General features: G+C 58.0%; 58 protein-coding genes and 1 pseudogene. 33 read left to right on the top strand and 26 right to left on the bottom strand.

Features of this window, described 5'->3' with window-relative positions; all coding sequences use genetic code 11:
* Positions 1–191 precede the first annotated feature (191 nt).
* On the bottom strand, positions 192–524 hold the full coding sequence (locus KMP13_RS13630) for an AzlD domain-containing protein (RefSeq protein WP_215266396.1): 333 nt from the start codon (positions 522–524) through the stop codon (positions 192–194).
* The gene (locus KMP13_RS13625) at positions 521–1,276 is read right to left on the bottom strand and encodes an AzlC family ABC transporter permease (RefSeq protein ID WP_215266394.1); all 756 of its coding nucleotides are present in this window, start codon (positions 1,274–1,276) and stop codon (positions 521–523) included. Before KMP13_RS13625 ends, KMP13_RS13630 begins: the two co-directional genes overlap by 4 nt.
* 13 nt (positions 1,277–1,289) lie before the next feature.
* Here KMP13_RS13625 and KMP13_RS13620 point away from each other — a divergent pair, with 13 nt between their 5' ends.
* From KMP13_RS13620 to KMP13_RS13600, 5 genes are read left to right on the top strand one after another with little or no spacing between them, the layout of a single operon-like run.
* Entirely contained in the window at positions 1,290–2,216 is a 927-nt protein-coding gene (locus KMP13_RS13620; protein WP_215266393.1) for a formate dehydrogenase accessory sulfurtransferase FdhD, read from the top strand.
* Positions 2,213–2,569 carry a hypothetical protein gene (locus KMP13_RS13615; RefSeq protein WP_215266391.1) on the top strand — a complete coding sequence of 119 codons (357 nt, stop codon included), beginning with the start codon at positions 2,213–2,215 and terminating at the stop codon, positions 2,567–2,569. The genes KMP13_RS13620 and KMP13_RS13615 overlap by 4 nt, the downstream gene beginning before the upstream one ends.
* A complete protein-coding gene (mobA, locus tag KMP13_RS13610) occupies positions 2,566–3,201 on the top strand; it encodes a molybdenum cofactor guanylyltransferase MobA (protein WP_215266390.1) in 636 nt (211 codons plus the stop codon). Before KMP13_RS13615 ends, mobA begins: the two co-directional genes overlap by 4 nt.
* A complete protein-coding gene (mobB, locus tag KMP13_RS13605) occupies positions 3,198–3,704 on the top strand; it encodes a molybdopterin-guanine dinucleotide biosynthesis protein B (RefSeq protein ID WP_215266389.1) in 507 nt (168 codons plus the stop codon). The genes mobA and mobB overlap by 4 nt, the downstream gene beginning before the upstream one ends.
* A 16-nt stretch (positions 3,705–3,720) precedes the next feature.
* Entirely contained in the window at positions 3,721–4,977 is a 1,257-nt protein-coding gene (locus tag KMP13_RS13600; protein WP_215266388.1) for a molybdopterin-binding protein, read from the top strand.
* A 225-nt stretch (positions 4,978–5,202) separates the two neighbouring features.
* Here KMP13_RS13600 and KMP13_RS13595 read toward each other — a convergent pair whose 3' ends face one another.
* The 3 genes from KMP13_RS13595 to KMP13_RS13585 form a co-directional block, all read right to left on the bottom strand.
* Positions 5,203–6,231 (bottom strand): hypothetical protein, encoded by a 1,029-nt coding sequence (locus tag KMP13_RS13595; protein ID WP_215266387.1) that lies wholly within the window; start codon positions 6,229–6,231, stop codon positions 5,203–5,205.
* A gap of 27 nt (positions 6,232–6,258) precedes the next feature.
* Entirely contained in the window at positions 6,259–6,729 is a 471-nt protein-coding gene (gene greA, locus KMP13_RS13590; RefSeq protein WP_215266386.1) for a transcription elongation factor GreA, read from the bottom strand.
* Between the two features lie 260 nt (positions 6,730–6,989).
* Positions 6,990–7,370 carry a VOC family protein gene (locus KMP13_RS13585; RefSeq protein ID WP_215266385.1) on the bottom strand — a complete coding sequence of 127 codons (381 nt, stop codon included), beginning with the start codon at positions 7,368–7,370 and terminating at the stop codon, positions 6,990–6,992.
* A 95-nt stretch (positions 7,371–7,465) separates the two neighbouring features.
* Here KMP13_RS13585 and soxR point away from each other — a divergent pair, with 95 nt between their 5' ends.
* The 4 genes from soxR to KMP13_RS13565 all read left to right on the top strand — a co-directional run bounded on the left by soxR (position 7,466) and on the right by KMP13_RS13565 (position 12,524).
* The gene (gene soxR, locus KMP13_RS13580; RefSeq protein WP_215266384.1) at positions 7,466–7,933 is read left to right on the top strand and encodes a redox-sensitive transcriptional activator SoxR; all 468 of its coding nucleotides are present in this window, start codon (positions 7,466–7,468) and stop codon (positions 7,931–7,933) included.
* 161 nt (positions 7,934–8,094) lie between these two features.
* Positions 8,095–9,744 carry an electron transfer flavoprotein-ubiquinone oxidoreductase gene (locus KMP13_RS13575; protein ID WP_215266383.1) on the top strand — a complete coding sequence of 550 codons (1,650 nt, stop codon included), beginning with the start codon at positions 8,095–8,097 and terminating at the stop codon, positions 9,742–9,744.
* Positions 9,745–9,961: 217 nt separating this feature from the next.
* Positions 9,962–11,698 (top strand): tetratricopeptide repeat protein, encoded by a 1,737-nt coding sequence (locus KMP13_RS13570; RefSeq protein ID WP_215266382.1) that lies wholly within the window; start codon positions 9,962–9,964, stop codon positions 11,696–11,698.
* Positions 11,691–12,524, top strand: coding sequence for a 4-(cytidine 5'-diphospho)-2-C-methyl-D-erythritol kinase (locus KMP13_RS13565; protein ID WP_215266381.1), 834 nt, complete (start codon positions 11,691–11,693; stop codon positions 12,522–12,524). The genes KMP13_RS13570 and KMP13_RS13565 overlap by 8 nt, the downstream gene beginning before the upstream one ends.
* Before the next feature lie 263 nt (positions 12,525–12,787).
* Here KMP13_RS13565 and KMP13_RS13560 read toward each other — a convergent pair whose 3' ends face one another.
* A complete protein-coding gene (locus KMP13_RS13560; protein WP_215266401.1) occupies positions 12,788–13,786 on the bottom strand; it encodes a polyprenyl synthetase family protein in 999 nt (332 codons plus the stop codon).
* Positions 13,787–13,843: 57 nt separating this feature from the next.
* On the opposite strand from KMP13_RS13560, the gene KMP13_RS13555 reads away from it, so the two are divergent.
* The 3 genes from KMP13_RS13555 (at position 13,844) to KMP13_RS13545 (ending at position 15,177) form a co-directional block, all read left to right on the top strand.
* Positions 13,844–14,059, top strand: coding sequence for a DUF2007 domain-containing protein (locus KMP13_RS13555; RefSeq protein ID WP_215266380.1), 216 nt, complete (start codon positions 13,844–13,846; stop codon positions 14,057–14,059).
* Positions 14,037–14,825: a tRNA1(Val) (adenine(37)-N6)-methyltransferase gene (locus KMP13_RS13550; RefSeq protein WP_215266379.1), complete on the top strand. Its 789-nt coding sequence runs from the start codon at positions 14,037–14,039 to the stop codon at positions 14,823–14,825. Before KMP13_RS13555 ends, KMP13_RS13550 begins: the two co-directional genes overlap by 23 nt.
* 184 nt (positions 14,826–15,009) lie before the next feature.
* Positions 15,010–15,177 (top strand): YdcH family protein, encoded by a 168-nt coding sequence (locus KMP13_RS13545; protein ID WP_215266378.1) that lies wholly within the window; start codon positions 15,010–15,012, stop codon positions 15,175–15,177.
* 115 nt (positions 15,178–15,292) lie between these two features.
* On the opposite strand, the gene yddG is transcribed toward KMP13_RS13545, so the two are convergent.
* Together yddG and KMP13_RS13535 are read right to left on the bottom strand one after the other, a co-directional pair.
* On the bottom strand, positions 15,293–16,168 hold the full coding sequence (gene yddG, locus KMP13_RS13540) for an aromatic amino acid exporter YddG (protein WP_215266376.1): 876 nt from the start codon (positions 16,166–16,168) through the stop codon (positions 15,293–15,295).
* Positions 16,161–17,111 carry a transcriptional regulator GcvA gene (locus KMP13_RS13535; RefSeq protein ID WP_215266374.1) on the bottom strand — a complete coding sequence of 317 codons (951 nt, stop codon included), beginning with the start codon at positions 17,109–17,111 and terminating at the stop codon, positions 16,161–16,163. Before KMP13_RS13535 ends, yddG begins: the two co-directional genes overlap by 8 nt.
* Before the next feature lie 113 nt (positions 17,112–17,224).
* Between KMP13_RS13535 and KMP13_RS13530 the strand changes: the two genes are divergently transcribed.
* Positions 17,225–17,371 (top strand): hypothetical protein, encoded by a 147-nt coding sequence (locus tag KMP13_RS13530; protein ID WP_215266373.1) that lies wholly within the window; start codon positions 17,225–17,227, stop codon positions 17,369–17,371.
* An 87-nt stretch (positions 17,372–17,458) separates the two neighbouring features.
* Here the strand turns inward: KMP13_RS13530 and phbB are convergent, their stop codons facing one another.
* The 4 genes from phbB to KMP13_RS13510 all read right to left on the bottom strand — a co-directional run bounded on the left by phbB (position 17,459) and on the right by KMP13_RS13510 (position 21,395).
* Positions 17,459–18,181: an acetoacetyl-CoA reductase gene (gene phbB, locus KMP13_RS13525; protein WP_215266371.1), complete on the bottom strand. Its 723-nt coding sequence runs from the start codon at positions 18,179–18,181 to the stop codon at positions 17,459–17,461.
* Between the two features lie 192 nt (positions 18,182–18,373).
* Positions 18,374–19,549 carry an acetyl-CoA C-acetyltransferase gene (locus tag KMP13_RS13520; RefSeq protein WP_215266370.1) on the bottom strand — a complete coding sequence of 392 codons (1,176 nt, stop codon included), beginning with the start codon at positions 19,547–19,549 and terminating at the stop codon, positions 18,374–18,376.
* A gap of 231 nt (positions 19,550–19,780) precedes the next feature.
* A complete protein-coding gene (locus KMP13_RS13515) occupies positions 19,781–20,590 on the bottom strand; it encodes an EAL domain-containing protein (RefSeq protein WP_215266399.1) in 810 nt (269 codons plus the stop codon).
* Between the two features lie 241 nt (positions 20,591–20,831).
* Positions 20,832–21,395 (bottom strand): TlpA disulfide reductase family protein, encoded by a 564-nt coding sequence (locus tag KMP13_RS13510; protein WP_215266369.1) that lies wholly within the window; start codon positions 21,393–21,395, stop codon positions 20,832–20,834.
* Positions 21,396–21,415: 20 nt separating this feature from the next.
* Here KMP13_RS13510 and argH point away from each other — a divergent pair, with 20 nt between their 5' ends.
* The 5 genes from argH to KMP13_RS13485 all read left to right on the top strand — a co-directional run bounded on the left by argH (position 21,416) and on the right by KMP13_RS13485 (position 27,432).
* Positions 21,416–22,810 (top strand): argininosuccinate lyase, encoded by a 1,395-nt coding sequence (argH, locus tag KMP13_RS13505; protein WP_215266368.1) that lies wholly within the window; start codon positions 21,416–21,418, stop codon positions 22,808–22,810.
* A 49-nt stretch (positions 22,811–22,859) separates the two neighbouring features.
* Positions 22,860–23,036 (top strand): hypothetical protein, encoded by a 177-nt coding sequence (locus tag KMP13_RS13500; RefSeq protein WP_215266367.1) that lies wholly within the window; start codon positions 22,860–22,862, stop codon positions 23,034–23,036.
* A 165-nt stretch (positions 23,037–23,201) separates the two neighbouring features.
* Positions 23,202–23,378, top strand: coding sequence for a hypothetical protein (locus KMP13_RS13495; RefSeq protein WP_215266403.1), 177 nt, complete (start codon positions 23,202–23,204; stop codon positions 23,376–23,378).
* A gap of 101 nt (positions 23,379–23,479) precedes the next feature.
* Positions 23,480–24,745, top strand: a complete 1,266-nt coding sequence (lysA, locus tag KMP13_RS13490) for a diaminopimelate decarboxylase (protein WP_215266366.1) — start codon at positions 23,480–23,482, stop codon at positions 24,743–24,745.
* 38 nt (positions 24,746–24,783) lie between these two features.
* A complete protein-coding gene (locus KMP13_RS13485) occupies positions 24,784–27,432 on the top strand; it encodes a TIGR02302 family protein (protein WP_215266365.1) in 2,649 nt (882 codons plus the stop codon).
* A gap of 66 nt (positions 27,433–27,498) precedes the next feature.
* Here KMP13_RS13485 and KMP13_RS13480 read toward each other — a convergent pair whose 3' ends face one another.
* Positions 27,499–28,479: a zinc-ribbon domain-containing protein gene (locus KMP13_RS13480; RefSeq protein WP_215266364.1), complete on the bottom strand. Its 981-nt coding sequence runs from the start codon at positions 28,477–28,479 to the stop codon at positions 27,499–27,501.
* Positions 28,480–28,691: 212 nt separating this feature from the next.
* Between KMP13_RS13480 and KMP13_RS13475 the strand changes: the two genes are divergently transcribed.
* The 6 genes from KMP13_RS13475 to KMP13_RS20955 all read left to right on the top strand — a co-directional run bounded on the left by KMP13_RS13475 (position 28,692) and on the right by KMP13_RS20955 (position 33,457).
* A complete protein-coding gene (locus KMP13_RS13475; RefSeq protein WP_215266362.1) occupies positions 28,692–29,369 on the top strand; it encodes a cell division ATP-binding protein FtsE in 678 nt (225 codons plus the stop codon).
* A complete protein-coding gene (locus tag KMP13_RS13470) occupies positions 29,366–30,256 on the top strand; it encodes a cell division protein FtsX (RefSeq protein WP_215266361.1) in 891 nt (296 codons plus the stop codon). Before KMP13_RS13475 ends, KMP13_RS13470 begins: the two co-directional genes overlap by 4 nt.
* 32 nt (positions 30,257–30,288) lie before the next feature.
* Positions 30,289–30,981 carry a lysophospholipid acyltransferase family protein gene (locus tag KMP13_RS13465; RefSeq protein ID WP_215266397.1) on the top strand — a complete coding sequence of 231 codons (693 nt, stop codon included), beginning with the start codon at positions 30,289–30,291 and terminating at the stop codon, positions 30,979–30,981.
* Positions 30,968–31,540, top strand: a complete 573-nt coding sequence (locus tag KMP13_RS13460) for an MSMEG_1061 family FMN-dependent PPOX-type flavoprotein (RefSeq protein WP_215266359.1) — start codon at positions 30,968–30,970, stop codon at positions 31,538–31,540. The genes KMP13_RS13465 and KMP13_RS13460 overlap by 14 nt, the downstream gene beginning before the upstream one ends.
* Before the next feature lie 201 nt (positions 31,541–31,741).
* Complete coding sequence (locus KMP13_RS13455) at positions 31,742–32,347, top strand: pyridoxamine 5'-phosphate oxidase family protein (protein ID WP_215266357.1); 606 nt, start codon at positions 31,742–31,744, stop codon at positions 32,345–32,347.
* A gap of 105 nt (positions 32,348–32,452) precedes the next feature.
* Entirely contained in the window at positions 32,453–33,457 is a 1,005-nt protein-coding gene (locus tag KMP13_RS20955) for a sterol desaturase family protein (protein WP_215266356.1), read from the top strand.
* Positions 33,458–33,651: 194 nt separating this feature from the next.
* On the opposite strand, the gene KMP13_RS13445 is transcribed toward KMP13_RS20955, so the two are convergent.
* The 10 genes from KMP13_RS13445 to KMP13_RS13400 all read right to left on the bottom strand — a co-directional run bounded on the left by KMP13_RS13445 (position 33,652) and on the right by KMP13_RS13400 (position 45,151).
* Entirely contained in the window at positions 33,652–33,903 is a 252-nt protein-coding gene (locus tag KMP13_RS13445; protein WP_215266355.1) for a hypothetical protein, read from the bottom strand.
* A gap of 331 nt (positions 33,904–34,234) precedes the next feature.
* Entirely contained in the window at positions 34,235–35,629 is a 1,395-nt protein-coding gene (lpdA, locus tag KMP13_RS13440; protein ID WP_215266354.1) for a dihydrolipoyl dehydrogenase, read from the bottom strand.
* Positions 35,630–35,727: 98 nt separating this feature from the next.
* Positions 35,728–36,291: a hypothetical protein gene (locus KMP13_RS13435; protein WP_215266352.1), complete on the bottom strand. Its 564-nt coding sequence runs from the start codon at positions 36,289–36,291 to the stop codon at positions 35,728–35,730.
* A gap of 4 nt (positions 36,292–36,295) precedes the next feature.
* Positions 36,296–37,795, bottom strand: a complete 1,500-nt coding sequence (odhB, locus tag KMP13_RS13430; RefSeq protein WP_215266350.1) for a 2-oxoglutarate dehydrogenase complex dihydrolipoyllysine-residue succinyltransferase — start codon at positions 37,793–37,795, stop codon at positions 36,296–36,298.
* A 13-nt stretch (positions 37,796–37,808) separates the two neighbouring features.
* The gene (locus tag KMP13_RS13425) at positions 37,809–40,763 is read right to left on the bottom strand and encodes a 2-oxoglutarate dehydrogenase E1 component (protein WP_215266349.1); all 2,955 of its coding nucleotides are present in this window, start codon (positions 40,761–40,763) and stop codon (positions 37,809–37,811) included.
* Between the two features lie 221 nt (positions 40,764–40,984).
* The gene (sucD, locus tag KMP13_RS13420) at positions 40,985–41,869 is read right to left on the bottom strand and encodes a succinate--CoA ligase subunit alpha (protein ID WP_215266348.1); all 885 of its coding nucleotides are present in this window, start codon (positions 41,867–41,869) and stop codon (positions 40,985–40,987) included.
* Between the two features lie 18 nt (positions 41,870–41,887).
* A complete protein-coding gene (locus tag KMP13_RS13415) occupies positions 41,888–42,727 on the bottom strand; it encodes a glycosyltransferase family 25 protein (protein WP_215266347.1) in 840 nt (279 codons plus the stop codon).
* Between the two features lie 62 nt (positions 42,728–42,789).
* The gene (locus KMP13_RS13410; protein ID WP_215266345.1) at positions 42,790–43,299 is read right to left on the bottom strand and encodes a hypothetical protein; all 510 of its coding nucleotides are present in this window, start codon (positions 43,297–43,299) and stop codon (positions 42,790–42,792) included.
* Positions 43,299–44,492 carry an ADP-forming succinate--CoA ligase subunit beta gene (gene sucC / locus KMP13_RS13405; RefSeq protein WP_215266344.1) on the bottom strand — a complete coding sequence of 398 codons (1,194 nt, stop codon included), beginning with the start codon at positions 44,490–44,492 and terminating at the stop codon, positions 43,299–43,301. Before sucC ends, KMP13_RS13410 begins: the two co-directional genes overlap by 1 nt.
* Positions 44,493–44,737: 245 nt before the next feature.
* On the bottom strand, positions 44,738–45,151 hold the full coding sequence (locus tag KMP13_RS13400; RefSeq protein WP_215266343.1) for a DUF4345 domain-containing protein: 414 nt from the start codon (positions 45,149–45,151) through the stop codon (positions 44,738–44,740).
* Positions 45,152–45,277: 126 nt separating this feature from the next.
* Between KMP13_RS13400 and KMP13_RS13395 the strand changes: the two genes are divergently transcribed.
* A complete protein-coding gene (locus tag KMP13_RS13395) occupies positions 45,278–45,811 on the top strand; it encodes a TetR/AcrR family transcriptional regulator (RefSeq protein WP_215266342.1) in 534 nt (177 codons plus the stop codon).
* 89 nt (positions 45,812–45,900) lie between these two features.
* Here KMP13_RS13395 and mdh read toward each other — a convergent pair whose 3' ends face one another.
* Complete coding sequence (mdh, locus tag KMP13_RS13390) at positions 45,901–46,863, bottom strand: malate dehydrogenase (protein WP_215266341.1); 963 nt, start codon at positions 46,861–46,863, stop codon at positions 45,901–45,903.
* 560 nt (positions 46,864–47,423) lie between these two features.
* Positions 47,424–47,744 (bottom strand): hypothetical protein, encoded by a 321-nt coding sequence (locus KMP13_RS13385; RefSeq protein WP_215266340.1) that lies wholly within the window; start codon positions 47,742–47,744, stop codon positions 47,424–47,426.
* Between the two features lie 336 nt (positions 47,745–48,080).
* Here KMP13_RS13385 and KMP13_RS13380 point away from each other — a divergent pair, with 336 nt between their 5' ends.
* The 8 genes from KMP13_RS13380 (at position 48,081) to KMP13_RS13345 (ending at position 54,510) form a co-directional block, all read left to right on the top strand.
* A complete protein-coding gene (locus KMP13_RS13380) occupies positions 48,081–48,935 on the top strand; it encodes an HpcH/HpaI aldolase/citrate lyase family protein (protein WP_215266339.1) in 855 nt (284 codons plus the stop codon).
* 34 nt (positions 48,936–48,969) lie between these two features.
* Positions 48,970–49,518 carry an NnrU family protein gene (locus tag KMP13_RS13375; protein ID WP_215266338.1) on the top strand — a complete coding sequence of 183 codons (549 nt, stop codon included), beginning with the start codon at positions 48,970–48,972 and terminating at the stop codon, positions 49,516–49,518.
* Positions 49,519–49,522: 4 nt separating this feature from the next.
* Positions 49,523–49,726, top strand: coding sequence for a DUF1737 domain-containing protein (locus tag KMP13_RS13370; protein ID WP_215266337.1), 204 nt, complete (start codon positions 49,523–49,525; stop codon positions 49,724–49,726).
* Positions 49,726–50,757, top strand: coding sequence for a MaoC family dehydratase (locus KMP13_RS13365; RefSeq protein WP_215266336.1), 1,032 nt, complete (start codon positions 49,726–49,728; stop codon positions 50,755–50,757). Before KMP13_RS13370 ends, KMP13_RS13365 begins: the two co-directional genes overlap by 1 nt.
* Positions 50,758–51,117: 360 nt before the next feature.
* Positions 51,118–51,501, top strand: a complete 384-nt coding sequence (gene sdhC / locus KMP13_RS13360; RefSeq protein ID WP_215266335.1) for a succinate dehydrogenase, cytochrome b556 subunit — start codon at positions 51,118–51,120, stop codon at positions 51,499–51,501.
* An 11-nt stretch (positions 51,502–51,512) separates the two neighbouring features.
* Positions 51,513–51,884 carry a succinate dehydrogenase, hydrophobic membrane anchor protein gene (sdhD, locus tag KMP13_RS13355; protein WP_215266334.1) on the top strand — a complete coding sequence of 124 codons (372 nt, stop codon included), beginning with the start codon at positions 51,513–51,515 and terminating at the stop codon, positions 51,882–51,884.
* Between the two features lie 25 nt (positions 51,885–51,909).
* Positions 51,910–53,718 carry a succinate dehydrogenase flavoprotein subunit gene (gene sdhA, locus KMP13_RS13350; protein WP_215266333.1) on the top strand — a complete coding sequence of 603 codons (1,809 nt, stop codon included), beginning with the start codon at positions 51,910–51,912 and terminating at the stop codon, positions 53,716–53,718.
* 12 nt (positions 53,719–53,730) lie between these two features.
* Positions 53,731–54,510: a succinate dehydrogenase iron-sulfur subunit gene (locus tag KMP13_RS13345; protein WP_215266332.1), complete on the top strand. Its 780-nt coding sequence runs from the start codon at positions 53,731–53,733 to the stop codon at positions 54,508–54,510.
* Positions 54,511–54,624: 114 nt separating this feature from the next.
* On the opposite strand, the pseudogene KMP13_RS13340 reads toward KMP13_RS13345, so the two are convergent.
* Positions 54,625–55,563, bottom strand: a pseudogene (locus tag KMP13_RS13340) (DDE-type integrase/transposase/recombinase); the annotation flags it as partial.
* Positions 55,564–55,737: the final 174 nt, after the last annotated feature.

Genomic DNA, 55,737 nt, shown 5'->3' with positions numbered 1-55,737 from the left:
AAGCTTGCGATCGCTGTATTGCCGCTCTGACCGCGTGCGTGCCCTCCCGGCAGATTTGCGGTGCAAATCGCCTGCCGGGCAACAGTGCGTGGCACTCCCGTGACGCACTTGTCCCATAATGCTTCCTTCGATTCCAAAAACAGATCGCACCATGGGATCAAACACCTAGTTGCCTCTATGCCCATGATACCTCAGCCAAACAAGCCGAGATAACCAATCAACAAAATCGCGCCTGTGCCCATCGCCGCAAACACGTTCCGTGTGAAACAACCCGCCGCCAGGGTCGCGCAGCCTACGGCCAGGTGAATGAGGCTGGGTTCGCCGCCGGTCGGCGTAGGCCAGACCACCAAGGGGGCAACCAGGGCAGGGATGACGGCCACAGCGGTATAGCGCAGGTGGCGCATCAGCCACTCGGGCATCGCGCGTCCGCCCATGATCCCAATAAAGGCAAAGCGCAGGGCGAAGCTGCCCACGGCAAGCCCGATGATCACGGTCCACAGGGTAATGGGATCGATATCGCTCATGCCTGGGTCTCCTGCGCGGGAGCTGGAATTGGGCTGGGCTCTTTGCGCCCGGATGGCGGCAGGTGTAATTCAGCCTGGGCACCGGCCATCATTCCGGCCAAGCCAGCCACGATCAGCCCCAGATTATAGGGCAGCATTGAGGCCGGTAACGACACGGCAATGGCCGCGAAACAGGCAATCACATGCGCAGGTGTGCGCATCATCGGCCCAATCATCGCCAAAAATGCGAGCGGCAGTACAAAATCCAATCCCCAGCTCTCGGGAACCTGATTGCCCAGCAACGCGCCAATAACGGTGGCCGACATCCACATTGGGGCGACCACCCCATTGGTGCCAAAGAAATAGGCCAATCGTTGGTTCAATGTCAGCGGCTCACCGGTTTCAAACTGAACAATCGACAGCGCATAGGACTGATCCACCGTGAAATATGCGGCAAAGGCACGTTTCCACAATGGGGCCTCTCCCAGATAGGGTGTGAGCGAGGCCGAATACATGGCGATCCGCAGGTTCACCGCCAAGGCCGAGATCAGGATAACCACCGTTGGCGCTTGTTCCTGCATCAGCTGCAGGGCCGTAAACTGCGCCGCTCCAGCAAAGACTGCCATGGAAAAGCTAAAAGCCGTCAGAACGTCCAACCCGGCTTCGCTGGCAAGTACTCCGAACAACAAGCCAAAAGGGCCGGAAACCAGCATAAAAGGCGCGCCATCGCGGAAGCCTTTCCAAAATGCCGCACTGGTGGTGGTGATTGCCATGAGATACCTTTAGATGAGTAATGCTGCATCTAGGTCGACTGGCGGAGTAATTCAATTGGCGAAATGTGATGGTCATTCCGGATATGTGATCGCGCCGGACCCGGACAACCCCCGTCTGACCCGATCTGTGCAAGGTGTTGATCAAGATGGTGAGATCAGCGAGATCTCGGTGGTTGAAGAACGCCCGCTGACCATCTTCTTGAATTCCCAGGAAATTGTCACCGCCATGACCATTGGCGACTATCCGGACTACCTGGCGCTTGGATTTCTCAAGAACCAGGGCATGTTGTTGCCAACGGATGAGGTCACGCGCATTGATTATGACGAGGATCTGGAGACTGTGGTGGTTCGCACTGCGGTTGAGACTTCACATGAAGAGAAGCTGAAGAAAAAGACCCGCACCTCGGGCTGTGCCGTCGGCACGGTCTTTGGCGATATGATGGAGGGGTTGGAAGGCGTGACTCTGCCCAAGGCAGAGCTGCGCACCAGTTGGCTTTATACGCTGGCGCATCAGATCAACCGCACGCCGTCGCTGTATCTTGAGGCCGGGGCGATCCATGGGACTGTCCTGTGCCATCAGGACCAGCCAATGGTCTATATGGAGGACGTGGGCCGCCACAATGCGGTGGATAAGATCGCGGGATGGATGCTGTCCGAAGGGGTGGGTGCGGAGGATAAGATCCTCTATACCACCGGGCGGCTGACCTCTGAGATGGTGATCAAAACCGCGATGATGGGTATCCCGGTGCTGGCGTCACGTTCCGGGTTTACCGCTTGGGGCGTTGAAATCGCGCGAGAGATTGGCCTGACACTGATCGGCCGCATGCGTGGGCAACGGTTCGTCTGTTTGAGCGGAGAAGAACGACTGGTGCGGGATATGGATCCAAAGGACGCGCCAGTGGAAGACAAGAGACATAGCCGAAAGGGTGCGGAAAATTGATTGACGCGAACCTGTTGCTGGCGATGGTTTATCTTTTGGGCCCGATCATGGCGCTCGGTATTGTCAGCTTTTATGCTATGTTTCGATTTTGGGCCCCCATCGCAGCCGAATTAGATGTCACATTTTTTGATAGCGCCGCTTCGCGCAGAGTACTTTTTGCCGGAGTGATGAACGCAGATCCGGAATTGAAATCACGTGTTAGAAAGCTCCGCTTGTGGTTTTTTGCCTGTTATGCAGCCTTTTTCGTGCATATCACATTGGTTATGGGCATCGGAGCCGTTCTTTTTTTAGGAAGTTTCTTTGCGATCGCTGGTTTTTTAACGCGGCCTTTCGAACTGGGAAAATACACATGACAAAGGCTTTAGGTGTCATTCTCGCAGGCGGTCTCGCCACCCGGATGGGCGGTGGTGACAAAGGGCTGCTGCAGGTTGGCGGGCAGAGCCTTTTGTCCCATGTAATCGAACGCTTATCGCCCCAGGTCGCAGGGCTTGCGCTGAATGCCAATGGAGATGCGACGCGGTTCAGAGATCTGGGTCTGCCGGTTGTGGCTGACAGTATCGGCGGGTTTGCAGGCCCTTTGGCGGGCGTCCTTGCGGGCCTTGATTGGGCGGCAGAGCAGGGAGCCGACTGTATCGTTACCGCTGCTGCTGATACGCCGTTTTTCCCAACCAATCTGGTGTCGCGCCTAGTTGCGGCCTCTGCAAGGCAGGCCCATCCGCTGGTGCTGGCCACAACGCCGCGCACCGGAGAGGAATTGAAATCGGGCGGACGCAGCAAAGTGAACCGTCATCCGACCTTTGGTCTGTGGCCGGTGGCGCTGCGCGATGATTTGCGGGCGGCGTTGAATGATGGCCTACGCAAGGTGGTCTTGTGGACCGACAAACACAAGGGGCGCGAAGCCTTGTTTGAGGCCGCGCCCTTTGATCCGTTTTTCAACGTAAACACGCCCGAGGATCTGAAGCGGGCCGAGGCATTTCGCGTATGAAGATCTATGGCGTCACAGGGTGGAAGAACAACGGCAAGACTGGGTTGATGGAGCGTCTGGTGGCTGAGTTTTGTGCACGCGGCCTGACGGTTTCGACCCTGAAACACGCCCACCACAGCACCGACGTGGACCAACCTGGCACCGACAGTCACCGCCATCGTGTGGCTGGCGCGCAGGAAGTGGTGCTGGCCTCGCCCAACCGGGTCGCGATTATGCAGGAATTGCGCGGAGCGGCAGAGCCGTCCCTGACGGACCTGTTGGCCCGCATGCGTCCTGTCGATCTGATCCTGGTGGAAGGCTACAAAAGCGAGGCTCACCCCAAGGTCGAGGCCTATCGCAGCGCTGCCGGGCAGCCATTGCTTGCGCCGCAGGATCCTTTGGTGCGCGCGGTGGCCACGGATACGCTCTTGGAGCTGGACCGACCACAGTTTGATCTGGATGACACGGGCGCGATTGCTGATTTTATTGCCCACGACCTCAATTTGAAACGCGCGCAGGATTGATAAAGGATCCAGGCCCATGACCTTGAAACCGCCCCCCTTGCGCAACGATTGTTTTGCCTTGCCAGCCGGTGTGCATTGGACCCCGGTGGACGAAGCGCTGGCCCTTTTGCGCGACCGCCTGCATCCCGTGACCGCGGTCGAGACGGTGGCTCTGGTGGATGCACTAGACCGGGTCCTGGCCAAGGATGTGATCGCGCAACGCTCCAACCCACCGCTGCCCAATTCTGCCGTTGATGGCTATGGTTTTGCCGGAGGGCTGTCGGATGGGGAGCATCTGATCCCCTTGATGGAAGGGCGCGCCGCCGCAGGGCTTGCTTTTGAGGGCGAAGTTCCACCCGGACACGCGATCCGCATCCTCACCGGGGCCAGTCTGCCAAAAGGCGTAGATACGGTTATTCTGCAAGAGGACGTCACCACCGACGGCACCGCGATCGCCTGTCGCGGCCCTCTGCGCCAAGGCGCGAATGCGCGTAAAGCGGGAGAGGACGTGGCCGCAGGCGAGGTTATCCTGTCGGCACGGCGGCGTCTGACGCCTGCGGATCTGGCACTAGTGTCGGCAACAGGGGGGAATGCGCTTGAGGTGCGCAAACCTTTGCGGGTGGGAATCCTGTCCACAGGGGATGAGCTGGTTGGGGCCGGCGAAGAGGCAAAGTCGGGACAGATCTTTGACGCCAATCGCCCGATGCTTTTGGCGATGTCGGCACGCATGGGATATGTGCCGGTCGATCTTGGCCGGGTGATGGATGACCGTGAACTGTTGCGCAAATGTCTGGACGAGGCCGCCGATAAGGTCGACGTGATCCTAACGAGCGGCGGGGCATCCGCAGGGGATGAGGACCACATGTCCGCGTTGCTGTGCGAAAGCGGTGCAATGCAGGAATGGCGGATTGCGATCAAACCGGGACGGCCGTTGGCCTTGGGGATGTGGCAAGGCGTGCCGGTGTTTGGACTGCCAGGCAACCCTGTGGCGGCTTTGATCTGTAGTCTCGTTTTTGCGCGTCCGGCGATGGATCTGCTTGCGGGACGCGGCTGGCACGTGCCGCAGGGATTTCAGGTGCCCGCAGGGTTTTCCAAACTAATGAAACCGGGGCGGCGCGAATACCTGCGCGCGCGGATGCGCGGAGGTCGGGTTGAGGTGTTTAAATCCGATGGTTCCGGTCGGATCAGCGGGTTGAGCTGGGCCGAGGGCCTGGTGGAGCTGGGTGACGGCGCGGCAGAGATCGCCGAAGGGGATCCGGTGATGTATTTCCCTTACGCGAGTTTCGGAATGTGACGTAACAGGACAAGGGAAAGTCTCCCGCCTGCTTGTTCACATTCCACGGGAATGTGCTGCGCAGTTGGGCGTGGCACCGTGCTTTGCACGGTGCGGGTTGCATCTGGACGCCACCGCAGCGCGCCGCAGGGGAGCTGCCCGGCCCAACGGGAGAAGGGTCGCAAGACCCGTACGACGGGCGGGAGTTCCCCCGACAGGGCGTGGGTGCAGCCGTTTGGATAGACGTCAGTCGAATGTTCCCGCGACACGGCCCAGCAGCATAAAGGCGCGCGCGGTTCGGGTTTCGCTCAGAGCGGAAATTTCGGAATCCGATGCGCCCGCTTCAAATTCTGAGAACATCTGATCGAAGCGGCGCAGGAAGTGGTGCGCGGCATCGCGGAAAATCGGGTCTTGCTTCATGCGTGCTGATGCCAGGGCAAGAGCCGCCCTGTCGCGTACGCCCCCAAGGCTCGCGATCTCTTTGCCGCGCGCGCCTTGGGCAAAGCTGCGCCAGATTTCGGGACGTGACATGTCCGGGCGCAGGTCATCCATATAGATACCGTCCTGGCTGAGCAGTGTCAGTACATCCTGGGCGGCCTGAATAACCTGGCTCGCCTTACGGTCCTGCAGCGCCAGGCGCAGAGCTACAAACCCATCCTGGTCTTCTGCGGTTTCCGGGAAATTCATCGCGCGGATGAACTGATGCACCGGCAGGGGCGGCTTCATATCATCGGCCGGGGTGCCGAGGGCCAATGCGCCTTGGTCCTGGGCCGGAGCTGTTGTGACCTTGGGGCTGTCGGCCGTATCTCGACTTGCGCCTTCGCGACGGCTGCTCTGGAAGGTGGCAAGCGCGGTTTCAGTGCTGCGCGCGGCCTCGATGATCTCTTCCAGCTTCTTAGTCATCGACGGTCCAGACAGGGCAGCATTTTGCTGCACTTGCGTCAAGTAAGCCGTGCGCAGAGCATCAATCATCACATGCAAACGGTCGCTTTCGCTGCGCACCAGACGTGCCGAACGGATCGACAGCGCTGCAGCCCACAGCAGCAAGACCGGCGCAATCAGCGCAAAAATCGACTGGATCGGGTCAACCCAGCTGGCAACGCCGACCCCTTCACCATCCAACGCGCCGCTGAGCAGGAAGAACAGCACCCACACTAGGCTCAAGCCTGCAGCGATCCATTCTGCCAGACCCAAGGGGTGCACATCACTGCGTTCAAAAACCGGCACAGCATGCGGGTTTGAGGTCTTGCTGTCCGAGGGCGATGTGCCGTTCATAATAGGAATGCTCTGGTCACAAAGGTATTAGCCGTAAACGATCGTCAGGATCTCATACGAGCGCACGCCACCGGGGGTGCGCACGTCTACACTGTCGCCTTCTTCCTTGCCGATCAAGGCACGCGCTATGGGAGATTTGATATTTAGCAGACCCGCTTCGATATTGGCCTCGTGTTCCCCCACGATTTGCCAGGTCTTTTCTTCGTCGGTGTCTTCATCCACCACCGTAACCTTGGCACCGAATTTGATCGACCCTTTCAGCTTGGACGGGTCAATCACGTCGGCCAGGGACAGGGTCCCTTCCAGCTCTTTGATACGGCCCTCTATAAAGGACTGTTTTTCACGGGCTGAATGATACTCTGCGTTTTCCGACAAATCGCCCAGCTCGCGCGCTTCGGCGATCGCCTGAATGATTGCAGGGCGTTCGACGGATTTCAGGTTTTTCAGCTCAGCCTCAAGCGCGGCAAAGCCAGTAGGCGTCATTGGGATTTTTTCCATAGGAAGGTCCGGCGTCTTTTTGTAGCTGCGAACAGCGGTTGTTATCGGGGTCGAACGGTTCCGCCCCGCCGCAGGGGGCTGCGGGCGGGGCGATAGATCGAGTTAACAGATACCTGACCCAATCCTGAGCCGGATTGCAAGGGGCAGGGGCAATGTCGCGGGTGTCTTTGGGGCAGATTTGCCACCAGATCAGCAGCAAATAGCCGAAAATCCTTGGCTATTTCACGCTGACTTGGCGCGCGTGTCCATGCCCGACGGCCCTAGTCATAGGTCACAACTTCAAATTCGATCCCATTGTCATCATGGAAATAAAAGCGACGACCAGGTTCGTAGTCATAGTGTTCACCGGGTTTGAAACCGGCCGACACAACCGCGCGTTCTGTGGCTTCGTAATCTTCTACGATCACCGCCAAATGGTTGAGGCCTCCGCGTGTGACATAGCTACTTGGTGCCTCGTTCAGCTCGGAATTGGGCGTGTAGAGCGCGACATAGCTGGTGTCCGATCCCACGTGCATTGAATGGCCGCCATCGATTGAATCCCCTTGCCAGCGGATGTGCCAGCCAAAGACTTTCTCCATCCAGGCCGCTGTTGCAGCAGGGGTTGTAACAGTGACATTGGCGTGTTCCAAAATTGCAGTCATCAGAGTGTCTCCTTGAGTGTCATTTGACCTTACGAGTCGCTTCACGCTAATTTCTAAACCTAACTTCAGGTCAAGATAATTTTAGAGGTGCAGAAATGGCAGATGGAGCAGGGGTGTCGATTGGATATCTGGCGGAGCGCACCGGTTTGGCGGTCTCGGCCATTCGCTACTATGAGGCGCAGGGATTGGTGAGCCCCTGGCGCAATGCCGGGGGGCAGCGGCGGTTCATGCGGGCCGATATTCGCCGGTTAAGTTTTATTATGATCGCCCAGCAGTTTGGCTTTTCTCTGCCGGAAATCCGTGAACTGTTGTCAGAGCTTCCTGGCAGTCGCACCCCAACGCCCGAGGATTGGACGCAGATTTCGCTGTCGTTTCGCGAAAACCTTGATCGGCGAATCGAGACCTTGCAGAAACTACGTGACAATCTGGACGGCTGTATCGGCTGCGGGTGCCTGTCGCTGCCCAAATGCAGGCTTTACAATCCTGGTGACTTCGCAAATGGCAAAGGAGCAGGCCCGCGCTACCTGATGGGGGACCGACCAATGCCGCAAAGCAGCGATTGATTGTCGAAAACGATAGAACGTTAGCGCAATCTTGCCGCGACGCATCGCTCCACACGTAGAGTTTGGATTGACGGGTTGCTTACGCAGGCGCTAAGCAATCGCGAAAGAATATTGCGCCCAGCCGGGGTCGTAGCGAAATGTAGCCAGGGAGCACCGCAAGAATGGCCGAGATTGAACGTGAAATGATGGAATATGATGTCGTGATCGTGGGCGCAGGCCCTGCAGGTCTGTCGGCAGCTATTCGTCTGAAACAATTGGACGCGGACCTTGATGTCGTCGTGTTGGAAAAAGGCTCCGAAGTGGGCGCCCATATCCTGTCCGGCGCTGTTCTGGATCCTTGTGGTCTGGACGCTCTGATCCCGGATTGGAAAGAAAAAGGCGCGCCGCTGAACACAGCAGTGAACGAAGACAATTTCTTCATGCTGGGTGAGGCGGGCAAAATCCGCATTCCCAATTTCCCCATGCCGCCGCTGATGAACAACCACGGCAACTATATCGTATCCATGGGCAACGTCTGCCGCTGGATGGCGGAACAAGCCGAAGAGCTGGGCGTTGAGATCTTCCCCGGCATGGCCTGTTCGGAACTTGTCTACGGTGACAAAGGCGAGGTCAAAGGCGTGGTCGCCGGTGTCTTTGGTTTGGAAGCGGACGGATCACTAGGGCCGAATTCCGAACTCGGCATGGAACTGCACGGCAAATATGTCTTCCTGTCCGAAGGTGTGCGCGGATCGCTGTCAAAAGAGGTGATCACCAAATACGACCTCGCAGCCGGTAAAGAGCCGCAGAAATACGGCGTCGGCATGAAGGAGATCTGGGAAATCGACCCAGCCAAGCACAAAGCGGGCTCTGTCACCCACACGATGGGCTGGCCGCTGGGCTCCAATGCGGGCGGCGGATCCTTCATCTATCACCTGGACAACAATCAGGTTTACGTCGGTTTTGTGGTGCATCTGAACTACAAGAACCCGCATCTTTTCCCTTACATGGAATTCCAGCGCTTCAAGCACCACCCGATTGTGGCGGAGTTGCTGAAGGGCGGCAAACGCGTGGCCTACGGTGCACGTGCGATCACCGAAGGTGGCTGGCAGTCGATGCCAAAACTGGTGGCGCCGGGCGTCGCACTTCTGGGCTGTTCCGCGGGCATGGTGAATGTCCCTCGCATCAAGGGTAACCACAACGCCATGCTGTCGGGCAAAGCTGCCGCCGAAGCGGCCTTTGACGCGATCAAGGCAGAGCGTTCGGGCGATGAGCTGGCCGCCTATGAGGCCGACGTGCGCGACGGTGCTATCGGCAAAGACCTTAAGATGGTGCGCAACGTTAAACCGATGTGGTCCAAATGGGGTCTCGCGGCCTCGCTCACGCTGGGTGGTTTTGACATGTGGACCAACAACATGTTGGGCTTCTCGCTCTTTGGCACCTTGGGACATGGCAAAAACGACGCGCAATCGACCGAACCTGCGGCGGCGCACAAACCCATCGACTATCCCAAACCCGATGGCGTTTTGTCTTTTGACCGGCTGACCAATGTCTCCTTCTCTTTCACCAACCACGAAGAGAGCCAGCCCGCGCACCTTCGTCTGACGGATGAAAATAAGCCGTTGTTTGACAATCTGCCCATGTATGACGAACCGGCGCAGCGCTATTGCCCGGCAGGTGTCTATGAGGTGGTGGAAAAGGACGGCCAAAAGGAATTTGTGGTGAACTTCCAGAACTGCGTTCACTGCAAGACCTGCGACATCAAAGACCCGGCCCAGAACATCACCTGGACCACGCCACAGGGCGGCGACGGTCCGAACTACCCAAACATGTAAATCCGTCCGCGCGGTCTGCGCGTGGGTTGAAAATCAGAAAAACCGCCGATCCAAATCCCGGTATGGCGGTTTTTACTTGGGTTTCATAAACCTGCTGCCCATAGATTTTGCGTGGTGATGGGCGGATGGCAGCAAGTTGATCTAAGCGCCATTGCCTCTCGCTTGCCGAACGCCTAGCTTGGTTGTTAATGATTTGCCCCATCAGATGGAGACCCGCGTGGCCTTTCGTTTTATCCGCTCTCTGACCATCGCCGCCACATGCAGCGCGCTTCTTTCGACCACATCCACCGCCGCATTGGCACAGAGCGCATCTCACGGATTGGCGGGCGCATATCTGGCCGGACGCGCGGCCACCTATGAAGGCGACTTTGCAGCGACCGCGGATTACTTTGCTCGCGCCTTGGCACGCGATCCGGAAAACGCGGTCTTGATGGACAATGTGGTGTTCTCGCGGATGGCGCTCGGACAGTTGGACCGGGCCGAACCTGTGGCACGTCGCATCTGGGATCGCGGCGCGGTCAGCCAGATCGCCAATGTCGCGGTCGCCGGTGCAATGGCCAAAACGCAGGATTTCGGGGGCCTTTTGGCGCGGGATCTGGAAACCCAAGGCACCGGGAATCTGACGGACGGTCTGATCAATGCCTGGGCGCATTTGGGTAATGGATCTGTCAGCAAGGCCGTGGAAGAGCTAACCGCCCTGTCCGAGGACGAAAACCTAATCTTCTTTGCCGACTACCATCGCGCCCTCGCGCTGGCGTCGGTTGGTGATTACCAAGGCGCGGCCGATATGATGTCCGCCGATGATCGCCGCTTGGCGCGGTCTTCGCGGCGCTCGGTTCTGGCCTATGTGCAGATCCTGTCGCAATTGGACCGTGGCGACGAAGCGCTTGAGTTTATGGAGCTTGCCTTTGCTGGCAGGTTCGACCCGGCGCTGACCCATGTTGCGGATCAACTGCGCGCAGGCGAAACGTTGGCCTTTGATATTGCACCAACACCTGTGGATGGGCTGGCCGAGACCTTCTTTACCCTCAGTGTGGCGCTCAGCGGCGATGCAAGTGCCGATCTGTCGCTGATCTACGCGCAGCTGACCGTTGCATTGCGCCCCGACCATGTGGACGCGCTGCTGCTCAGCGCGGATGTGTTGGATCAGCTGGGCCGCTATGACCTGTCGATTGAGGCCTATGGCAAAGTGCCTGCAACACACCCCGAATATCATGCCGCTGAACTGGGCCGGGCCGAGGCGTTGCGCCGCTCTGCAAAACCCGATGCGGCGGCCGAAGTCCTGTCCAATCTGGCCAAAGCATATCCCGATGATCCCGCCGTTCACCTTGAGCTTGGGGATCTGCAACGTCAGCAAGAAAACTATGCCAAGGCGGTGCCTGCCTATGATCGCGCGCTAGAGCTGACAGCCGAGGGCAGCTCGCGCAATTGGATCCTGCATTACGCGCGTGGGATCAGCCACGAACGTCTGAAAAACTGGGAACTGGCCGAAGCAGATTTTCGCGCCGCACTGGATTTGAACCCGGATCAGCCGCAGGTGCTGAACTACCTTGGGTATTCCATGGTGGAAAAACAGATCAACCTGGATGAAGCCCTGTCGATGATCGAACGCGCCGTCGCAGCCGAGCCTGAGTCCGGCTATATCGTCGATTCGCTGGGATGGGTTCTCTACCGGCTTGGCCGCTACGGCGAGGCGGTGGGTCATCTGGAGACAGCTGTTGAATTGATGCCGGTCGATCCGGTGGTCAACGACCACCTCGGTGATGTTTACTGGGCCGTGGGCCGCGCCCGTGAGGCTGAATTCCAGTGGCGTCGTGCCCTGTCCTTTATCGACCCTGAAGACACCGACAGCGAAGCAGACCCCGACCGCATCCGCAGCAAACTGGATCTCGGTCTGGACGCTGTACTGGCGGAAGAAGGCGCGGAACCGTTGAAAGTGGCACAGGATGGCTAAGGCCTTTGCGCCTGCTAAAATCAACCTGACGCTCCATGTGACCGGCCAACGCGCAGACGGCTATCACCTTTTGGATTCGTTGGTTGTTTTTGCCGATGTCGGAGATCAGGTCACGGTGACACCCGCGTCCGTAGGCGCGGGTTTGAGCCTGTCCGTGACGGGGCCACTGGCGCAGGGCGTTCCAACGGATGATAGCAACCTGGTGGTCAAAGCTGTGCGCCTTGCCCAGGTGCGAGATGCCGATATCGTTCTGGACAAACACCTGCCCGCCGAAGCTGGAATTGGTGGCGGTTCCTCGGATGCTGCCGCAACACTGCACGCGCTGACAGATGAATTTGGCGGTGCCGCGCCTGAAGCGCTTGAGCGTCTTGGAGCCGATGTGCCGGTCTGTTTTGCTGCGAAAGCCGCGCGGATGTCTGGGACGGGCGGGCGGGTGTCGGTGCTGGAGAGCTTTCCCACGCTACCCGCGCTCTTGGTGAACCCACGTATTCCAGTCGCTACACCGCCGGTGTTTCGCGCGCTGACGCAGAAAGACAACGCGCCGATGCCGACAGAGCTTCCGGTGTTCTCAAGTGCAAGTGACGCGATCACCTGGCTGTGGACCATGCGTAATGACCTGCAGGAACCTGCGGTGTCGCTGCACCCTGGCATTGCGGAGGTTTTGCAGGCTCTTAAGGGCTTAGAGCAGGCGCGATTGGTGCGCATGTCAGGCTCCGGCGCCACATGTTTCGCGCTGTTTGCCACGATAGAGCAGGCGCAAAAGGCAGCAGCAACGTTGAAGCAAAGCCAACCCTCGTGGTGGATCAAACCCTGTCTTCTGTCGTGAGCCTCCAAGCGAAACTCCCTCTACAGGCCATAGCACTCCCGCCTGTCCTTGTTTCCCAATGGGAAACTGCGTTCCGTTGGGCATAGCGCCGCGCTAACGCGCGGCGTACGCGTGTTGCGGGAACTGAGTTCAACATTCGAACGCCTCAAGGAAGCGGTACCGCGCCGTGCGTTAGCACGGCGCTCGGCCCAAGGCTGTTTGGCTGGTTTTGCCGTGGCAAAACAAGTCACAGGCGCGGGAGGGGCCCGCGCGCCGCAGGCGGGTTACTTGAGGCGCGCGACCACGTAATCAGCAAGGTCTGACAGGATCTCGCGCAGGGGATGCTCTGGAAGCTTTTCCATCGCTGCCTGTGCCTTGGCAGACCAAGCCAAGGCGTCCTTACGCGTTGCTTGCAGCGTTTGATACTTTGCCATCAACGCCAAAGCTTGGTCGAGGTCGCCGTCTTCCTGCTTGCCCCGCTCAATGGTGCGCGTCCAAAACGCGCGCTCCTCATTGGTAGCCTGCGCCACGGCTTTGATGACGGGTAGGGTCAGCTTGCGCTCGCGGAAATCATCGCCAACGTTCTTGCCGGTTACTTTGCTGTCGCCTTGATAATCCAGCAGATCATCGGCGATTTGGAAGGCAATCCCCAGCGCGTCACCATATTCAAACAGTGCCTGCACCGCATCCTCGGACACGCCGGCAATAACGCCCCCCACTTCTGTCGCGGCCGAAAACAGCGCCGCCGTTTTGCCGCGTACGACCTGCAAATAGACGTCTTCATCGGTGCGCAAATCGCTGGCTGAGGTCATCTGCAGCACTTCACCTTCGGCAATGGTTGCCGAGGCATTGGCAAGGATGTCCAGAACCCGCAACGATCCGGTTTCGACCATCAACTGGAAACTGCGGGAAAACAGGTAGTCGCCAACCAGGACCGAGCTTTTGTTGTCCCACAGCAGGTTCGCCGTCGGACGCCCGCGTCGCTTGCCGCTTTCATCCACCACATCATCATGCAGCAGGGTTGCCGTGTGAATGAACTCAACCGTTGCGGCCAGTTTCAGGTGATCCGCGCCGGAATAACCACAGAGTTTTGCCGCTGCCAACGTCAGCATCGGGCGCAGGCGTTTGCCGCCGGCTTCCACCAGATGTGCCGTCACTTCGGGAATGCGCGGCGCGTGTTTGGAGGCCATCCGATCCCGGATCAGCGCGTTCACCGCCACCATTTCGGAGTCCAAATGTTCCGCAAGCAATTCATGCGGCTTTTGCGAGTTGACTTGATCCATCATTTTCCCGTCTGCAAGGCTCGACAAGCGCGTGCCCTTGGCCTTAGATCCATCCCCATGAAAGAACTCTTGCGCAGCACAGATCCAACCATCCTAGCTTTTGCTTCGGCTCTTCTTGAGGGAGAGGATATAGCCTGCTTTCAGATGGACGTAAATATGAGCGTCCTCGAAGGAGGGATCGGAATTTTTCCCCGCCGTCTGATGGTGCGCGTCGACGATCACGCCCGCGCAGAGCGTGTGATGCACGACAATGAAATCCCCTTGGGGCGCTGATCTCGTGTTTGGCGATGATCAGCTGAGCCGCGATGCCTTCCTTGGGGGGCAAGTCACGCTACTACAACCCAAAAATGGCTATCGTGCCGGGGTCGATCCGGTGTTGTTGGCGGCTTCGGTACCCGCAAAAGCAGGGCAATCCGTATTGGAGTTGGGCTGCGGGGCCGGGCAGGCGTTGATCTGTCTGGGGCGACGGGCCGGGGGCATACGACTCACTGGGGTAGAATTGCAGCCAGCCTATGCAGATTTGGCGCGGCAAAATGGCGCTTTGAATGACGTGGATTTAAACGTGGTTCAGGCTGATTTGTCAGAGCTGCCCAGCGACCTGCGCCAGATCCGCTTTGATCACGTTATCGCCAATCCGCCCTATTATCGCCCCGGCGCCCATAGCCCGGCACAAGATGGTGGGCGATCGGTGGCTTTGGGCGAGCAGACACCGCTCGATCTGTGGCTGGACACAGCGAGTCGCAGGCTTGCGCCAAAGGGCTATTTGCACCTGATCCAACGCGCAGACCGGCTCTCGGATGTGCTGCGCGCTTGCGACGGGCGATTGGGCAGTCTCGAAATTCTTCCCGTGACACCCCGTGTGGGCCGCGCGGCTGAGCTGATCTTGCTGCGCGCGCGCAAAGGTGGGCGGGCGGATTTGAAACTCCACGCGCCGTTGGTTTTGCATGAAAATCCAGAACACCGCGGCGACCACCCCGATTACCGCCCCGAGATCGAAGCCATTCTGCGCCAGGGGCAGGGGCTGAATTGGCCAAAGTGACGTGTTTGATGTACGAAATGCGTAAATTTCACGGTTTTTGATCTAATATCGGCATGCAACTGCCGATTTGCCGCATTCGTCTCGAATTTCTCGCATCTGCAGCGTGACAGATGTGACGGTTTTGTGGTCCACTGAAATCGCCCGGAGAAACCGGGATCATTCAACGCTCAACAGGAGGATTGCCATGAGCCTCAGCTCGCATCTCAATGAACTGAAAAGGAAGCACGAGCACCTGAGCAATGAGGTGGAGGTCGCGCAGCGATCGCCGGGAACGGATGGTCTGCAAATCGCCTCCCTAAAGAAGCAGAAGCTGAAGATCAAAGAACAAATATCACGACTATCGGCGGAGTAACACGCCACCGCGCCTCGTGAAGGATGCGGGACGGCGCCGATGGGGCATGCCTAGCTGGGACAGGCATTTAGGGTCATCCTGAGATGGCCCTTTTTGTTGGCCCCGCGTCGTGATTCTAGTCCGGCGCGTTCGCCCCACGGCTGGCAAAGGCCGCGCAGAGGGCAGCAGTAGTGATCAACCCCGCCGCCAGCGCCAAATTCCAGCTGAACAGCGCAAATCCTGACAGCACCAGAACAACCGTCGACAGCAGCGGCGTGGCATAAGACACCGTGCCCAACATCTGGATGTCGCCTTTCTTGACGCCAATGTCCCAGACAAAAAACGCAAGCCCCACGGGCCCCAATCCCAATCCGATGGCAGATGCCCAGCTGAGCGCAGAGCTGGGCCAGACGGTCTCTTCTAGCGCCAGGTGTAGGCCCCAAGACGCGATGGCAGAGAACAGGCAAAACACTGTGACGCTGCTGGTGGGCACCGCGGCAAAACGGCGTGAGATCACCGAATAGCTGGACCAGGTCAGCGCGCACAGAAGGGCCAGCCCATAGCCCGGCAGATACTGCGCCTGAAACCCGGCCGCGCCGCCGCTGACGATCAAGGTCGCGCCGCAAAACCCCAAAACGGCCCCAATCACATGGCCACTGCGCAAATGTTCCCCCGGCAGCAAGCCAGAGAACAACACAATAAGCAGCGGCCAAAGATAGGCGATCAACCCGGCCTCTGCCGCAGGTGCCAGACGTAGGGCCGAAAAATAGAGCGCATGATAGGCAAATAGCGCAACCGAGCCAAAGGCATAGACCCGCCATGGCACCTGGCGCAGCTTACTTAGGTTGCCGGATGCTGCACACCAGATCATACCCAGACTGCCCCCGATGCTAAAGCACAGCGCATTCAGCAGCAGTGGCGGCGTAGGTTCTGAGCCAACCGTCAAAAGCGCCAGCAGGGCCCACAGCAGGATGGCGCCAAACCCAATCAGGGTCGCGCGGAATTTAGTCATGATCAATGAGCTCTTCTATCGGAATAATTTCAAATCCGTCAAATATATGCGCGGTTTTGTTTATCTCTGCAAAGAACCAATCACGAAAGGCTGCAATTTTTGGTCGGTCCTGACTGCCATTGATGCACATAAACCGAAAACAGGCTGAGACTTCGATGGCTGTGGCAAAGGGGGCAACCAGTCGCCCGTCTTGAATGTCCTTGATGATCATGGGGCGTCTGGCCAGCGCTACTCCCAGCCCGGCAACGGCCGCATCCACTACATGGTTCGCCCCAGAAAAGCGGGTGCCGTGGTCCGGGGTGAAATCAATCCCCACAGCGCGAAACCAATCCTGCCATCGCGGCGGCTGGGGCAGGAAATGGAGCGATTCGTCGATGATAAGCGGGGCGCGGGTGATCGCCTCTGGCGTGGTGAACCGCTCAGCGAGTTCTGGCGTCATGACCGGCGTCAGCCAATCTTTGGGCACGGGGCGCACATAAAATCCCTCCGGGTCCGCCGCGCCAAAGCGGATTGCCACATCCACGTCCTCGCGTTGCAGATCGACGGTGCGCAATGTCGCTGAAAAGCTTAGATCGATATTGGGGTGCGCCTGGGCGAAATCATACAGCCGGGGTGCCAGCCATTTGGCCGTCAGGGCAGGCCCAGCCGTCACGGTCAGGGTTGTGTTGTTTTGCAAGCGCCGCGTGGCGGTCCAGGCCTCGGACAGGCGCAGGAAGCCCTCTGATGCACCGGGGGCCAGGGTGCGCCCTGCCTCCGTCAGCTCAACCGCGCGGTTCAGGCGGCGAAAAAGCTTATCGCCCAGATGCTCCTCTAGCGTCTTGATCTGAAAGGACAGCGCTGCGGGCGTCACGTTCAACTCATCCGCCGCCTTGGCAAAGGACATGTGGCGCGCCGCTGCATCAAAGGCACGCAGGGCGGTCAGTGGGGGCAGGCGGTCTGGCATCTTTCACCCAAGTTTTACTTAACTGACGTCCGCAGAAGTCTCGTTTGTCGCTTGCGCAGAAAGAATGCATCTTTGGTTCAGTAAAGACAAGCTAACCCGAACAGGAGGCCAAGATGATCGAAGCAACCACGCAGACACATATCGCACAGGCCATGACGCGCGCCCACAACGAACGGGCCAAGGCGTTTTCGATCTTTTGGGCGATGCTGTGGAGTTTGCCAAAACGGCGCACGCGCGCCTCTGCTTCCCGCTGGGCCTAGGCCTGGGTCCTTACGGGATACAAGAAGGGCCGCTCATCCGGGCGGCCCTTGATTTATTTGGGTGTCCAATGGGACTGACGGTCGCAGTTAAACGACGAACTGTGCACCGTTTGCAGAAATGGTGGAGCCGTTGATAAACGACGAATCGTCGGCGGCCAGGAAGGCCACACAGCGTGCGATCTCTTCCGGTTCACCCAGACGACCGGTTGGGATCTGACCGATGATCATGTCACGGACCTTCTCGGGAACCGCCATCACCATTTCGGTGGCGATATAGCCCGGACAGATCGCATTTGCAGTGATGCCTTTGGCCGCGCCTTCCAGTGCCAGTGATTTGACGATGCCCAAATCACCCGCTTTGGTCGCGGCATAGTTCACCTGACCAAATTGACCCTTTTGGCCATTGATCGATGAGATCACGATCACGCGGCCAAACCCACGTTCGCGCATGCCAGGCCAGATCGGATGTACCGTGTTGAAAACACCCGTCAGATTGGTGTCGATCACTTGCTGCCATTGTTCTGGCGTCATCTTGTGGAACGGCGCATCGCGGGTGATGCCAGCATTGGCGACAACCACATCGATGCCACCCAGGTCGGCTTCTACCTGTGTGATACCCGCTTTGGAGTCTTCGTAATCGCCTACGTTCCATTTGTAGGTCTTGATGCCGGTTTCTTCGGTAAATGCGGCTGCGGCTTCATCATTGCCGGCATAGGTCGCAGCGACGGTGTAACCTTCGGCTTTCAGCGTTTTGGAGATTGCTGCGCCAATGCCGCGTGATCCACCCGTAACCAGTGCTATACGTGCCATTTTTAGTCTTCCTCCACTTGGGTATTCGCTCTTGTAATTAAATTGCAAAATTCTACGTTGTCACGCAAGCTAATTGCGACGTTGAATTTGAATTTACCTAAGGCCATGTTGTACGATCAATGGTAACGGGGCGATGTCAAAACAAAAGGGCACCCCTAGGGGTGCCCTCGTAAATTACGGTTTTTTAATCATTTATGGGCGCTCAACGCACAAAGCGACGCCCATACCCCCACCGATACACAATGTGGCGAGACCTTTTTTGGCATCCCGGCGCTGCATCTCAAACAACAACGTGTTGAGAACGCGACAACCAGAAGCGCCAATCGGGTGGCCGATGGCGATGGCGCCACCGTTGACGTTCACAATCGACGGATCCCAGCCCATGTCTTTGTTCACGGCACAAGCCTGCGCGGCAAAGGCTTCGTTGGCTTCAATCAGATCTAGATCGTCTACGGACCAGCCGGCCTTCTCCAGCGCTTTGCGTGACGCATAGATCGGACCAACGCCCATGATCGACGGATCCAGGCCTGCGGTTGCATAGGAAACGATTCGCGCCAAAGGCTCGATTCCGCGTTTCTCGGCTTCATCCGCGCTCATCAGCAGAGCCGCGGCTGCACCGTCGTTGAGGCCAGATGCGTTGGCCGCAGTGACCGAGCCGTCCTTGGTGAAAGCAGGGCGCAGTTTCTGCATGCTTTCGATGGTTGCGCCGTGGCGGATGTATTCATCCGCATCGACGGTGATGTCGCCTTTGCGGTGTTTCACGATGAAGGGTACGATCTCATCCGCGAATTTACCGGCTTTTTGTGCGGCTTCCGCTTTGTTTTGGGAGGCCAGTGCAAATTCATCCTGCATCTCGCGGCTGATCTGCCACTTTTCGGCGACGTTTTCTGCGGTCTGCCCCATGTGGTAGCCGTTGAATGCATCCCACAGGCCATCGCGGATCATGGTGTCGATGTATTTCATGTCGCCCATCTTCTGCCCGGCCCGCAGATGCGCGGCGTGGGTCGACAGGGTCATGTTCTCTTGACCACCGGCGGCCACAATCGATGCATCACCCAGCTGGATGTGCTGTGCGGCCAGTGCTACGGCGCGCAGACCAGAGCCACAGACCTGGTTGATACCCCATGCAGCGCTCTCCTGGGGAAGGCCTGCATTGATATGCGCCTGACGCGCGGGGTTCTGGCCTTGGGCGGCTGTCAAAACCTGGCCCAGGATGGTTTCCGAAACTTCGGCTTTGTCGACACCTGCGCGTTCGACAACGGCTTCCAGAACAGCAGAACCCAGATCGTGGGCAGGTGTGGTGGCGAACGAGCCGCCAAAGCTTCCGACTGCGGTCCGCGCAGCGGATGCAATTACAACGTTGGTCATGACTTTTGGTCCTTTGACATCCAGATATTGCGGAAGCGGGGCACAGGTTAAAAACTGTATATGCTATCGCAGCGACCGGCATTCCCCCTCCCTTGCTGGGCACAATAAACAAGTTTGTGCACCTGCAGCAATTCGCAAGGTGTCGCAGCTGAAGGTCCAAAGTCAACTGAAACCGTCACATCAGGGCGTGTGCTTTTTGGAAATAGATAACGCTGAGGTTGCAAGTCTAACTTATGCGCGATTGCGATTCTTCAGCTCTTCCACCCATGGGGCACGCACGGTTGGCGCCCCGTACAGATAGCCCTGAAGACAATCAACTCCGATGGATACCAGGAATTCAGCGTCTTCCTGAGTCTCGACAGCTTCGGCCACCGTCAGCATGTCGAACTGTTTGGAGACCCCAACAAGCGCACGCACAACGGCTTGGTTGTCTAAGTTTTCTGAAATCTTGCGAATGAATTGCCCATCCAGTTTCACCGCATCGAAAAAGAATTGGCGGAAATGGGCAATCGACATGCTGCCCGCGCCGAAATTATCCATGGCAAAGGCGATGCCATATTCTTGCATGCGGGTCATGAAGTCCAAGACCAACTCGGGCGCGCCCTGGGTTGAGGCTTCGGTGATTTCCAGCAGCAGACGTTCGCCGATGGTTTTGTCTTTGATGAGGAAGCGTTTCAATGCCTGGTTCCAACGTTCATATCCGATGGAACGTGCAGACATATTGACCGACAGGCGGATTTCAGGATGTTTGCTGAGCGCCCGCAACCCGTGTTGTAGGGCCAAACAGTCCATTTCGCGCCCTAGTTCGGTGTCTTCCACTACATCCATGAATTCACGCGCCGGGATCACCCGGCCCGTGGAATCCAGCACCCGGATATAACCCTCGTAAAAGGCGACGCCATGGGGCGGCAGGGCCTGCATGATCGGCTGATAAGCCAGCATGGTCTGGTCGTATTTGATCGCATCCGCCACCATGTCCAAGGTGGAGCGGTCCCGGTTGGCCACAGCAGAGCCGAGCGGCGTGTCTGCCCCTTCGGCCATATCGGCAAGTTTGATGCGATTTTTCTTCACGGAAAAGCTCCCGGTGGTTCACGTTGACCAATATGCGTCAAACCACAGGATCCTGCAAAAGAGTGAAGCGGTGATTAAGTATAGGATTTTAATTAATGAAAAAGAGAGCATGACCGCCTGCGTCATGCTCTCATCCCATTATTCTGGACAACCCAGCTTGTGATCCGGTTAAAGCCAGTAAGACCCGGCCAATAGCCTGACCACGCAAGCATTATTCAGCGTCGATCATCGCCTGAACAATTGCCTTGGCGCTGTCGGAATTCCACTCAGCATCGCCCAACAGGCGGGCGACCTCTTTGCCGTCACGGTCCAAGAGCACGGTAATGGGCAGGCCGATCACTGCCATGTCGCGCGCTAGGGTCTGACGATCGTCCTGGTGGCGGGGCAGGTTGGTGATGCCGTTTTCGTCAAAGAACTTGCGGATGCCACCGGGGGAGTTACGGCCGGTGGCAATGGTTAGAACCTCGAAGTCCTCGCCACCAAATTCTTCCTGTAACTCGGAAATCTGCGGCATCTCTTTGCGGCAGGGCGCACACCAGGTGGCCCAGAAGTTCACCAGAACCACTTTGCCTTTGTAATCCTGCAAGGTGGCACTGCCGGCATCATCGGCCAGGTTGAACGGTTTGTCCGAGACATCCTTGGCTGTGCTGTGAACCACTAGTCGCCGCAGGCTGTCTTCGCGCAGGGCCTCCAATGTGGCAGGATCGGCGGCAAGGGCGGCATTTGCACCGAGCGCCAGAGCCATATAAAGGGTGAGGTGACGAAACAGACGCATAATTTCTCCAGGGTTCCACTATGACAGATCAAACCTCGAACCAGATGTGGGGCGGCCGCTTTGCCGCTGGTCCAGACGCGATCATGGAGGCAATTAATGCCTCGATCGGTTTTGACAAGCGGATGGCAGCACAAGATATCGCCGGTTCCAGGGCCCATGCTGCGATGCTCGCGGCCACAGGCGTTATTACGGATAATGATGCGGAGGCCATTCGGGAAGGTCTGCTCACCGTATTGTCAGAGATTGAAATGGGAAAATTTGAATATTCCACGGCGCTGGAAGACATTCACATGAATGTGGAAGCGCGCCTGAAAGCTTTGATCGGCGAACCCGCCGGACGTCTGCACACGGGCCGTTCGCGCAATGACCAGGTTGCGACCGATTTCAAACTTTGGGTGCGCGACCAATTTGATGCCGCCGAAAAAGGCCTGCTGGCGCTGATCGCAGCGCTTGTGGATCAAGCCGAGGCAGGCGCCGATTGGGTGATGCCAGGCTTTACCCATCTGCAGACCGCGCAGCCAGTGACCTGGGGCCACCATATGATGGCCTATGTGGAAATGTTTGGCCGGGACCTGAGCCGGGTGCGCGATGCGCGGGCCCGGATGAACGAGAGCCCGCTGGGTTCTGCCGCCCTGGCAGGCACGTCCTTTCCGATCGACCGGGAAATGACCGCAAGCGCGCTTGGCTTTGACCGCCCAACCGCGAACTCGCTGGATGCGGTGTCGGATCGCGATTTTGCGCTGGAGTTCCTCTCCACCGCCTCGATCTGTGCGATGCACTTGTCGCGCTTTGCGGAAGAATTGGTGATCTGGTCCTCAGCCCAGTTCCGTTTCGTGACCCTGTCGGACCGGTTCTCCACCGGCTCATCTATCATGCCGCAAAAGAAAAACCCCGATGCGGCCGAGCTGATCCGCGCCAAAGTGGGTCGGATCTTTGGCGCGAACACCGCGTTGATGATGGTAATGAAAGGTCTGCCGCTGGCCTATTCCAAGGATATGCAGGAAGACAAGGAACAGGTCTTTGATGCCGCCGACAACTGGATGCTGGCGCTGGCAGCGATGGAAGGCATGGTCAAGGATATGACCGGCAACCGCGAATCCCTGGCGGCGGCTGCGGGGTCGGGATTCTCCACTGCGACGGACCTGGCCGATTGGATGGTGCGCGTGTTGAAAGTGCCCTTCCGCGATGCCCACCACGTCACTGGCGCGCTGGTGGCCATGGCCGAAAGCCGCGGCTGCGATCTGCCGGATCTGAGCCTCGCGGACATGCAAGGCGTGCATGCGGGCATTACTGCGGATATCTTCACAGTGTTGGGCGTGGAAAACTCGGTCAACTCCCGCATGAGCTATGGCGGAACCGCGCCTGCGCAGGTGCGCGCGCAAGTCATCCGTTGGAAAGAGATCCTGAACGGCTAGATTGTCAGTCAGGTCTGAAGACGAAGATTGAAACGAGACGGAGGTTGAAATGTCCAAAATTGTTTGCCTGATGGCGGCCCTTCTGGTTCTGGCCTCCTGTGGTGCGGATGGTGAACCCATCCGCCCAACCTTTGGTGCGGGCGTCAATGTCTCTAGCAGCGGCGTGCACGTGGGCACCAGTGTGGGCGTCAGCAAAGGGCCGATCTCGGTCTCTGTTGGGCTTTGATTTATTGGGTTCGAACGCTCCCGCCCGTCGCCAGTTTTCCACAGAAAAACCGCTCCCGTTGGGCGTAGCACCGCGCCAGCGCGGTGCAGGGGTGCCTGAGGCCAGGGTGGTCTGTGCCCGTCTGACCAGAGCGCGGGATCACATGGTGCAAAAGGGGATTGAGAGTTGAATAGGACCATGCTGCGCCCCCTGTTGGGATTGATCCTTGTCGCGCCTTTGTTGGCCTGCGAACCCCACCCTGCGGCGCTAAGACCGGATCCCCACCGCGTAGAGACACCGGCGCCCCAAAGCGGCATCACAATTTCCGGCAGCGCGCGGGTGGGCGTGTCGGGGCGTTTCTAACCCTTACTGCGCTTGGATCCCCGAACAAGAGCCATCGCAATTGTGTCGATCAGTTCGGAAATCATTGATCCCCACCGCCCTTTTACCCTAAACGCCATCTCATGGATCATTTTCTCTACCGCGACGGCGCGCTTTACGCCGAAGACGTGCCGGTGGCCGAGATTGCGGCCGCCGTTGGCTCCCCCTGTTACATCTATTCCACCGCGACGTTGTTGCGCCACTTCCGCCTGTTTGACGAGGCGCTGGAGGGCACGGAACATCTGGTGTGCTATGCGATGAAAGCGGCCTCCAACCAGGCGATCCTCAAGACGCTGGCTGATGCCGGTGCCGGTATGGATGTGGTGAGCCAGGGCGAATACCTGCGGGCCAAGGCGGCAGGCGTGCCCGGTGACAAGATCGTCTTTTCCGGAGTTGGCAAAACCGAGGAAGAGATTCGCACCGCGCTGAGCGGTGGCATCCGCCAGTTCAACGTCGAATCCGAGCCTGAAATGGTGGAGATCAACCGCGTTGCTCAGGAATTGGGCAAAACCGCGCCGATCACCATTCGCGTCAATCCGGACGTGGATGCCAAAACCCATGCCAAGATCGCAACCGGCAAGTCGGAAAACAAATTTGGCATTCCGATCTCCCGCGCGAAAGAGGTCTACGCTCTGGCAGCCTCTTTGCCTGCGCTCGACGTTGTGGGGATCGACTGCCATATCGGCTCGCAATTGACCGAGCTGGAACCCTTTGCGCTGGCCTATCAAAAGGTCGCAGAGCTGACCGAGTCCCTGCGCGCTGAGGGCCACAATATTCGCCGTCTGGATCTGGGCGGTGGCCTTGGCATTCCTTACACCCGCTCCAACGACGCGCCGCCCTTGCCGGTGGAATATGGCCAGTTGATCAAGGATACATTGGGCCACCTGGGTTGTGAGATCGAAATTGAGCCGGGCCGTTTGATTGCCGGCAACGCTGGCATCATGCTGTCCAAGGTGATCTATGTGAAGTCCGGAGAAGACCGTGATTTCTTAATTATTGATGGCGCCATGAATGACCTGATCCGCCCTGCCATGTACGAGGCGCATCATGACATCGTGCCAGTCGTCGAAGCCACGCCAGGGGTCGAACCGCGCCCCTATGATATCGTCGGCCCGGTCTGCGAATCAGGTGATACTTTTGCCAAAGGCCGCAATATGCCGCCGTTGGATGCCGGGGATCTGATCGCGTTTCGTAGTGCCGGTGCCTATGGCGCGGTGATGGCCAGTGAATACAATTCACGCCCCCTGATCCCCGAGGTGCTCGTTAACGGAGATCAATTCGCAGTTATTCGCAAGCGGCCAAGCTTTGACGAAATGATAAATCGCGATACCATGCCAGAGTGGCTCTGAAGCGATTTTGCCTTCGGAGCATACGGAGGCAATGCCAAATGTCCAAAAAGGACCGCCAGAACAGCCCCGCCGGATCGGCTTGGGGTGGACCAAAGGGGCCACAAAAAGACAGGCAGATCGGCCTATTTGGCCTTGATCCCCGACTGTTGCCGCTGCGCCGTCAGTTGTGGCTGACACGGCTTGGCCTCTTTGGCGAAAACCTGATGCGCGCGCTTTGGCCTGCGGTCTCAGTTCTTTTTGTGATTCTCGCCGCCGTCATGCTCGGGGCGGCGGAATTCCTGCCGATCGAAGGATTTTGGGCGGGTGCCGTCCTTTTGGGGCTTCTTTTGGCGGCGACCTCAGTTTGGGGACTGCGGCGGTTGCGTTGGCCCAGCTGGGAAATGGCCCAGACCCATCTGGACAAAACTCTGCTGGGACGCCCTATTGCTGCGCTGTTGGATGATCAGGTGATTGGCCAGGGCGACGCGGCCTCTGCCCAATTGTGGAAACTGCACCAGAAACGTATGGCCACCAGCGCGGCCGAGGCCACGGCCCCCGCGCCGGACCTGCGCTTGGCGGCAGCCGATCCCTTTGCCCTGCGCTACATGGCGCTGACCGTGATGGTTGTGGCGCTGCTGTTTGGATCCATCCTCCACGTGGGCAGCCTGCAAAAGATGGCCCCCGGTGCCGCGCAGGCGCAGATCGGTCCCAGCTGGGAAGGTTGGCTGGAGCCCCCGCGCTACACCGGTCTGCCGGTGCTTTATCTTGCGGATCAGCCCGGTTCGACCTTGGGCGTCGCCGAGGGCAGCACCGTGACCTTGCGGTTTTACGGCGAAATCGGTGATCTGACGCTGGCGGAAACCGTGTCGGGCCGCACCGATACCCTGCCGTCCGCCGCAGATCCCGAACAGAATTTTACGATCACCCAAGGAGGCAATATCGAAATTCGCGGACCCGGCGGGCACAGCTGGACCGTCAATGTGGTCCCTGACACCGCCCCGCGCGTGTCTGTGGCTGGTGAGCCGGAAGTCGGTGTCGAAGGTCTGATGCAATTGCCGTTCTCGGGCAGAGATGACTATGGAATTGAGCGCGGACAGGTGATCATCGACCTGGATATCCTCGCGTTGGAACGTCGCCACGGTCTGACCATCGAACCAGACCCGCGCTCCGCGATTGAGCTGGACTTGCCGCTGCCCCTGACCGGGGATCGGCGCGAGTTTACCGAATTTCTGGTCGATGACTTCTCCCAGCATCCTTGGGCCAATATGCCCATGGTCTTTACGTTCTTTGTCGAAGACGCCGCTGGTCAGACCGGAGAGAGTGCGGGCTTTGGTGCCCCCCTTGCAGCGCGGCGCTTCTTTGACCCGCTCGCAGCCGCCATTATTGAACAACGCCGCGATCTTTTGTGGGCGCGGGCCAATGCGCCGCGGATCTCCCAGATCCTGCGCACGCTGACCCATGAACCCGAAGATCTGTTCCGCGAAACCGGTGATTATTTACGTCTGCGCGCCATTTTGCGTCGGCTCGAAACCTATATGGTTGCAGGGCTCGACGAGGAGAAGCAGGAAGAGATCGCCGCCGCTCTGTGGGATTTCGCCATTGCGTTAGAAGATGGTGACATTGGCGATGCGCTGGAACGGATGCGCCGCGCGAAGGATCGCCTCAGCCAGGCGATGCGTGACGGGGCTTCGGATCAGGAAATTGCCGAATTGATGCAAGAGCTGCGCGAGGCCACGCAGGACTATATGCGCCAGCTGCAACGCCAGGCCCAAGAGAATGAGAGCGACGACCGCGACAGCGGGCAACAGTCGGAGAACATGCTCGAACTCAGCCAGGACGATCTGCAGGCGATGATGGACCGCATCCAGGAGCTGATGGAACAGGGCCGCATGGCCGAGGCCGAACAGGCCTTGCGTGAATTCCAGCAGGTGATGGAAAACATGCAAGTCACCCAGGGCCAACAGGGGCAGGGCAACTCGCCCGGTGATCAGGCCATGGAAGGTCTGGCTGAAACCTTGCGCGACCAACAGGGCCTCTCGGATCAGGCGTTCCGCGATCTGCAGGAACAGTTCAACCCCAATGCGCAATCTGGCGAAAGTGGTCAGAACGAGGGCCGCCAGGGCGGGCAGGGGCGTGGTCAAAGCCATGAGCCGAGCCAGCAATCGCCCGACGGCGAGGGCCAGACCGGCGAAGGCTCCGAAGGCGGTGCGCAGACGGGGCAGGGACAGGGGCAATCACTCGCGGACCGTCAACAGCAATTGCGGGATGAGCTGCAACGCCAGCAGGAGGGTCTGCCCTTTGGCAATTCCTCCGAAGGCGAAGACACACGCGAAGCGCTCGACCGGGCAGGGCGCGCCATGGATGATGCCGAAGACGCCCTGCGTCAGGGTGACATGGCCGAAGCGCTTGATCGCCAGTCCGAGGCGATGGAAGCCCTGCGCGACGGTATGCGCGCCCTTGGCGAAGCCATGGCCGAACAACAGAAAGCCCCCGGCAGCCCGGGTGAAAACGGCCAGCAAAACCGGGCTGAGGGTACGGATCCCTTGGGCCGCAATGGCGGTGGGGCCAGCGAAGGCGGCAATGTCGGCGACGAACAAGCCTATCGCCGGGCCTGGGATCTGCTCGAAGACATTCGCCGCCGCTCAGGCGAACAAGACCGTAGTGAAAGCGAGCGCAACTACCTGCAACGGCTGCTCGACCGCTTCTAAGGGCGGTCCAGCCTTGCGGCCTGCGATGTTGTTTGTAGCGCGCGCCTCAGCGGGCGAGCTGGAAGGTTATTCGGGCGCGGTCGGCTGTTGCGCCAATTGCTCCACCTGGGTGTGCAGCCACACGCGGGTCTCATTCACCCAATCCACATAGGACTGCAACAGCGGCTCTGCTTCGGGCACATAGACCGCGAGGGTTGCGGAATTCTGATAGACCATGGCCGCCGCCACCGCGATCAGGATCGCAATAGTGAAGCCCCGCAAAAATCCGCTGCGCCGCCGCTGTGGTGCCTCGTCATAGGTCAGGCCCTGGGCCGCTGCGGCTGGCACCTCGTACCCGCCGCGCAGGGATGAGTTGATTTCTTCGATGTCGGGCAACAAGCCTCTGCGGGAACCCGAATAGTCCTCTTCCGGGCTGTCAGGGTCTTCGCCGCGCAGCCGCGCCATACGTTCGCGGGTCTGTTGCGCGCGTTGTTCCGTGTCATCGGGAGAGGGGCTTTCCAGTCCCAGATCCGGTTGTGTCTCCAGCCCGGTTGCCTCGGCCGCACGTAGGGCCGCTTCGCGTTTGGCTTCTTCCCGCAGGATATCCGCAACCGAGGTGTCAAGCCCACGCTGTCTGGCGCGTTCTGGCTGGGGCGCGGGTTCCGGTTCGTCGTCTTCGAGATCTTCATCTTCTTCCGCGAGGTCATCGGCGGGTTCTTCTTCAGGCGCGAAATCCTCGGCGTCTTTTTCTGCTGCGACCTCTTCGAAGGTCTCTTCCACCTTCTCTTCGGCAACCTCATCTGGCGCGGTGGAGTAATCCTCTTGTGGGTTGTCGTCGGCATCCGGCGCGTCAAAGGCATCGTCACCCTCTGGTGCCTGCTCTTCCACCTCAGTCGCGTCTGACGCGACTTCTACAACCGGTTCAGTAATCGTGGCCTCAACACCCGCCGCACCCGCCTGAAACCAGGTGGTGCCGCAGTCCGAACATTGCACGTCCCGGCCTTCATCAGGGATGACATCGTCGGGAACCTCATATTGGGCTCCGCAATTTGGACATGTCAGGCGCATTCGGTTCTCCTTGTCGCAGACGGCAGCCCGGGCGCACCATCTTTGATTTTCCAGAAATCATAAGCAGTTCACGGCCATCACGAAAGACACAATTGCCACAGACGCGGGCCAAGGCGGCGCAGAGGGACCCGAGAGACACAACTGAACGACGCCAGCCATTGAAACCCGCCCCCGGCTGGGGCACAACTGGCCCGTGAATTGAGGGGGCAGCCGTGATTGAGCTGGACAACATAGCCTATAACTACGGGGAGGGTGAGCTGCTGAGCAATGTCTCGGTGCAACTTGCGCCTGGCTCATTCTACTTCCTGACCGGCCCGTCCGGGGCAGGTAAGACGACGCTGCTCAAGATGTGCTATGGCGCATTGGCCCCCACCGCAGGGCGTGTACGGGCCTTTAACATGGATGTGAACGGGCTGGACCGCGACCAGATGGCGTATCTGCGTCGCCGGGTTGGTGTGGTGCATCAGGACTGTCGGTTTCTGGACCATCTGACCCTTATCGAAAATATCGCGCTGCCCTTGACTGTCTCTGGCAAGGATCTCTCCCAAGAAGAGGCCAACCTACACGAACTGTTGAACTGGGTCGGCCTGTCGGAACGCGCCCATGCGCTACCGCCGGAACTGTCGGGCGGTGAACGCCAACGGGCGGCGCTGGCCCGCGCGGTGATCCTGTCGCCGGATGTGATTATCGCCGATGAACCCACCGGTAACGTCGATTGGGAAATGTCCCAACGTCTGCTGCGCCTGTTGGTAGAATTGAACAATATGGGCAAAACCGTGCTGGTCGCGACCCATGACCTGCCGCTGATCCGCGCTGCAAAGAACCAGGTGCAGGCACGCGTGTTGAGGATCTCCAACCGGCAGTTGGCCTTGGCGGGGGTCGATCTATGAGCGCGCGCAACCTGATCCTTGGCGATGCCCAGGCCGACCGGGTGGTGCCCCCCAGCGGCTTTACTGCGCAACTGACATTGTTTGTGGCCGGCGCCATGGCGTTTCTGACGGTGTTTGCATTGGCCCTGTCGGTGGCCTCCGGTCGTTTGGCGGATCGTTGGGCGGATGAGTTGGCCGGCGCTGCGACCCTGCGCATCAATGCTCCTGCCGATCAACGTCAGGCCCAGACAGAAGCGGCGCTGACCATTCTGAACCAAACCCCCGGCGTGGCCAATGTCCGTGTCATCACGTCCGAGGAACAGGCAGCGATGCTGTCACCCTGGTTCGGCGCGGATTTGCCTCTCGACACCCTACCGGTGCCGCAATTGGTTGAGGTCCTGGCCGACAATCCCCCCTATGATGCCACCGGGCTTCGCCTGCGTCTGCAGGCCGAGGTGCCGGGCGCGGTGCTGGATGACCACACCCGCTGGCGTGAACCCCTGGTGGATGCGGCGCGCGCGCTGCGCCGTCTGGCGGTGGTGTCGATCTTGCTGATCGGTGGTGCCACGGCGGCGATGATTACCCTTGCCGCCAATGCAGCTCTTGCTGCCAATTCTCAGGTGATCGAGGTGCTGCGACTGGTCGGTGCGCTCGATACTTACATCGCCCACGCCTTTGTCCGCCGTTTCACCTTGCGCGCGCTACTTGGCGCGGCTGTGGGTGTGATCTGCGGCATGCTGGGCATATTCTTCCTGCCCGCCGCATCCGAGGAAGGCGGCTTCCTCACAGGTTTGGGTTTCTCTGGCCTCAGCTGGCTGCTGCCGCTGGCCATTCCACCGCTGGGCGCGCTTGTGGCCTTTCTTGCCACCACCCGCGCCGCCAAGAAACGACTGGGAGCTCTGACGTGATCCTTATCCAATGGCTACGATCGCTTTTGTATATGGTACAGATCTACGCGGCGATGCTGATCCTTGGCATCCTCTTTGCACCGCTGGCTATTTTCTCCAAATCGGGTGCCAAACTCGCCTGCAAGGTCTATTGCACTTGGGTGCTGTGGAGCGCGCGCTGGATGGTGGGCATCCGCACCGAAATTCGCGGTACCATCCCACGGGATGAGGTTGTCATCGCCTCTAAGCACCAGAGCTTCCTGGATATTCTGATCCTCTTTGGCCATATGCCCTGGCCGAAATTCATCATGAAACGCGAGCTGATGTGGACGCCGGTTATCGGTCTTTATGCCAAACGTCTGGGCTGCGTGCCGGTGAAGCGTGGCAAAGGCGGCACCACGATTGCCAAAATGGTCCAAGACGTGGCCAAGGAATTTGCGGAACCCGGCCAGCTGGTGATCTACCCCCAGGGAACCCGGGTCGCCCCCGGTGTGCACAAACCCTACAAAGTCGGCGCCGCGGTTCTGTATGAACAACTGGGCCAGCCCTGCGTGCCGGTTGCCACCAATGTGGGCCTTTTCTGGCCACGCACGGGAATTTTACGAAAGCCCGGCGTGGCGGTTATTGAATTCCTCGACCCAATTGCCCCAGGACTGTCCAAGGACGCGTTCATGGCGCGGGTGGAAGACGTGGTCGAAACCCGCTCGAACGCCTTGATGAAAGAGGCAGGCTTTGACCCAAGTTGACTATATCGAAACCGTAGAAGCGCTTGAGGCGTTCTATGAAGCACCAGCGGATCTGGTGATCAACAAGGTGATGGCAGAATTGTCACCGCTTTATGAGAAATGGATCATGGCATCGCGCCTGTGCATGGTGGCCACCGTTGGCCCCGAAGGCACCGACGACAGCCCGCGCGGAGACACAGGGCCGGTGGTACAGGTGCTGGATTCCAAAACCCTCGCGCTGCCGGATTGGCCCGGCAACAACCGCTTGGACAGTCTGCGCAATATCATCCGCGACGGGCGGATCTCACTGATGTTTCTGGTGGCGGGCTCCGATAATGTGGTGCGCATCAACGGTACCGCGCGTCTGACCGCCGACCCCGTGCTGCGTGCGCGATTTGACCGGAACGGCAAACAACCCAGAACCGTGATCCTTGTGTCGATCCACGAAGTCTACGGCCAATGCGCCCAGGCTCTGAAACGGGCCGAGACCTGGACTGCCGGCGATCAAAGTCAGGACCTGCCCACCGTGGCAGAGCTGATTGGCGAAGCGCTGGAGTGGAGCGCGAAAAACACGGCCTAACGCGTCCTCGCGCGATCGTGTCAAACACCACAAGCTTTTGTCATAAAACCATCAGATTTTCCGACGTAAACCCTGCGCAGCCCAATTTTGCGCAGGGTGCATTTTTGCCATTTTGCGCCAGCATCTGAGCACCGTAAGGAGAGGCCGACTGCGGAAAAGATGGGCCTATCGACCACGTTCGGACAGAATAGGATTTTGAACATGCAGCCAATCGAGACACTTGAACAGCTAGAGGACCTTTACAGCGCTCCGGGCGCGCCCTCTCTGCGCAAGGTGGTGACACAGATGACACCGCTGTATCGCAAATGGATCATGGCCTCTCGGTTTTGCGTGCTGTCGACAATTGGTCCCGAAGGCACGGACGGTAGCCCGCGCGGCGACGAAGGGCCGGTGGTGATGGAGCTCGACGCTCAGACCCTGGCACTGCCGGATTGGCGCGGCAACAATCGCATCGATTCCTTACGCAATATCGTGCGCGACAAACGCGTGTCGCTGATGTTCATGGTGCCCGGCTCCAACAATGTGATCCGGGTGAATGGCAGCGCAATTCTGACCGCCGACTCCGAGCTGCGCGCCCGGTTTGAAAAACACGGCAAACAGCCCGCCACTGTGATCGTGATCACCATCGCCGAGATCTATTCCCAATGCGCCCGCGCCCTGATCCGCTCCAAAACCTGGACAAGCAGTGACGAAAGCGCGGATCTGCCGTCCGTGGGCCAATTGCTAGCCGAGGCCACCGAAGGCGAAGAAGGTGGTGAGACCTATGACCGCGAATGGGCCCCGCGCGCCGCAAAAACAATGTGGTAGCGTCCGAGGATTGCCACAATTTTAATTAGACTTCTGCACAGTAAGACGGGTGGGATCAAACCCCACCCGTTATAATGAGGTCGTAAATCGCAGAGGTGACCCGCCGTGCAGGAGTTTTTTGCCACTTATCTGGCCTATGCCAAACATGTCTTGATGGCGGTTTTTGACCCCAGCCAGCGGATCTTTTACCTCTATCTGGCGACGTCGATCCTGGTCGCCTTTGGGGTCTATTCTGTACACCGTGCCCGTAAATCAGCGGAGACGCCCGATAGTTTCGTAGCGTTTCTGTTTCCCAAATCCGTCTGGGGACACCCCTCTGCCTGGCTGGATGTGCGTTATTTCTTCTTTCACAAGCTGATCGGTCATTTCCTGATGTTCGGCCTGTTGGCCGGTGCGGCAGCAATGGTGTTTCGCCTGATGACCGGGGTGTCGATCACCTCTTTGCCGACAACGGCGCAGGGCGGTCTCAGCTGGGTGATCGTGATCGCCTATATGTTTGTCTCTACCTTGGTGTCCGATTTCATTGGCTGGGGCGTGCATTACTTGCAGCACAAAGTGCCGATCCTGTGGGAATTCCACAAAGTCCACCACAGCGCCGAGGTCATGCACCCGCTGTCCAATTACCGTGAACACCCGATCGACAATCTGTTGTATCAGCTCTGCATCGGCCTGGGCTACGGCGCAGTGACCGGAGGGGCCTATCTGGTGCTGGATGTGGTGCCCAGCCTGCCCAGCATTCTCGGCGTGCCCGTGTTGATGTTTCTGTTCAATATCCTGGCCTATAATCTGCGTCATTCCCACATCTGGCTGCGCTGGCCCGGTGTCTGGTCCAAGGTCTTTCCTTCGCCAGCCCATCACCACGTTCACCACAGCTGCCACCCGGCCCATTTCGACAAGAACTTCGCCTTTCTCTTTCCGATCTGGGACGTGATCTTTGGCACTTACATCATGCCCGACGACAATCGGGACGTGAAATTCGGTGTCGCCGGCATGAAGTCGATGGAGATGGATAGCTGCTGGAAGTTGTATTCCGTCCCCTTTGTCAAAGCCGCCCGCCGTCTGCGGAAAAAGAAAACTCAGACCAAGGTCAAAACAACCGGTCTGACTTAAGGTTTTCCCAACCCCTTTCGGGCAGCGAATTGTTCGCATTGAATTTTTTCTGATTTTTGCAATGCGCGCCCGACGGAAACACCCTGCCACGGCGTGAGAGTCTACAGGCGACACCCTCCGTCTCTGTGTCGCCCATGTTCCGAAAGTTGGCCCAGCCGCCAAAGCGGGCCATACTCAACTGGCCGGTGATTTGCTCACCGGCCACTTTTCCTGCGGCTAAAACTCATAATACTGCCCGCGCTGTCACCCCAATCAGGATACGCAAACGCATAAATCCCCCAGCGTTCAGGCGTGGCGACCGCGCCATACACCCATGCTGTTGCAAGCTCTGTGTCACCCATCGTGGATTTGGGGTCATAAGCCAGTTCAGGAAACTGCTGACGCGCAAAGACGTCGACCAAATCGCGCAACTCCGCAGCCTCGTCACGGCTCAGGGCAAAAGGCACGTTGGTCGCAATACTGCACCGCTGCGCGTCTGTGCGCAAAACACTGGCGGATCTGTCGTCAACCCAGCTTACAACCCCAGGCAACGGCGTCCATCTGTTCAACCTTTGGTTGAGTGTCGCGTCCAGATCTTGGGAGTAGGGAGGGATGCAATACTGTGCAAACAACCACATGATCCGCTCAGCGCGGCTTTCGCGCGGCCATAGTTGTGAAGCACCGAAAAAACCGATCCCAAGACCGGCCAGAATAAAGAGACAGAAAATGACTTTGTTCAAATCGAACCCAATAGAAAAAGCCCGCTCAAAATAATGAGCGGGCTTGGATATCGTTGCCTTAGGCGTGGATGGCGCCGTCGCCGCAGGACAGGGCGGCTTCGCGGACCGCTTCGGAATAGGTCGGGTGTGCGTGGCAGGTCAGGGCGATGTCTTCGGCAGAAGCGCCGAATTCCATGGCCACACAGATCTCGTGGATCATGTCACCGGCTGCGGGGCCGATGATAGCAGCGCCCAGAACGCGGTCGGTTTCGGCGTCCACGATGATTTTAACAAACCCATCGGCCTGGCCCACGGCCTTGGCTCGGCCATTGCCCATAAAGGAGAATTTTCCAACTTTGACCTTCTTACCTTCGGCCTTTAGCGCATCCTCGGTGGCACCGACGGTGGCAACCTCAGGCGTGGTGTAAACGACACCCGGAATGACGCCATAGTTCACGTGGCCATGTTTGCCCGCGATCACTTCGGCAACCGCCATGCCTTCGTCTTCGGCTTTATGCGCCAGCATCGGACCTTCGATTACGTCACCGATGGCATAGACGCCCGGCACGTTGGTGGCCCATTTGGCGTCAGTGGCGATCTGGCCGCGCTCGGTCAGTTTGACACCCAATGCGTCCAGTCCCAGACCCTCGGCATAGGGTTTGCGACCGGTGGCAACCAGCACCACATCCGCGTCCAAGACAACTTCGTCGCCGCCTTTCTTGGGCTGATACTTGACTTTGGCTTTGGTTTTGGTCGCATCGACACCTTGAACGGCTGCGCCCATGATAAAGTTCAGGCCCTGTTTTTCGAGGATCTTCTTAAAGCCGCGCTGAACGTCCTTGTCCATGCCGGGGCAGACCGCGTCCATATATTCAACCACGGTGACTTCTGACCCCAGACGCGCATAGACCGACCCCAGTTCCAGACCAATAACGCCCGCACCGATGACAATCATCTTCTTTGGGACCTTCGGCAGTTCCAGTGCGCCGGTGCTGTCGACGACAACGCCCGTGTCATTGTCGACCTCAACACCCGGCAGGGAGGAGGGGACAGAGCCAGAGGCGATCACGATGTTCTTGGTCGCGTAGGTCTCATCACCAACCTTGACCTGACCGGCCGCCGGAATAGACGCCCAGCCTTTCAGCCAGTCGATCTTGTTCTTCTTCATCAGGAACTCAACACCACCGGTGTTCTGGCCGATGACTTCATCCTTATAGGACTTCATCTGGTTCCAATCGACCGAAGGCGATTTGCCCTTCAGGCCCATCTTGGCAAAGTTATGCTCTGCCTCATGCAGCTGGTGCGTTGCGTGCAGCAGCGCCTTTGACGGGATACAGCCCACGTTCAGGCAGGTGCCGCCCAGGGTTTCGCGACCCTCAACGATGGCGGTTTTCAGGCCCAGCTGGGCGCAACGGATGGCCGACACATAGCCGCCAGGGCCCGCGCCGATGATGATGACGTCATAGGATGACATTTATATGTGCTCCTTTGGGTTTTGAGAGCGGGGAGGGGGCTCTGCCCCCGGCCCAAGAACGGGCCTCCCCCGAAGTATTTGGGAAAAGATGAATGGGATTAGATGACCGCGGCATGATCTGACCAATATGCTTCGATCCGCCACAGCTCGTTATTCGCTAGGATGCGCATCCTTCTGATGACGTCGTTGTAGGTATCCTGATCAAATCTGGTCCACCCAGTATCTCGCATTCTACGCCAGTAGATTTTGTCAGTGCGGGAAAGGGTCTTGCTCTTTGCCAGCCCGTTCAGAACCTGTCGATCAACAGGCGGATGAAAGACGTTGGTACGCCCAGAAACAGAAGGGTCGATACTGCCGAAATCTGAAAGGCACAGCGCTTTGATGAAAACGTTGATGACCTTTGCTGCAACGCCATAGCTTGCATTAACGTTCGGCTGCAGTTCTGCGACCAGGGTATTGCACCACGTGTGGTGCAATGCGTCAAACTCTTCCACAGTACCTGGGATAGCGGTTGGGTTTTTTGCCAGTTCCTCGAAGCCGATATTCCTGAGCGCAGCTAATGCTAGGTCAACTTTGAGCCCGCTCACGCCTCGCTGAGATGCTCGAACTGCAGCCCAAGCTGCAAAGCGAAAGCGAAACTCAGCGGGCGTGATAGGCGCCATCGATTTACAGATCCATCAGCAGACGGCGCGGATCCTCGAGGGCTTCTTTGACGCGAACCAGGAAGGTCACAGCACCTTTGCCGTCGACGATACGGTGGTCATAGGACAGGGCCAGATACATCATCGGGCGGATCTCAACCTTGCCATTGATCGCCATCGGGCGATCCTGGATCTTGTGCATGCCCAGGATACCGGACTGTGGGGGGTTCAGGATCGGCGAGGACATCAGCGAACCGTAGACACCACCGTTAGAGATGGTGAAGGTGCCGCCCTGCATTTCTGCCATCGACAGTTTGCCGTCACGGGCGCGTTTGCCCTTTTCGGCGATGGCTTTTTCGATCTCGGCAAAGGACATCGCATCAGCGTCGCGGATGACCGGAACAACCAGACCTGTTGGGGTACCAGCGGCGACACCCATGTGAACAAATTTCTTGTACACGATGTCGGTGCCGTCGATCTCGGCGTTCACCTCAGGCACTTCTTTCAGTGCGTGGCAGCAGGCCTTGGTGAAGAAGGACATAAAGCCCAGACGCGCGCCGTGCTTTTTCTCAAACAGCTCTTTGTACTCTTTGCGCAGCGCCATCACCTCGGTCATGTCGACCTCGTTGTAGGTGGTTAGCATGGCTGCGGTGTTTTGGCTGTCTTTCAGACGCTTGGCGATGGTCTGGCGCAGGCGGGTCATTTTCACGCGCTCTTCGCGGGCGGCGTCGTCAACTGGTACTGGCGCACGAGGTGCGGCAGCGGCGGCAGGCGCAGGGGTTGCAGCAGTGGCTGCAACGGCGCGGGCAACGTCGTCCTTCATGATGCGACCGTCGCGGCCAGTACCTGCAACACCTGCGGCGTTCAGACCGGCTTCGGCCATGGCTTTCTCCGCCGATGGCGCATTGGCGATGTCTTTGCCAGCAGCTGCAGGAGCGGCAGCAGCAGCAGGCGCGGCGGCCGGCGCAGCTGCACCCGCAGATCCACCGATCACACCCAGTTTCGCGGTTGCGTCAACGGTTGCACCTTCGGGCGCTGTGATCTCGGTGAGAACACCGGCGGCTGGGGCGGGCACTTCGACAGAGACTTTGTCGGTTTCCAGCTCACACAGCATCTCGTCCTGCGCGACGGTGTCGCCAACGGCTTTGAACCAAGTGGACACGGTCGCCTCGGTCACGGATTCACCCAAGGTGGGAACCATAACATCGGTCGACGCGCCCGCATCCGCTGCCGGAGCAGCTGCCGCAGGGGCCGGAGCCGCCGCAGGGGCTGCAGCTGCTGCCGCACCGCCCGCAGTGATCATGCCGAGCAGCGCATCAACACCAACAGTCTCGCCTTCGCCTGCAACGATTTCACCCAGGGTGCCAGCCGCCGGGGCCGGTACTTCGACGGTGACCTTATCGGTTTCCAGCTCACACAGCATTTCGTCCTGTGCCACTGCGTCACCCGGTTTCTTGAACCAGGTCGCCACAGTTGCTTCAGTTACGGATTCGCCCAGAGTGGGCACACGCACTTCAGTGGTCATTTCTCTGTCTTCCTCAGATGCTCAGCGCTTCGTTAACAAGCGCCGCTTGTTGGGCTTTGTGTTCGCTGGCCAGGCCGGTTGCAGGCGAGGCCGATGTGGCACGACCGACATATGCCGGGCGCGAATGTTTCGCTTTGATACGGGTTAGCACCCATTCGATATTGGGCTCGATGAACGACCAGGCGCCCTGGTTCTTGGGCTCTTCCTGACACCAGACCATATGGGCGTCCTTGAAACGCTCAAGTTCCTTCACCAGCGAGATCGCCGGGAACGGGTAATACTGTTCGATCCGCATGATGTAGACATCATCGATGCCACGCGCGTCACGCTCTTCCAGCAGGTCGTAATAGACCTTGCCCGAACACAGAACGACGCGTTTGATCTTCTTGTCTTCGACCAGTTTGGTGTCGGACAGACCCTGTTGCGCGTCATCCCACAACACGCGGTGGAAGCTGGACCCGGTGGTGAATTCCTCCGCCTTGCTGACCGCCAGCTTGTGGCGCAGCAGGGATTTTGGCGTCACCAGGATCAGCGGCTTCCGGAACGTCCGGTGCAGCTGACGACGCAGGATGTGGAAGTAGTTCGCAGGCGTTGTACAGTTCGCCACGATCCAGTTGTCCTGACCACACATCTGCAGGAAGCGCTCCAGACGTGCCGAGGAGTGCTCGGGGCCTTGGCCTTCAAACCCGTGTGGCAGCAGAACCGTCAGACCAGACATCCGCAGCCATTTACTTTCACCGGATGAGATGAACTGGTCGAACATGATCTGCGCGCCGTTGGCAAAGTCACCGAACTGAGCTTCCCACAGGGTCAGCGCATTGGGTTCCGCCAGCGAGTAGCCATATTCAAAACCCAGAACCGCATATTCCGACAGGGCCGAGTCGATGACTTCGTACTGGGCCTGACCGGGGCGGATATTGTTGATCGGGTAATAGCGCTCTTCGGTGTCCTGGTTCACAATGCCAGAGTGGCGTTGTGAGAAAGTGCCGCGTGTAGCATCCTGACCTGACAGACGGACTGGATAGCCTTCGGTCGCCAGCGAGCCAAACGCCATGGCTTCACCGGTTGCCCAGTCAAAACCTTCGCCGGTTTCAAACATCTTGGCGCGGGCGCCCAGGAAGCGGTTGATGGTTTTGTGAACCGGATAGCCCTCGGGCAGGGTGGTCAGACCACGACCAACTTCGGCCAGGGTTTCTGGCTTGATCGCTGTTTGGCCACGTTGATAATCCGCGTCTTGCTTGTCCAGATGCGACCAGCGCCCATCCAGCCAGTCGGCTTTGTTGGGTTTGTACTCCTTGCCGCTTTCGAACTCTTGGTTCAAATGCGCCTGGAAGGCCGCTTTCATGTCCTCGATCTCCCCCTCGGGGATCAGACCGTCTTTGACCAGACGCTCGGTGTAAAGCGAAAGGGTGGTTTTGTGACCCTTGATCTTCTTGTACATCAACGGGTTGGTGAACATCGGCTCGTCGCCTTCGTTGTGACCAAACCGGCGGTAGCAGAAGATATCCAGAACCACGTCCTTGTGGAATTTCTGGCGGTACTCGGTCGCAACCTTGGCCGCATGAACAACGGCTTCGGGGTCGTCGCCGTTCACGTGGAAGATCGGCGCTTCGACAACCAACGCATTGTCGGTTGGATAAGGTGACGAACGCGAGAAATGCGGCGCTGTAGTGAAACCGATCTGGTTGTTCACAACGATATGGATGGTGCCGCCAGCCTTGTGGCCGCGCAGACCAGACAGGGCAAAACATTCCGCAACCACACCTTGGCCCGCAAAGGCGGCATCGCCGTGCAGCAAGATCGGCAGAACCGTGGTGCGTGAGCCGTCACCCAGCTGGTCTTGTTTGGCGCGCACTTTACCCAGAACAACCGGGTTCACCGCTTCCAGGTGCGAGGGGTTCGCGGTCAGCGACAGGTGAACCGTGTTGGAGTCAAACTCACGGTCGGACGAGGCACCAAGGTGATATTTCACGTCACCCGAGCCATCCACATCCTCGGGCTTGAACGAGCCACCCTGGAATTCGTTAAAGATCGCGCGATAGGGTTTCTGCATCACATTTGCCAGAACCGACAAACGGCCCCGGTGCGGCATGCCGATTACGATGTCCTGAACACCCAGCGCACCGCCGCGCTTGATGATCTGTTCCATCGCCGGGATAAGGCTTTCGCCGCCATCCAGACCAAAGCGTTTAGTACCCATGTATTTGACGTGCAGGAATTTCTCAAAACCTTCGGCCTCAACCAGCTTGTTCAGGATCGCCTTGCGCCCTTCACGGGTGAACTGGATTTCCTTGCCGTAGCCTTCGATACGCTCTTTCAGCCATGCGGATTGCTCGGGGTCGGAGATATGCATGTACTGCAGCGCAAAGGTGCCACAATAGGTGCGGCGCACAATGTCCACGATCTGGCGCATGGAGGCGACCTGCAGACCCAGAACATTGTCGATAAAGATCGGGCGATCCATATCCGCATCTGTAAACCCATAGGCTTTGGGATCCAGTTCCGGATGCGGCTCGCGCCCGTGCAGACCCAGCGGGTCCAGGTTTGCTGCCAGGTGGCCGCGAATACGGTGGGCGCGGATCAGCATCAGGGCGCGGATAGAATCCAGCACCGCGCGTTGAACCTGCGCGTCCGAAATCTCAACCCCGGTCGAGGCCGCTTTTTCCTTGATCTTCTTGCCAGCACCCTTTGCTTCGGCAGGTGCCACCGGCCATTCACCGGTCAGCGCAGCCGTGTCCTCATCCGTTGGCGCAGGCGGCCAATCGGCGCGCGCCCAGGACGGGCCTTCGGCCTCTTTCTTTACGTCCAGCTCTGCATCACCCATCTGGCGGAAGAACTCGGCCCAGGCCTGATCAACGGCATTTGGGTCGTTTGCGTATTGGGCGTAAAGCTGCTCCAGATATTCCGCATTGTGTCCCTGCATGAACGAGGACGCGTGGAAGATGTCATTCGGGCTTTGTTCGGTCATTTTAATGCCTCTTGTGGGTTCGGACCGTATCTTTTCAGATCTTGTGCGGCAGCGTGGTCATGAAGGGTTTCAGAATGGTGAAATCTTGACCGGATCGCGCTGCGAATAGGGCACGTGTGCCCGATTGGCAGCATGATCCCATAGGATGCCAGAGGCGGGCACGGGGCGCCCACCTCGTTTTCTCAGGTCGAGCCTGTCATGATGACAGTCTCGAACCGGCATTATTTGTCGATCGCTTTCAGAACAGCTTCGCCAAGACCGGCAGGGCTGTCTGCAACAATGATACCTGCGGATTTCATCGCTTCGATCTTGTCGTCTGCGCCGCCTTTACCACCGGCAACAATCGCGCCAGCGTGGCCCATGCGGCGGCCGGGAGGGGCCGTGCGGCCGGCGATGAAACCAGCAACCGGCTTCCAGCGGCCTTTTTTCTTCTGCTCGGCGAGGAATTCTGCAGCTTCTTCTTCTGCAGAGCCACCGATCTCACCGATCATGATGATCGACTGAGTCTCATCATCGTCCAGGAACATGTCCAACACGTCGATGTGCTCGGTGCCTTTGATCGGGTCGCCGCCGATGCCCACAGCTGTGGACTGGCCCAGGCCGATGTCTGCGGTCTGTTTTACCGCTTCATAGGTCAAGGTGCCGGAACGCGACACAACGCCTACTGAGCCACGCTTGTGAATGTGGCCGGGCATAATGCCGATTTTGCATGCATCAGGGGTGATAACGCCGGGGCAGTTGGGGCCGATCAGACGCGAGGTGCTGTCTTCCAGCGCGCGCTTTACCTTCATCATGTCCAGCACAGGGATGCCTTCGGTGATGCAGACGATCAGTTCCATGTTCGCGTCAATCGCTTCCAGGATCGAGTCAGCCGCAAAGGGGGGCGGAACATAGATCACGGATGCATTGGCTTCGGTCACATGCTTGGCTTCGTGAACCGAGTTGAAAACCGGCAGGTTCAAGTGGGTCTGACCACCTTTGCCTGGGGTCACGCCACCAACCATTTTGGTGCCGTATGCGATGGCTTGTTCCGAGTGGAATGTGCCCTGCGAGCCGGTAAAGCCCTGACAGATCACTTTGGTGTTTTCGTCGATGAGGACTGCCATGATGTCCCTTCCTTTCGATTATGCGGTGTTTGCCTGTGCGGCAGCCGCCGCGCTGTCGTCGGTGAATGTCCGGTCGGCATAAGTCACACGCGTCAGACGCGCGGCCCCTGTGACCAGACGAAGGAGTTGCAGGGGCACGGCTTTCAGTTCCGCGATGCCCCGCAGGCGTTTTTGACGTTTCAAAAGCTCTCCAGATGGCTTGCGCGCCGCATGCCCAAGAAAGCTGTCTTCGTCGATAGGCGTGTTGCCCTGTTTGATCAGGGCGGGATCGATTTGAACGGGCTTCAGATCTCGTGCCGGAGCAGAGACCATAGGATTGAACAAAAGCGCATCCACCGTCATGTCAAACGGTGCCTGCGCTAACAGAACCTCAGCCCCTTTGCGCGTCAGCATATAGCCGGCCGCACCGGGGTAGCGGGACAACATCGGCGCCACGTTGCGACCCAGATGAGAGCGTGCAGACGCCCCCAGCAGAACCCGCATCGATTTGCTGCGCCAAAATTCCAGGCTGACCATCTGGCAGCCTTGCGGCCACCAGCTGAGGTCCTCAAGCCAGTGCTGCAGTTCTGGCGACAGGAAGACATCGTCCTCCAATACCAGCGCCACATCCGCATCTGAGGCCAGAAAAGTCTCCCAGACTTTTGCATGGCTCAGCGTGCAGGCCATATTACCCGGCGCAAACACACCCCACGGACCAAAGCTATTGCACTTACGCAACAGCTCCTCGTGTGGGGTGTCCTGCAAATCCACTGCCTCGACGTACTTCGCCTCCACCTGCGCAGCCGCAAGCGTCACACCCATCTGAGCATGTCGCCCGGTCGCCCGGGTCAGAGATATGAGATACGTCGCGAGTTTCATTTTGTTCCGTTTGAAGGTTCTATTGAATGTCCCGGTTTAGCGAGAAACCCTGTGTTCAAGTGTCAAGAAAAGAGCGCCAACGGGACCTTGCTCAGCCATGAAAAAGAAGGCTTCCAGCTGCAACTTGCGGCCGTCACTTTCAAATTCCGCCCTCTTTCCTTCGATGAAGCGATCTGGATCGTCATCGAATTTTGCGGGCCAAGAAAGGTTGGTTTTGACCCTTGACTTGCTACTCTTGTCAATCGCTTGAACTTTTTGACGACGTCGCTTGCTGTGAGGTCTTTCGACGTCACATAGCGGGTGAAGCGGCCGGTTCCAGAGCTTCCCAATTCATATCTCGGAGTTCCTCTAAGGCCCTTTGCCTGCCCTTTGGCATCAAAATACGCGAAGACATCTCCTGCGTATTTCGCGGCCAAAGCAACCTCGCCCGCATCCGATCCATTGCTTATGGCAAGCACAGGTTTCGACAGACAAGCCTGTTCGAAAATCTCTGCTGCACGGTCAGAGAGACCCTTCGCATGCGCAGAGGTCGTTGCCAAAAGCAAGGAAAGAAGTGCGACGGTCGCCTTCATTAACCCTTAACCGCCTTCACGATTTTCTCGGCACCGTCAGACAGGTTGTCTGCTGCGATGACGTCCAGGCCCGAGTTGTTGATGATCTCTTTGCCGAGCTCAACATTGGTGCCTTCCAGACGCACAACCAGCGGCACTTCCAGACCAACTTCTTTCACAGCCGCAATCACACCTTCCGCGATCACGTCGCAGCGCATGATGCCACCAAAGATGTTGACCAGGATGCCTTTGACGTTGGGGTCAGAGGTGATGATCTTGAACGCTTCCGTCACTTTCTCTTTGGTCGCACCGCCACCAACATCGAGGAAGTTCGCAGGCTCAGCACCATAGAGTTTGATGATGTCCATTGTGGCCATCGCCAGACCAGCGCCGTTCACCATGCAGCCGATTTCACCGTCGAGCGTGATGTAGTTCAGGTCGTATTTCGACGCTTCCAGCTCTTTGGGGTCTTCTTCGGATTCGTCGCGCAGGGCAGCGACATCGGCGTGGCGGTAAACCGCGTTGCCGTCAAAGCCCAGCTTGGCGTCCAGAACCTTGAGCGAACCTTCGTCGGTCACGATCAGCGGGTTGATCTCCAGCATCTCCATGTCCTTCTCAACGAAGGCTTTGTACAAGAGACCCATCAGCTTGACGCATTCTTTCACCTGTGTGCCTTCGAGGCCCAAGGAGAACGCGATGCGACGGCCGTGGTAGGCTTGGTATCCGGTTGCCGGATCAACAGAGAAAGACAGGATCTTCTCAGGGGTGCTTTCGGCAACCTCTTCGATGTCCATGCCGCCCTCGGTGGAGCATACGAACGAAACGCGCGAGGTGACACGGTCCACCAGCAGCGCGAGATACAGCTCGGTCTGGATACCTGCACCGGATTCGATGTAGATGCGGTTGACCTGCTTGCCTGCAGGACCGGTCTGATGCGTGACCAGGGTGCGGCCCAGCATCTTCTTGGCTTCTTCAGCGGCTTCTTCAACCGACTTGGTGAGGCGTACACCGCCCTTTTCGCCTGCGTCAGCTTCCTTAAAGGAGCCTTTGCCGCGACCGCCCGCGTGGATCTGGGCTTTTACAACCCAAAGAGGGCCGTCCAGCTGGCCTGCTGCGGTTTTGGCGTCTTCTGCTTTCAGTACAGCGCGACCTTCTGATACTGGTGCGCCATAGCTCTTCAAAAGGGCCTTGGCCTGATATTCATGGATGTTCATGAGAAACTGTCCCGTCTGGCTACAATTGTCCGTTGTTATTGAGCCCAGATACACCTTTGGGTTAAAGGTTTATTTGACGGGGAGCGCAGAAATATCGAAGATTTTTTGATTTTGTGATCACGCTATTTCGGGGTGTGATCACAAGTGCCGAGCCCTTGGCGCTAACATGATTCGTGCTGCGTCCGGCTGAGCGCAACACAAAGACTATTGGCACTGTCAAAAGGTATCCACAATATTTGCGAACTTTATGCGACAGTGGCCTGGTGATTTAGCTGAACTGCGCCGCACCGCATGGCAAATACCAGCGCAATAAGTCCCAAGATCCATTCCAAAACGATGATGGTCAGCAATGTACCGGTTGCAGGGCCATCAAATCCGATGCTGACAAGGCGCCCCAAACCATATCCCAGGTAAGTGAGGGCCGAAAGGCCAAGTGCAGGGCGTAACTCTTGCGCAAAAAGTGCTGACCAGAACGCATAGAGTCCGATCAACAGCAATAGTGCTCCACCCGACCGTAAATCGGATCGCAATAACGTCATATCCGGCAAACCCGCTCCTGACCCGTGATAGAGCACGTCCGGAGCAAATGATAAGGCTGATCCAACGGCTACAAGAACGGCCGCAGACACTATTAGAAAGATATTCTCAAGTTTTGGCATAATTAGCCTCCGTTGACACGATGTAAGATTTGCAGAAAAAACCTTACACCGTGTCAAATATAATTTTACACTATGTCAAATAAGCTCGAGCAAACACGTTTACACCTTCTTGAAACGGTGATTTCCTTGCTGTTGCATCCCGATCAATCGGCGCTTCGCATGATTGATGTGGCCAAGGCCGCGGGTGTCACCCGGCAAACTGTCGATGCCCATTTTTCCAATCGGACCGACATGCTGATTGCAGCAGTCCGGCACTTTGGTGATACGTTGGATGTCGACGCACGCCTCGCAGCCAGTCGGGAGGCCGATACCGGTAAACTGCGGATTGAAGCATTTACGGTCGCAATGTTGGAATTCTTCCCCGTGATCTATCCCATTCAGCAGGCGCTTATGCGCATGGGCCCCGTCGATAGTGAGGCCAAGGCCGCTTGGGAAAACAGAACCCACGCGATGAAAGAGGGCTGCGCCGCAGCCATTGGTGCTCTGGATGAGGACGGGGATTTGGCCAGTGGCATGAGGCAGGCTCAGGCAACGGATTACTACTTTGCTTTGCTCAATATGGACAATTGGGCCAATTGTGTTCTTCAAGGCGCGTGGAGTGCCGAAGGTTATTTGCAACAGCTACAGAAAACCGTTTTTGCGGCATTGGTGCGCATCTAACACCAACGGTTTTCGAAAAGGCGGAGCAGCCAAAAACAAAGAAGGACGCCACAACGGGCGCCCTTCAAAATCTTGTTCGTCGGTCAAACTTATGCCAGCGAACCGTCGATGCCTTTGCACGCATCCATCAGGCCTTTTACAGCGTTGACAGAGTTGCCGAACATGTCCTGCTCTTCTTTTGTCAGGGTGATGTTGACAACTTTTTCGATGCCGCCGGCCCCGATCACGGTGGGCACGCCCACATACATGTCTTTCACACCCAGCTCGCCGTCACAGAAGGCCGCACAGGGCAGGACGCGCTTTTGGTCTTTCAGGTAGGCTTCGGCCATTTCGATGCCTGCGGTAGCAGGTGCATAGAACGCAGAACCGGTTTTCAGCAGACCAACGATTTCAGCGCCGCCATCACGTGTGCGCTGCAGGATCGCGTCCAGCTTCTCTTGTGTGGTCCAGCCCATTTTCACCAGATCCGGCAGCGGTATGCCTGCAACGGTGGAATAACGTACCGACGGAACCATTGTATCGCCGTGGCCGCCCAGAACGAATGCGGTAACGTCTTTCATGGAGACTTCGAATTCGTCTGCCAGGAAGTGGCGGAAACGTGCGGAATCCAGAACACCTGCCATGCCGCAGACTTTGTTTGTGGGCAGGCCAGAGAATTTCTGCAGCGCCCAGACCATCGCGTCCAGCGGGTTGGTGATGCAGATTACAAACGCATCAGGCGCGTTGTCGCGGATGCCTTCACCAACGGATTTCATCACTTTGAGGTTGATGCCCAGCAGGTCATCACGGCTCATGCCGGGTTTGCGGGGAACGCCTGCTGTCACGATGCAGACATCTGCGCCTGCGATATCGGCGTAATCCTGAGTGCCTTTCAGCGTGGCGTCAAAGCCTTCTGATGGACCGGATTCTGCGATGTCGAGGGCTTTGCCTTCTGGGGTGCCTTCTGCGATGTCAAACAGAACAACGTCGCCAAGTTCTTTCAGGGCTGCGAGGTGTGCCAGGGTGCCGCCGATTTGGCCTGCGCCGATAAGGGCAATTTTGGGTCGAGCCATTGGAATGTATCTCCGGTCCGGTTGAAAATCATAGGATGCCTACGGTTTAACGCCGAGTGGCGCAAGTGTTCAGCCACGTTCAATCGTAATCAAACCCTACTGAGTTTCATGCTCGCAGGTGCAAAATAATCTGCAAATAAGGCGCTTTTCGGCCCGTGGATGTTTTTGCGGTGGGCTCGGATTTTTTGCGGAACCGGTGTTTCTACGGATGAATTCCCGATCATTTTTCAAACTGTTCCGGTCTGTTTCAGGGGGCTACCATCTACCGCGTGCCGCGATTCTATGTTATGTGATTACAAAAAAGTAGCGCAGGTTTGCATCCATGCGCGTGCAGCACTTGCACTGCTTGGGCCTGCGTTACTTCGGCGCAATTTCGCACATGATCGACCCCGCGCGATGATGAATCAGAAGGTCAATCTACTCACCGGGCGGGGCTGTTCTTTGGCTGTTTGACGGTCGCACATAACGGCGATGTCGGTCATACACACAGGAAAAGCCCGCATGGCAGTTAAATGGTATTCGCTGGGCCAGCATCAAAACGCCCCAAATGGGTCGAAATCTCAGGCGTCTTGTTCCGGGTCCGGGACAACTTCAGCCAATGTCTCAAACGACTGGCCAGAGGCCACTAGGCAGGTCACGCCAGTTGGCATTGTCACGGTGATGGTCCAGGTGCCGGTATCTTCTGAGGCAAATGTCTCCATCACGGTGCCTTGTTGGCCGATGCCGATACTTTTGCGGCTTTCGCCGTATTTATCGGCCAATCGTTGCACGACAACTTCACGCGGTGCGCAGTTGCGACTGGCCGTCTGGGCTTGAACAACGGGCGCAGTCAAAACGGTGCTGACCAGCGCGGCGATGACAGTCATAGTCGTCTTCTTCATGGGTTTTACCCTTTCCGGAACGGCCGCCCGCAAAAGTGCATTCCACGCCCCCATAACGCTCTGCAAACTGGCCGGTTTGACGATAAGGCAGGTTTTCCTGCCAACGGATCCGCCTGCACGTGGTCGATGCAATGAACTCGGTCCCGTATGAAAACTGTCTCAGGAAGACCCTGCAAACTGGTTAACGCAGCGCGCGCACCCCCAAGTTTGACATTTTCGACACGGAATATGACCGGTATTTGCACAGTTTTTCTGCAGCGCAGAAGAATTACTGTTGAAATCATATTTCTAAAACGATAGCAATCTGGCAATTTTATGACTCATCGGGAGATATTCATGGCTTTGCGCAACCGTCCGTACCGTTCCGTTCTCTATATCCCCGGCTCCAAACCCCGGGCGCTGGACAAGGCCCGCGGCCTGCCTGTGGATGCCATTATCTTTGACCTCGAAGACGCTGTGTCCTTGGAAGAAAAGGAAAATGCCCGCCAAACCCTAGCCCAGGCCTTGGAAGAGGGCGGCTATGGCGCGCGGGTGAAAATCGTGCGCATCAACGGGCTCGACACCGAATGGGGCCGCGCCGATGCTGCAGCCGCCGCCAAGATGGGTTGTGACGCGGTGCTCCTGCCCAAGGTCGACCGCGCGGCGGAATTGGATGCACTTGCGGAAATTACGGGCGATATTCCCCTGTGGGCGATGATGGAGACCCCGCGCGGCATGTTGAACGCGGTTGAAATCGCGGCGCACCCCAAGCTCGAAGGGCTGGTGATGGGCACCAATGACCTCGCCAAAGAGTTGCAGACCCGCTTCCGCTCCGACCGCCTGCCGCTGATGGGTGGCCTCAATATGTGTCTTCTCGCTGCCAAGGCCGAGGGTAAGATCATCGTCGATGGGGTCTATAACGCCTTCAAGGATGCCGAAGGTCTGGCCGTCGAATGCGATCAGGGCCGCGATATGGGTATGGATGGCAAAACCCTGATCCACCCGGCGCAGGTCGATATGGCCAACGCCTCCTTTGCCCCGTCTGATGCGGAAATTGATCTGGCCCGTCGCCAAATCGCTGCTTTTGAAGAGGCCGAGGCAGTCGGGCAGGGCGTTGCCGTTGTGGATGGTAAAATCGTCGAAAACCTCCATGTGGCAACAGCCCGCGAAATTCTCGCCAAAGCGGATGCAATCGCAGCGCTAGAGGCCTAAGTGTTTAGCAGATTTACATTCTGCGGAGACTGACATGGCACTTCTTGTCTTAGGCATCCTGCTCTGGTGGGCAGCCCATTTGTTCAAACGTCTGGCCCCGGCCAAACGCGCCGCCCTTGGTGAAAAGGGCAAGGGCCCTATTGCACTGGCGCTGTTTGCCAGCATCATTTTGATGATCTGGGGCTATAAAACGGCGGACGTTTACGACCTGGCCGCGCCCAATGCCGCGCTTAAAGGCATCAATAACTTGCTGGTTCTGGTGGCTTTTTACATGATGAGCCCGGCCCCCAAGAAAGGCGCGCTTCTTAACGGACTGCGTCATCCGATGCTGATGGGGCTGGGCCTTTGGGCTGTGGCGCATCTGTTGGTGAATTGGGACGTGGCTTCCTTTGCCCTGTTTGGCTCGATGCTGGTCTGGACCGTGGTCGAGATCAAAGTGATCAACCGCGCCGAACAGGAATGGACACCGGGGCCCAAGGGCACCTTGGCCAAGGACGCTATGTTCTTTGGCGCTTCAATTGTGCTGGTGGGCGCGGTCGGCTATGTGCACGGCCTCGTTGGTCCATCGCCTTTTGGAGGATAACACTATGAAACTTTACCGTTTTTTGAGCGAAGACGATACGTCTGCCTTCTGCCACAAAGTCACCGACGCCCTGAACAAGGGCTGGGAGCTGCACGGCGACCCCGCCTATGCGTTTGACGCCGCCAAAGGCATCATGCGCTGTGGGCAATCCGTGGTGAAGGAGGTTGAGGGCGCATATACCCCTGACACCAAATTGGGAGAGCACTAATGGCAAAGACCAACTCTGGCCGTTTTTTCGAAGATTACACAGTGGGCGACGTGATTAAACACGCGGTGCCCCGCACCGTGTCCGGGGGCGAGCGCGCGCTTTATCATGCGCTCTACCCGGCGCGCCACGCGCTGTATTCTTCGGATGAATTTGCGGCCTTGGTTGGTCTGCCCCGTGCGCCACTGGATGATCTGGCGGCGTTTCACATCGTCTTTGGCAAGACGGTGCCCGATGTCTCGCTGAACGCAGTTGCCAATCTTGGCTATGGCGAAGGGCGCTGGCTGCTGCCGGTCTATGAAGGTGACACGCTGCGCTCGGAATCTGAGGTGATCGGCGTCAAGCAGAACTCCAACGGTAAATCCGGCGTCGTCTATGTGCGCACGCGCGGCCTGAACCAGAACGATGACGTGGTCATGGAATACGTCCGCTGGGTCATGGTGCGCAAACGGGATTTGGCGGCAGCTGCCCCGGACACCGTCATTCCCGAACTGTCCAAAGTGATCGACCCCGCCGATCTGGTGATCCTAACCGGGCTAGATTTCAGCAATTACGATTTCACACTTGCAGGCGAACCCCATCGTTGGGGGGACTACGAGATTGGCGAAACGATCGATCACGTTGATGGCGTCACCGTGGAAGAAGCCGAGCACATGCTGGCCACGCGCCTGTGGCAAAACACGGCCAAGGTTCATTTCGACACCACCGCCCGCCCCGATGGCACCCGGCTGATCTATGGCGGCCATGTGATTTCAATGGCGCGCGCCCTGTCCTTTAATGGTCTGGCCAATGCGCAGATGATCGTGGGTCTGAACGGCGGCGCACACGCCAACCCTTGTCTGTCCGGCACCACCATCCGCGCCTGGTCCGAGGTTCTGGACAAGGCGGAAACCGCCGCCCCCGGCGTGGGTGCGATCCGTCTGCGACTGGTTGCGATCTCTGGTGGTGAGGCATTTGCGCTCAAAGGCGAGGACGGAAAATACCGCCCCGAGGTTCTGCTGGATCTCGACTACTGGGCCTTGATGCCGCTCTGACCGGGATCATTCTTTGTATATGATGTGGTACCTGAACTGGTTCAGCCGCGACCGCCCATACGGCGCGCCCTGTCATCCGGGCGCGTTGTTTGTTTCTGGCACGACCGCCAATTTTTGCGCGCTGCTGTTGCAATGGATTAATCTTTTTCGAATTACCTAGATGCAACGCAACGCAGAATTGTTTCATGTCCAACAAAAACAGTCAGAAAATATTTGTGATCACTTAATATGTTGCCGTGATCACAATCTCATTTTTTTAGCGCCAACAGCCATGCTGCAGCGCAAAATTTACCCGACCTTAGCGTGACAGCGGGCAAAAATCCGGTAAAACGAGCACAGCTAACCGGAAAGGAGCCACCTATGGCCGATGTGAATCGGGGCAACCGCCCTCTGTCGCCCCATTTGACAATCTATCGCCCGCAAATGACGTCAGGTTCGTCAATCATGGTCCGCATCACAGCGATTGCTTCGCTGGTTCTGGCGGTTCTGTTTGTTTGGTGGCTGGTCGCCGCTGCAACCTCTGAAACCGCCTTTGCTGGCATCGACGGATTTGTGCGCAGCTGGTTTGGAGACCTGATCATGTTGGGCGGCACCTGGGCCCTGTGGTATCACATGCTGGGCCGTCTGCGCCATGTCATGTGGGACTTTGGATACGGGCTCGACGTCGACTTTTCCGAAAAACTGGGTCTGCTGATGTTCATCGTCGCAACCGGCCTGACCGTCGTCACAATCGTTGCGGTATAAAGGAGCGATCCATGCGTTATTTGACCGATCGTAAACGCGCCCACGGCCTTGGTGCTGGCGGCAGCGGTACACATCACCACTGGCAGATGATGGTCAGCTCCATCCTGCTGGTCCCTCTGGTTCCCCTGTTCATCTTTACCCTCGGCGCCGGTATCGGTGGCACGTTCGAAGAGGTGCAAGCCTACTTCAGCCGCCCCTTCCCAGCGATCGTTATGGGGCTGAGCCTGGTCGTGATCACACTTCACCTGATGAACGAGGCGAAGGTCGCGATCGAAGACTACATGCACGGCACGGCCGAAAAACTGGCCTTGGTTGCCGTTGGCGCCTTTGCTTACACCCTGATTGCCGCGGGTTTGTTTGCCCTCGTCAAACTCGCCCTTTAATGCGCGCGACAAGGAACAAGAAACGATGACAGCAGCATATGAATATGAAACCCACGAATACGACGTCGTTGTCGTAGGCGCAGGTGGTGCGGGTCTGCGTGCGACGCTTGGCATGGCAGAACAGGGTCTGCGGACCGCCTGTATCTCCAAAGTGTTCCCGACCCGCTCGCACACAGTTGCAGCACAGGGCGGCATCGCGGCCTCTCTGTCCAACATGGGTCCGGATAACTGGCAGTGGCACATGTATGACACCGTCAAAGGCTCTGACTGGTTGGGTGATACGGATGCGATGGAATACCTCGCCCGTGAAGCCCCCAAAGCGGTTTACGAGCTGGAGCACTACGGCGTGCCGTTTTCGCGGACCGAAGAGGGCAAGATCTACCAGCGTCCCTTTGGCGGCCACACCACCGAATTTGGTGAAGGTCCCCCCGTTCAGCGGACCTGTGCAGCAGCCGACCGGACCGGTCACGCGATCCTGCACACCCTGTATGGTCAGTCGCTGAAGAACAACGCGGAATTCTATATCGAGTATTTCGCCATTGACCTGATCATGTCGGATGACGGTCAATGTCAGGGTGTTGTCTGCTGGAAGCTGGACGACGGCACCATGCATGTCTTCAACGCCAAGATGGTGGTGCTGGCAACCGGTGGTTACGGGCGCGCCTATTTCTCGGCAACCTCGGCTCACACCTGCACCGGCGACGGTGGCGGCATGGTGGCCCGCGCGGGTCTTGCGCTGCAGGATATGGAATTCGTTCAGTTCCACCCAACCGGCATCTACGGGTCCGGTTGTCTGATCACCGAAGGTGCACGCGGCGAAGGTGGTTATCTGACCAACTCCGAAGGCGAACGCTTCATGGAACGTTACGCGCCAAACTACAAAGACCTGGCGCCGCGTGACTATGTTTCGCGTTCGATGACCATGGAAATCCGCGAGGGACGCGGCGTGGGCGAGGGCGGTGATCACATTCACCTGAACCTCAGCCACTTGCCTGCCGACGCGCTGGCGGAACGTCTGCCGGGTATCTCTGAATCGGCCAAGATTTTTGCCGGTGTTGACGTCACCAAAGAGCCGATCCCGGTTCTGCCGACCGTTCACTACAATATGGGCGGTATCCCGACCAACTATTGGGGTGAGGTTCTGAACCCAACTGCGGAAGATCCAAACGCCGTTGTTCCTGGTCTGATGGCGGCTGGCGAAGCGGGCTGTGCGTCTGTGCACGGTGCCAACCGTCTGGGCTCGAACTCCTTGATCGACCTTGTGGTCTTTGGCCGCGCGGCTTCGATCCGAGCGGGTAAAGTGGTCGACAAAGATGCGTCCAACCCAGTTCTGAGCCAGTCTTCCATCGACAAGGCGTTTGATCGTTTCGACGCGCTGCGCAATGCAAATGGTTCGATGGCAACTGCAGATCTGCGTCTGGAAATGCAAAAGACCATGCAGTCTGATGCAGCCGTGTTCCGCACCGACAAAACCCTGAAAGAGGGTGTCGAGAAAATGACCGCGATCGCGGCCAAGATGGACGACCTCAAGGTTACCGATCGCTCGCTGGTCTGGAACTCTGACCTGATGGAAACCCTGGAACTCGACAACTTGATGCCTAACGCTTTGGCGACAATCGTTGGCGCGGAAGCGCGTAAAGAATCCCGTGGCGCCCACGCGCATGAGGATTACAGCACTCGCGACGATGAGAATTGGCGCATCCACTCGGTGACCCGCGTGGACGGCAACAAGGTAGACCTGAGCTTCCGCCCGGTGGTTCTGGATCCGCTGACATCTGAGGACGAAGGCGGCATCTCGCTGGCCAAAATCGCGCCCAAGGCGCGGACATTCTAAGGAGATACAGATATGGTTGAATTTGCACTCCCGAAGAATTCCCGCATCACCACGGGTAAAACCTGGCCAAAGCCGGAAGGGGCCACCAACGTACGGAAGTTCCAGATTTATCGCTGGAACCCGGATGATGGCAAAAACCCCAGCTTGGACACATACTTCCTGGATATGGACAAATGTGGTCCGATGATCCTGGACGCGCTGATCAAGATCAAGAATGAGATTGATCCAACCCTGACCTTCCGCCGCTCCTGCCGCGAAGGGATCTGTGGGTCCTGTGCGATGAATATCGACGGCATCAATACGCTGGCCTGTATCTATGGTCTGGATGAGGTTGAGGGCGACGTGAAGATCTATCCGCTGCCACACATGTCGGTGGTCAAGGATCTGATCCCGGATCTGACGCATTTCTACGCGCAGCACGCCTCGATCATGCCGTGGTTGGAGACCAAGACCAACCGTCCGGCTAAAGAGTGGAAACAGTCCATTGAGGACCGTAAGAAACTAGACGGCCTGTATGAATGTGTGATGTGCGCCAGCTGCTCGACCTCTTGCCCGAGCTACTGGTGGAACAGTGATCGCTACCTGGGGCCCGCGGCCTTGCTGCATGCCTATCGCTGGATCATCGACAGCCGTGATGAGGCAACCGGTGAGCGTCTGGACGAATTGGAAGATCCGTTCAAACTGTATCGCTGCCACACCATCATGAACTGCGCCAAGACCTGCCCCAAAGGCCTGAACCCTGCCAAGGCGATTGCCAACATCAAGCAGATGATGGTCGAACGCTCCGTTTAAGAACGGATTTTCAAAGACTTAAAGGACCTCGCGCTAGAGATGGTGCGGGGTTTTGCCTTTGGGTCGTGGTTTCCCCGGTAATTCCCCATTTTTAATGGGGCTCAGCCGTTCGATTCACGCGGCTGTTTTCAGCTTCATAGCGGGTGTCATGCCGCCGATGCCCATGTTGGCGCGCTCGTTGTTGTAAGTCCAGAGCCGTTCGGTTGCCTGATCCTATGCCTCCTCGATTGTTTCGAAGATGTATTGTCCCAACCATTCGTCCCACTGCACGGCAGTCGAAATGAAGGTTCGATGAGAGGCGCGAACGGTGCGATTGTAGCGCTCGATATAGGCGTTCTGTTGCGGCTTGCCTGGTTGGATATGTTCGAGGCGAACGCCATGCTTTTCAGCCCATTCCATCAGCTTCCCGCTGATGTATTCGGGGCCATTGTCGACCCGTATCGTCTGCGGTTTACCCCGCCATTCAATGATCTGGTTCAAGCTGCGCACGACCCGCTCGGCGGGCAACGAGAAGTCCACTTCAATGCACAGACCTTTGCGATTAAAGTCATCAAGCACGTTTAATGTCCGGATCGAACGGCCATCTGCAAGCTGATCCGCCATAAAATCCATCGACCACGTGTCGTTTGGCAGGCCTGGGACCGCCAACGGTTCAGGCTTGTCACGCTTGAGGCGCTTCTTGGGCTTGATCCGCAGGTTCAGCTCCAGTTCACAGTAGATCCGCTTCTCGGCAGATTGCTGCACAATCGCCTGTCAGCCAATGGGTAGACACGCTTGTGGTTCCAGCCATAGCCTTGAACGTTGCGCAGATACAAAGAAACACAACCCAAAACCCCAGGAGCGCTTGTTTGCCTCTTCTCGGGCATTTTCAATGCCCTGCCAGGCAACGGCAAGACGTTCAAGCCAGTCAGAAATCTCTTCGTTCTCATCGCTCAGCACTGGGCTGTAGCGATAACACGTCTCACAGATTTGGAATGTGCGGCTGGCCAACGCAATGCTGACCCCATGCCGCGCGACCGCATTCATGGCCATCTCTCGTCTCCGTCCCTCTCGGGACATTGCAGGGCAATGCCCTGCCGGGCAGTGGACGGTCTTAACGCTTTTTTCCTTAAGCTTCCTTCAGCAAAGCATTCTGCATGCTCATCTTGACCTGAGCCCCTAAAACTCCTCCAGATTAGTGTAGAGTCCGCCCAACAAAAGGACGGACAAATGAAGGCACGATTCACG

The sequence above is a fragment of the Epibacterium ulvae genome (genome assembly GCF_018678075.1).
Lineage (GTDB): Bacteria > Pseudomonadota > Alphaproteobacteria > Rhodobacterales > Rhodobacteraceae > Epibacterium > Epibacterium ulvae_A.
Note: the sequence above shows the minus strand (reverse complement) of the source record. Positions and strands in the feature narration are given on the sequence as shown.

Excerpts from the sequence above, each read along its gene's own strand:
- KMP13_RS13620 (WP_215266393.1), top strand. The coding sequence starts at position 1,290 with ATGAGTAATGCTGCATCTAGGTCGACTGGCGGAGTAATTCAATTGGCG.
- lysA (WP_215266366.1), top strand. The coding sequence starts at position 23,480 with ATGGATCATTTTCTCTACCGCGACGGCGCGCTTTACGCCGAAGACGTG.
- KMP13_RS13585 (WP_215266385.1), bottom strand. The coding sequence starts at position 7,370 with ATGACTGCAATTTTGGAACACGCCAATGTCACTGTTACAACCCCTGCT.
- KMP13_RS13470 (WP_215266361.1), top strand. The coding sequence starts at position 29,366 with ATGAGCGCGCGCAACCTGATCCTTGGCGATGCCCAGGCCGACCGGGTG.
- KMP13_RS13545 (WP_215266378.1), top strand. The coding sequence starts at position 15,010 with ATGAGCCTCAGCTCGCATCTCAATGAACTGAAAAGGAAGCACGAGCAC.
- KMP13_RS13415 (WP_215266347.1), bottom strand. The coding sequence starts at position 42,727 with ATGAAACTCGCGACGTATCTCATATCTCTGACCCGGGCGACCGGGCGA.
- KMP13_RS13565 (WP_215266381.1), top strand. The coding sequence starts at position 11,691 with ATGGCTAAGGCCTTTGCGCCTGCTAAAATCAACCTGACGCTCCATGTG.
- sucD (WP_215266348.1), bottom strand. The coding sequence starts at position 41,869 with ATGGCAGTCCTCATCGACGAAAACACCAAAGTGATCTGTCAGGGCTTT.
- KMP13_RS13625 (WP_215266394.1), bottom strand. The coding sequence starts at position 1,276 with ATGGCAATCACCACCACCAGTGCGGCATTTTGGAAAGGCTTCCGCGAT.
- KMP13_RS13385 (WP_215266340.1), bottom strand. The coding sequence starts at position 47,744 with ATGAAGAAGACGACTATGACTGTCATCGCCGCGCTGGTCAGCACCGTT.
- KMP13_RS13500 (WP_215266367.1), top strand. The coding sequence starts at position 22,860 with ATGTCCAAAATTGTTTGCCTGATGGCGGCCCTTCTGGTTCTGGCCTCC.
- phbB (WP_215266371.1), bottom strand. The coding sequence starts at position 18,181 with ATGGCACGTATAGCACTGGTTACGGGTGGATCACGCGGCATTGGCGCA.
- mobA (WP_215266390.1), top strand. The coding sequence starts at position 2,566 with ATGACAAAGGCTTTAGGTGTCATTCTCGCAGGCGGTCTCGCCACCCGG.
- mobB (WP_215266389.1), top strand. The coding sequence starts at position 3,198 with ATGAAGATCTATGGCGTCACAGGGTGGAAGAACAACGGCAAGACTGGG.
- KMP13_RS13560 (WP_215266401.1), bottom strand. The coding sequence starts at position 13,786 with ATGGATCAAGTCAACTCGCAAAAGCCGCATGAATTGCTTGCGGAACAT.
- KMP13_RS13380 (WP_215266339.1), top strand. The coding sequence starts at position 48,081 with ATGGCTTTGCGCAACCGTCCGTACCGTTCCGTTCTCTATATCCCCGGC.
- argH (WP_215266368.1), top strand. The coding sequence starts at position 21,416 with ATGACAGATCAAACCTCGAACCAGATGTGGGGCGGCCGCTTTGCCGCT.
- KMP13_RS13345 (WP_215266332.1), top strand. The coding sequence starts at position 53,731 with ATGGTTGAATTTGCACTCCCGAAGAATTCCCGCATCACCACGGGTAAA.
- KMP13_RS13550 (WP_215266379.1), top strand. The coding sequence starts at position 14,037 with ATGAAATCCCCTTGGGGCGCTGATCTCGTGTTTGGCGATGATCAGCTG.
- KMP13_RS13520 (WP_215266370.1), bottom strand. The coding sequence starts at position 19,549 with ATGACCAACGTTGTAATTGCATCCGCTGCGCGGACCGCAGTCGGAAGC.
- KMP13_RS13465 (WP_215266397.1), top strand. The coding sequence starts at position 30,289 with ATGGTACAGATCTACGCGGCGATGCTGATCCTTGGCATCCTCTTTGCA.
- KMP13_RS13480 (WP_215266364.1), bottom strand. The coding sequence starts at position 28,479 with ATGCGCCTGACATGTCCAAATTGCGGAGCCCAATATGAGGTTCCCGAC.
- KMP13_RS13410 (WP_215266345.1), bottom strand. The coding sequence starts at position 43,299 with ATGAAGGCGACCGTCGCACTTCTTTCCTTGCTTTTGGCAACGACCTCT.
- KMP13_RS13510 (WP_215266369.1), bottom strand. The coding sequence starts at position 21,395 with ATGCGTCTGTTTCGTCACCTCACCCTTTATATGGCTCTGGCGCTCGGT.
- KMP13_RS13515 (WP_215266399.1), bottom strand. The coding sequence starts at position 20,590 with ATGGCCGAAGGGGCAGACACGCCGCTCGGCTCTGCTGTGGCCAACCGG.
- KMP13_RS13555 (WP_215266380.1), top strand. The coding sequence starts at position 13,844 with ATGAAAGAACTCTTGCGCAGCACAGATCCAACCATCCTAGCTTTTGCT.
- greA (WP_215266386.1), bottom strand. The coding sequence starts at position 6,729 with ATGGAAAAAATCCCAATGACGCCTACTGGCTTTGCCGCGCTTGAGGCT.
- KMP13_RS13485 (WP_215266365.1), top strand. The coding sequence starts at position 24,784 with ATGTCCAAAAAGGACCGCCAGAACAGCCCCGCCGGATCGGCTTGGGGT.
- sucC (WP_215266344.1), bottom strand. The coding sequence starts at position 44,492 with ATGAACATCCATGAATATCAGGCCAAGGCCCTTTTGAAGAGCTATGGC.
- sdhC (WP_215266335.1), top strand. The coding sequence starts at position 51,118 with ATGGCCGATGTGAATCGGGGCAACCGCCCTCTGTCGCCCCATTTGACA.
- sdhA (WP_215266333.1), top strand. The coding sequence starts at position 51,910 with ATGACAGCAGCATATGAATATGAAACCCACGAATACGACGTCGTTGTC.
- KMP13_RS13630 (WP_215266396.1), bottom strand. The coding sequence starts at position 524 with ATGAGCGATATCGATCCCATTACCCTGTGGACCGTGATCATCGGGCTT.
- KMP13_RS13375 (WP_215266338.1), top strand. The coding sequence starts at position 48,970 with ATGGCACTTCTTGTCTTAGGCATCCTGCTCTGGTGGGCAGCCCATTTG.
- KMP13_RS13575 (WP_215266383.1), top strand. The coding sequence starts at position 8,095 with ATGGCCGAGATTGAACGTGAAATGATGGAATATGATGTCGTGATCGTG.
- KMP13_RS13535 (WP_215266374.1), bottom strand. The coding sequence starts at position 17,111 with ATGCCAGACCGCCTGCCCCCACTGACCGCCCTGCGTGCCTTTGATGCA.
- KMP13_RS13595 (WP_215266387.1), bottom strand. The coding sequence starts at position 6,231 with ATGAACGGCACATCGCCCTCGGACAGCAAGACCTCAAACCCGCATGCT.
- sdhD (WP_215266334.1), top strand. The coding sequence starts at position 51,513 with ATGCGTTATTTGACCGATCGTAAACGCGCCCACGGCCTTGGTGCTGGC.
- KMP13_RS13400 (WP_215266343.1), bottom strand. The coding sequence starts at position 45,151 with ATGCCAAAACTTGAGAATATCTTTCTAATAGTGTCTGCGGCCGTTCTT.
- KMP13_RS13455 (WP_215266357.1), top strand. The coding sequence starts at position 31,742 with ATGCAGCCAATCGAGACACTTGAACAGCTAGAGGACCTTTACAGCGCT.
- mdh (WP_215266341.1), bottom strand. The coding sequence starts at position 46,863 with ATGGCTCGACCCAAAATTGCCCTTATCGGCGCAGGCCAAATCGGCGGC.
- KMP13_RS13370 (WP_215266337.1), top strand. The coding sequence starts at position 49,523 with ATGAAACTTTACCGTTTTTTGAGCGAAGACGATACGTCTGCCTTCTGC.
- lpdA (WP_215266354.1), bottom strand. The coding sequence starts at position 35,629 with ATGTCATCCTATGACGTCATCATCATCGGCGCGGGCCCTGGCGGCTAT.
- KMP13_RS13600 (WP_215266388.1), top strand. The coding sequence starts at position 3,721 with ATGACCTTGAAACCGCCCCCCTTGCGCAACGATTGTTTTGCCTTGCCA.
- yddG (WP_215266376.1), bottom strand. The coding sequence starts at position 16,168 with ATGACTAAATTCCGCGCGACCCTGATTGGGTTTGGCGCCATCCTGCTG.
- KMP13_RS13435 (WP_215266352.1), bottom strand. The coding sequence starts at position 36,291 with ATGGCGCCTATCACGCCCGCTGAGTTTCGCTTTCGCTTTGCAGCTTGG.
- KMP13_RS13425 (WP_215266349.1), bottom strand. The coding sequence starts at position 40,763 with ATGACCGAACAAAGCCCGAATGACATCTTCCACGCGTCCTCGTTCATG.
- KMP13_RS13530 (WP_215266373.1), top strand. The coding sequence starts at position 17,225 with ATGATCGAAGCAACCACGCAGACACATATCGCACAGGCCATGACGCGC.
- odhB (WP_215266350.1), bottom strand. The coding sequence starts at position 37,795 with ATGACCACTGAAGTGCGTGTGCCCACTCTGGGCGAATCCGTAACTGAA.
- KMP13_RS13365 (WP_215266336.1), top strand. The coding sequence starts at position 49,726 with ATGGCAAAGACCAACTCTGGCCGTTTTTTCGAAGATTACACAGTGGGC.
- soxR (WP_215266384.1), top strand. The coding sequence starts at position 7,466 with ATGGCAGATGGAGCAGGGGTGTCGATTGGATATCTGGCGGAGCGCACC.